The organism is Herminiimonas fonticola (assembly GCF_003293745.1).
Classification (GTDB): Bacteria; Pseudomonadota; Gammaproteobacteria; order Burkholderiales; family Burkholderiaceae_D; genus Oxalicibacterium; species Oxalicibacterium fonticola.
Map to the genome: position 1 here is coordinate 229,607 of NZ_PTLZ01000004.1, position 49,862 is coordinate 279,468.

Consider the following 49,862-nt stretch of genomic DNA (forward strand, 5'->3'; position numbering starts at 1 on the left):
GGCATCACGCAGATTGATCAGAGCTTCGAGGCCACTGTCGCAAGTGGCCACCTGCTGATATCCCATGTTGGTGAGCATCGTAGCGTGGAGATTGAGCGTGAATGCGTCATCGTCCAGCACAAGAATTTTGGTGCTGATCCTGTTCATTGGTGTTGCCTCTCAAAGGGTTGAATACGAGCATGGCTAAACGTGTCCTTCCAGTCTTGATGCCAACTTGGGCCGCATGGCTCTGACGGCGTTGGTAAGGCTTTGTGCAGGTGGTATTTATCATGTGGGAGTCCTCAGTTAGCCTGCGTGCCAAGCGCTTTCGCTTCTAATCCAATGGACAGGCGCGAAACCTTGGAATTGAGCTTGTCGCGGTCAATCGGCTTGACGGCAAAGTCAGCCGCACCGGACTTGAGGCACTCCATAACCAATGCCCGCTCACTCTTGGCCGAAATCATCATGACAGGCACTCTGGCGAGCTGTGGCATGAGGCGAATGCGCTTCAAAGTCTCCAGGCCATCCATATCCGGCAGCATCACGTCCATGAGGATGAGATCAGGCCGTTCCTTGCGCACACTGCTCAAAGCTTCAGCCCCGCTGGTGGCAAAAACCAGCCTGTAGCTTTGATTGCCCAAGATAGTGGCGATGATCTTGTGCTGGAAGTCATCGTCATCAACGACCAGCACAACAGGCTTGACCTTTTCCGCCATAGACGAGAGTGAGCGCACCGATTCCAGTGGCGCTGCGCATTGACTGGTAAGGCTTTTTGCCCATTGGCCAATAGGCCGCACAGAGTCACGCACGCTGTTGAAGCGCGCGGCGATTTCCTCCACCTTGAATCGCGCCAGTTCCCGCTCCATGGTTTCCGCCGTATCGACGGATACTGCATGCGTATTTGCCGCCCGACTGAGTTGCCTGGACCAGCGATCCACCACGGCATTGATCTCACGCTCTGCGTGCTCGACCGCCTGCTGAGTGACGTTGACTTGCTTTGAGCCGGTCTCCATGTATTGCTCAAGCAGACCTTCAAGCTCACCCAGGCGACGCGCCTGGCCAGCAAATTCTGCGAGGGAGGGACCCTCGTCCTTAAACTTGCTCAGCTCGCGATACGCGAGGTGAATAGCCATGCCCAATCGCGGCGCATCGTAGTTCATAGGCCAGAACAGCACGTAATCATCAAAATGCTGCTGCAGGCACAGCTTTGAGACTCGATGAACATTGTCCTTGTCGCACAGGATGATTGTGCGGTGAGGTTGCGCGCTTACTCTTGCACAGTGGCGGTAAAGGCCCAAGTAAAAACGCTCAGCCAGTCCCAGCGACTTGAAGGCCAACACCAAGATATCCGGCAGGTGCTCCTCGAAGTCAGTGGCGGCCTTTTCCGCAACCGTGGAAGTGCTGATCCGGCTGAAGTCCTTCGCAAGCAGCCGCTTCACCAGATTGGCATCGGATGAGTTGTCGGATGCAACCAGAATGCTAGGATTGATGATGTGCATGGTTTTGAATGACATCAGGCTTGTTGTTCGTCGCTAGCCGCAAAAATACCGGCCAGATAGGCGTCCACCAGCTCCATTTCGGACTGGAAACAGCCCCATGCCTTGGCTAAATCCTCCGCAGCACTGACAGCGCCTGCCTGTTCAATGTCCTCGCAATGCTCGGCAAGCTTGAGAGCGCCAACACTGCGCGCCGACGCCTTCAGGTTGTGGGCGCCGATGGCGGCTTTGCGGAAGTCGCCATCGGCGCGGGCATCCCCAATCTCGCTTGTAATTTTTGCCGCACTGGCACGGAACTGGCGAAGGAAGCTAATGACAACCTTGGCGTCATTCCCCACCAATTTGCGCAACACGTTAATATCGACCGGAACGGTAATATCTTGTCGCGTGTCGAAGTTTGTCTGGGCCTGCTCGCCGGCCATAAGGTCGGCTTGGACAGCCTTTTGATTCGACACTTTGGGCAGCCAGCTCTCCAGCATGGCTTGCAATTCGGCAAGGGGTGTAGGCCTGCACATGAAATCATCCATGCCGGCGGCCCTGCAGCGCTCGCTCTCGCCTTTCAGTGCGTTAGCCGTTAGTGCGATGATGGGGATATGCCGCTCTGGGGATTCTGCGGCACGTATGGCGGCTGTAAGTTGGTAGCCGTCCATCACGGGCATGTGCAGATCGGTGAGCAGTAACGCGTAGTCACCGCTTTGCCAGCGGGCCAACGCTTCTTCCCCGTTTACTGTCAAGTCGGCAGCATAGCCCAGCAGGGTGATTTGCTGTTCGATCACCTTCTGGTTGATGTCGTTGTCCTCGGCTACCAGAATCAACCGGCCCTCGCGGCGCGCCTGTTCGCGTGAAGGTGCCTTGCGTGGTTCTGGCATTGGCACAAGGAGCGCAAAGCCGCTATCTTCTTTTTCGGCACGTTCCGCCGCACTATATTTCTCGAGGTTCGGGTCCAGCACGAATGGCAAGCGCAAGGAAAAGGTGGAGCCCTTACCCGGCCCGCTTTGGACCGCGATACTGCCACCCATCAACTCCACCAGGTTGTGGGTGATGGCCAAGCCCAGTCCAGTACCTCCAAAGCGCCGGGTCGTAGAAACATCGGCCTGGGCAAAGGGTGCGAACAGGCGGGAAATAGTTTCCTGCGTCATGCCAATGCCATTGTCCACCACCTGGAACTCGGCGTTCACCCACCCGGACTCGCGCGCGATCAGCATGGCCCGTACAGCCACATGGCCCGCCTTGCCAGTGCTGGCGGAAAATTTGATGGCGTTGTTGATAAGGTTGATCAGCACTTGTCTAAGGCGCAGCTCGTCGCCCAGCAACTTGCGGGGAATAGCCGGATCGATAAAAAACGTCAACTCCACCCGCTGCTTTTCCGCCAGACGGCTGAGCATGGTACAGACTTTTTCCACCACGTCAGCCACGACGATGGGCTCGTTCTCGATTTCCACGCGCCCTGCTTCGATCTTGGAGAAATCGAGGATGTCGTCGATGATGCCCAGTAGCGAGAACGCCGACTCGCGTATTAGATCCACCATGGCCAATTGGTGCGCCTTGAGTCTGGAGCGCGCCAGCACATCGATCATGCCGATCACGCCATTCATCGGGGTGCGGATTTCATGGCTCATGGCGGCCAAAAAATCCGATTTAGCCTGGGCAGTGCGGCGCTCACGCAGATCGTCCAGGCAGACATAGGCGAAAGTCTCGCCGTCACTTGTTACCAAGCTGACGGAGACATCGACCGGAATCTCATGACCATCGTTGTGGCGAACGCTACTCTCGAGCCGCAGCGAACCGCTCTCGCACAACTGGTGCCAGCGCTGAGGCCAATGCTTCTCGTCGATTTGGGTGTCAATGTCGGTCACGCGCATCCGCAGGACCTGCCCGCGATCCAAGCCCAGCAGCCGACAGGCCGCGGCGTTGGCATCTTGAAAGGCGCCGTCGGGACCGACCAGGAATAGTGCGTCGTTAGCCTGTTCGACAGCATGGCGGGTGAGCAGCAGTTGGCGCTGCGCTTGCTCTCTCTCACTCACGTCGCACGCAGACGGGATCAGCCACATCACGCGTCCATCTGGACCATACAGGGGCAGCAGCGAGAAATCCATAGCGATTGTGTGGCCGCCGCTTGTGGCGATGCGAACGTCGAAGCGCAAGGCCTCCCCGCGCGAGGCACTTGCAAGTGCTTCTTGCAGTTTCCGCCTTGACGACTCACAGCCTTGCCACCAGGGAGTAGTGTCAAAGCGTTTGCCGAGTACCTGCTCCAGAGTGCTGCCGATGCTTTGCAGCGCCGCATTGTTGGCATAGCGCAGAACGCCGTCGGCGTCGAGCAGACCGGCGAAGACCGATGGCCCCAGTCGATCAAGCACGTCGTGCAGCGAGCGTTCGGCGTCAGGTGACATGCTGCTAGCCGCGAGCAGGGGTACCGAGGCATCGCCGCAAGGAATTTTATGATCTGGGGCTAGTTCGTCCATGCCGACAGTTTGCCCGGAAAACTGCGCTGTCTGTGTGAGCAGTTGCGGGCTTGGATGACCGGATCAGATCGATGGGGGCACGCCGGAATTGGCGTGCATTGAGTCGCTGACCAGCCTTGCTAATGTGCGCGTCGCGCGTTCGAGTACCGCGTCCCAGCGCTGACCACAGGTCAGCCGGATGTGGTGCTGGAACTCGGCGCGTGCGGAAAACATGGGGCCTGGGGCGATGCTGATACCTTGCGCCAGCGCGGCTCGATACAAGGCCATCGCGTCGACGCCGATGGGCAATTCGAGCCACATGAAATATCCACCAGCCGGGCGCACAACCAGCGTCCCATCAGGAAAGTTCCTGGTAACAGCGTCGAACAGGCTTGCGCGTTGGGCCTGCAACGACAGGCGCAGACCTCGCAGGTGGTGGTCGTAGCCGCCTGCCTGCAGATACTCGGCCAACGCAGCCTGAGCCGGGATAGACCCAGAAAGGCTCGTCATGACCTTTAGCCTCTGGACGTCTCGCACCCATCGGCCGGGCGCGGCCCAGCCGACTCGATAGCCTGGGGCCAGGCACTTCGAGAACGACGAGCAGTGCAGCACCAGACCACGATGGTCGAAAGCCTTGGCGGGCAGCGGCGCCACCTTGCCTTCATAGAGCTCGGAATAGACGTCGTCTTCGATCAGCGGTATGTCGTGGCGCGCGAGCAATTCGACAAGATCGCGCTTCTTTGTATCGGGCATCAGGCTGCCGAGCGGATTCTGGAAGGTGGTCATCAGCCAACACGCCTTTGGGTGATAAAGTTCGATTACTTGTGCCAGGCGACCGAGATCGATGCCCTCGCGAACGTGGGTCGGCACCTCGATGGCGTGCAAGCCCAAATGCTGGAGGGCCTGCAACGCAATATAGAAGGTCGGGGACTCGACCACCACCGCATCACCCGGCCGCGCCACCGCGCCCAGGCACAAGTTCAACGCCTCCATCGCACCGTTGGTTAGCACGATCTCGTCGGGGTCCACGGCCATACCCTGCCGCAGATAGCGCTTGGCAATCTCGCGCCTCAGTCGCAGGTTACCTGGCGGCAGGTCGTCGACCATATTCCAAGGTTTAAGTCGTCGCGTGCTCGATACCAGCGCGCGACGCAGTCGGTCGAGAGGGAAAAGGGCCGGGTTCAGGAAAGCAGAACCGAGGGGCACAATGTCGCGCGCTAGCGCAGAGCCGAGGATCGTGCAGATCAAGTCGTTGACCTCGACGGCTTGGCTTCCCGGCTGTGGGTCGGAGGTTCGTGGTTCCGCGAGCAGCACGCCGCCAGCGCGCGCGGCGACAAAGTAACCTGACCGCGGTACTGCATGAATCAGACCGCGGGACTCCAGCAGGTAGTAAGCCTGGAACACCGTGCTTGGGCTCAGGTGCCGAGTGGCACAGATCTGGCGAACGGAGGGCAAGCGGTCCCCGGGTCGGAGCACACCGGCAGCGATCTGCTGCTGGAGCTGTTGAGCTAGCGCTTCGAATTTCGAAGGGGCTATGGATTGATGTTTAGGCATGGTGTCGGAACCGCGCCTCAGTCGAGCACCGGCTGGATAGGGGGGCAGTGCTTCAGTCTACGCCCTTAATGTCGAAATGTAACCTAGCTTAGCTGTGAACTAAGACCGTATAGGCTCATAATTCGTTGGTGCCGTGTTCGACGGAGGCCCACCATAAAAACAAGGGGTTACGTTCATTCGTAACCCCTTTTTTGCGTCTGAATGTTTATTCAGGGCATCTTCAGAATGAATCGGGTTAATATAATTCACGCGATATAAGTATCGCTCATGGAAAAAGTACATCATCAATAATTAATAAGATATTCACTGGATGGGCCAGGCAACACTAACGCGAGCGCGCATATGCTGAAACAAATCAATGTGGAACAGCTCCGTGTCGGAATGTTTGTTCAGAAGTTTTGCAGCACCTGGGACGAGTCACCATTTTGGCGGACCTCGCTCTTGCTCGACAATCTCAAGGATTTGCAAAAGATTCAAGTTAGTGACGTTGCGGCAGTGTGGATAGATACTTCCAAAGGTTTGGATGTTGAGAAACCTGTAGCTGAAAAAAATGAAGCTGAACTAACAACACAAAAAATTGCTCCCTCGCCTATAGTCGTACCGCGTCGCGCATCATTCGACGACGAGATGGCACGTGCCAAAAAAATATGCGCAGATGGCAAGACGGCTGTCACCACCATGTTCCAGGAAGCGAGAATGGGCAATGCGCTGAATACGGCGCACGCGCATTCACTGGTAGAAGAAATTTCCTCGTCCGTCATGCGCAATCCAGACGCGCTCATCAGTCTTGCCCGCTTGAAAAACAAGGATGATTACACCTACATGCATTCGATCGCGGTATGCGCGCTGATGATTGCCCTCGCCAAAAAACTGAAACTGGATGACAAGCAGACCAGGGATGCGGGTCTGGCGGGACTATTGCACGATGTAGGAAAAATGATGGTGTCGCAGTCGATACTGGACAAACCAGGCAAGCTGACTGATGACGAATTCGTCGCGGTCAAAGAGCATCCGGTTGAGGGCCATAAGATATTGTTGGAGTCGCCAGATGTCACCGAGGCGGCTCTCGATGTGTGTTTGCATCATCACGAACGATTCGATGGAACTGGTTATCCGCACAGACTGGAAGGCGAAAATATCAGTCTGTTTGCACGCATGGGAGCTGTCTGTGATGTGTATGATGCCATCACATCGAACCGTGTTTATAAAGCAGGTTGGGAGCCGTCAGAATCCTTGCGCCGCATGGCCGAATGGAAAGGGCATTTTGATCCGGCAGTGTTCCAGGCATTTGTAAAATGCATAGGCATTTATCCGACAGGTGCATTGGTCAAATTAAAAACCGGACGTATAGGTGTCGTCGTTGAGCAGTCAGAAAATTCGTTGTTGACGCCAAAAGTAAAAGTTTTCTTTTCGGTCAAATCAAATGCCTACATCACACCTGAAGTCGTCGATCTGGCGAGGCTGGAAGGATACGACAAAATCATGGGTCTGGAAGATGCAGAAAAACTCGGACTTAAAAATGTGCATGGCATATGGGCTGGCGTCGCGTAGGAGAAAAATTCCTCGGGGCCTGGCGATGTCGGTATATCTTCTGAGCTCATGAGTTCATCTTTCATAGTCGCGAAACTTCCTTCCTGAGATTCCCCTGCGTTGGGAACGCACGAATTGGCCGTCCTGGTCTGATTCCACCAAAAATTCCACGATTTTGCAAAGCACTGGCACGTCAATTGCAAACACTTGAGCAATCAATCATTGCAAAGTGATCATCAAGTGAGCGCAAGAATATGAAGACCAGATTGCCGGCTGAGGCCGAGCGCGCTTTATGGCGTGACAAGTTGATGTTGCTGATGGAATCGACCAGCGATGGCGTCTACGGCATCGATCTGGCGGGGCTGTGTACTTTCATCAATCCTGCTGGTGCAGCGATGCTGGGTTATTCGGTGGATCAGATGCTGGGCCAGAATATGCATTGCTTGATGCATCATTCGCACGAACATGGTCACGCGTATCCGGAAGAAGATTGCCCTATCTACCGCGCGTTTCGTGCTGGGCGTACCTGCAAGATAGACAAGGAAGTTTTCTGGCGTGCGGATGGTTCGTCTTTCGCGGTTGAGTATTCATCACACCAGATAGTCGAGCAGGGAAAAATCTGTGGCGCAGTTGTTCTATTCAGCGACATTTCTGAGCGCCGCCAGGCGGAGCGTCAATTACATAGAACTAATCGCGAACTGGAGTTGCGTGTCATAGAACGCACTGCCGAATTGTCCGGTGCGCTGGCGCAAATGCGTGAATTGTCTGCTTATGCCGACTCTGCGCTTGAGGAAGAGCGTCGCCGCATCGCGCGCGAAATTCACGATGAGTTGGGCAGCTTGCTGGTAGCGCTCAAGCTGGATGTGAGCTGGATGGAAAAGCGCGTCGTCGATAGAGCGGAAGTGGCTGGCAAGTGCCGGGCTATGAATCGTTTGATTGAATCAGCGGTAGAAAACGTAGGCCGCATGATCACCGATCTGCGCCCCAGCATTCTCGATCATCAGGGTTTGATCGCCGCATTGGAATGGCAATTGCAGGAATTCATAGAAACTACCGAGATGGAGTGTGACTCCAGCATTGAAGTCGCAGATGATATCCACGCACCTGACGGTAATCTGGCAACCGCGATATTCCGCATTTTTCAGGAAATGCTGAGCAACGTAGCGCGTCATGCGCAGGCTAGTGCCATTCAAATTCGCATTCAACTCAACGAAAATTCCTTGGTGATGGCAGTGCACGACAACGGCATAGGTGCGCAGCCCTTCGATCTTGATAGCAGTCGCTCATACGGTGTGATGGGTATGCGCGAACGCGCGATGCATTTTGGTGGCAGCCTGGAAATTATCAGTGCGCCAGGCAAAGGCACGCTGGCGCGCTTGTTCATTCCACTCGCACCGCAGAAGTGCGAAATTGTGGGTTCCACAAAAAATCCGCACGGAGTCAGTGCATGATCAATCTGCTTTTATGTGATGACCACCGCATGGTGCGCGAAGGACTGAAGCAAATTCTGGCCGATGCCGGTGATATCGATGTCATCGGTGAATGTGCCGATGGCGCGGAAGTATTGCGCCAGGCGCGTGTGCTGCCGATAGATGTGGTTTTGCTGGATATTGCGATCCCGGTGCACGACGGTCTGGAGGTGCTGCAGCGATTAAAGAAGGAAATGCCGCGCCTGCCAGTCTTGATACTTTCCACCTATCCAGAAAAGCAATATGCTGCGCGCTGCTATCGTTTGGGCGCTTCTGGCTATCTGAATAAAAGTGTCGATAGTGATCAGCTTATCATCGCGATACGCAAGGCGGCCGAAGGCGGTATGTACGTTAGTGCCAGCATGGCAGAGGCACTTGCCACTAGTCTAGGTCAGCATGCGACGAGGCTGCCGCACGAGACTTTATCGCAGCGCGAATATCAAGTTTTCAAGGCGCTTGCCAGCGGTACTTGCGTCAAGGATATTGCTGACCAGCTTGGACTCAGTCCGAACACGGTGAGTACCTATCGCAGTCGCATACTGGAAAAAACCGGCGCCAGCAACGACGTTGGCATTGCCATGTATGCAGTCAAACACCAACTGATTACTCCCTGAGAAATCGGCGCTTGCTGTACTGCTGAAGTAACAGGCAACAGCAATGCGCGTTAATCATTTCCATTTTCCCTCGCTTGCCAAAAAATAATTTGTAGTGCTGGCACTACAAGCCATCGCTGGCTTACGACAAAAATTCCTGCTTGGCTCGCCGTTTGCAACATGTTCGGTGTAAGCAACTTCAGGGATCTACGCATGCCCATTTCCAAATGCTTAGCCCTGATCGTTCTTTGAATAATTGTTGGTAAGTCTGTGCACGCAAACACGCACGAAATATTTATCTTTAACTCTTGAAGGAAGCAATATGGACCGCAATACTGTTACCCAAAAAATCGTCAACACCAAAGTCGCTCAAGGCATGAAGTGGACTGACATCGCCAGCAATTTTGAAGAAAGCAAGGAGTGGGTCACTGCGGCTTGTCTCGGTCAAATGACTTTCACCAAGGCACAAGCAGCGATTGCGCAAAAATTGTTCGCGCTCACCGATGAAGAATGCGCATGGCTGCAAATCGTGCCGTACAAAGGCTCACTGGAATGCAGTGCGCCTAGCGATCCCTTGATCTATCGCTGGTACGAAATCGTCAATGTGTTCGGGCCGACCATCAAGGAATTGATCAGCGAAGAATTCGGCGACGGCATCATGAGCGCGATTGATTTTTCCATGGACATTCAACGCCAGGCCGATCCAAAAGGCGATCGCGTGAACGTGATGTTGTCGGGTAAGTTCCTGCCGTATAAAACCTGGTAATTGCACATCGAGTTGCAAAATCAACAGAGTCATTTGGACATACAGGCGCTATTGATTTTGCAACTTTTTTCTCGCGGATAGATGAACTTAAATCAGTTCACGGTGATACCCATTAGGTACGCCATCTTTGGATAGTAGCCATTGCCACAACTGGATATCGCGCGCACGGAATGCGCCTGCGCATGAGAGCAGGTAATAACGCCACATACGGTAAAAGCGTTCGCCCAATTCATCTGCAAAGAGCGGCCATGCGGCGTCGAAGTTGCGGAACCATGCCATCAGTGTCTTGTCGTAATCGGCACCAAAATTATGCAAGTCTTCAACCACGAATAGATTGTCGACAGCATCACCAATCTGGCCTACCGAAGGCAGATCGCCATTCGGGAAAATATATTTATCTATCCACGGATCTGGCGCTGATTTGCGCAGGTTTTTGCCTATCGTATGCAAGAGGAACAAGCCATTTTTCGGCAGACATTGATGCGCAACCTGCATATAGGCGCGGTAATTTTTACGGCCTACATGTTCAAACATGCCTATGCTGGCAATCGCATCGAAAGGTTCGTTCAGCTCGCGATAATCCTGCAGGCGGAATTCCAGCGGCAAATGCGCATAGCGTTGCTGCGCCCACGCAACCTGTTCTTTTGAAATGCTCACGCCTACGCATTCGACGCCATAATTCTCAGCGGCATATGCCATGAAGCTGCCCCAGCCGCAGCCTATATCGAGTACGCGCATGCCGGGTTTGAGTTGCAGTTTGCGGCACACCATATCGAGCTTCGCGACCTGCGCCTGTTCCAGAGTAGTCGCGCTTTCCCAATAACCGCAGGTGTATGTCATGCGGGAATCCAGCATTGCCGCATAAAAATCATTGCCCAAGTCGTAATGCACTTCGCCTACCTGTTTGGCACGCTTGATGTCTTGCCGATTCAATAGTTTTGCAGACAAGGCATGGCCCAGCAGACGCAGCGGTTGTATTTGATCAGTCAGTCTGGTGCTTAACAGGCGGGCAAAAAATTCATCCAGTTCTTCCGCGTCCCACGCGCCATCCATATACGCCTCGCCCAAGCCCAGATTACCTTGCGAGAATGCACGTTCGGGCACTCCGGCAGATTTCAACTGCATGTCCCATGGACTTGCTCCATTGATTTGAATCTCGGCTTTGCCAAGCAGCTCGACTGTTGCACGATGCAGACGGGAATTTTTTGGGGTAAATGGCGCAGGAGTAGGCGCAAAGAATTGTGAAGACATTCAGAAGTTTCCTTTCATGAAATGGTCAAAATCTTGTTTTCGTTTTTGATGCGTACGGAAAAAATGAACGACAACGAAGCTACATTGCAAACGCAATGACACGGCGCGACAATCAAACAAAAACCGGAGAGCACTCAGGCATTCACTAAAAGACATTTCCCATCAAGAAATGTCTTGGCGCTAAAATATGCGTAAATTATGCATATTTATCAAAAACAGTAAAAATGAAATTTACTGCGATTTATTATCAGTAATGTTGCATTGAAGGCGGCCATGGATATTGAACTCGCACGCACCTTTCTTTATATCGTTCGTTCCGGCAGTTTTATCGCTGCTGCAACGCGTCTTCATGTGACGCAGACGACCGTAACGGCAAGGGTCCAAAATCTCGAATCGCAATTAGGCTGCAGCCTGTTTGTGCGCAATCGCTCCGGCGCGCGGCTTACTGATGACGGCGAACGCTTTGTCGGTTATGCCACGCAATTGATACAGACGTGGGATGCGGCGCGGCGCGATTTGCCTTTGCCGGATGGCTATGGCGATTCGCTTTCGCTGGGGAGTGAAGTGAGCTTGTGCAATCCCTTGATGCTGCAATGGGCGATGCATTTGCGGCGGGAATTACCTTCGCACGCTATTCGCGTAGAGGTGGGCGATGGCGAAGCTTTGCAATCCAAACTGGAGCGCGGCTTGCTCGATGCAGCGCTGGTTTACAGGCCCGAATACTGGACCGGCATGCAGGTGGAACAGATACTGGAAGAAAAACTGGTGCAAGTCGCATCCGTCAAAAATCCTGATCCTTATATCTATGTGGATTGGGGGCCAAACTTCAGGGAAGAACATGATTCGGCGTTGCCGGACAAGGCTAGAAATGTCTTGTCTTTCAACCTGGGGCCGCTCGCCTTGCAATACATCCTGCAATGCGGCGGCACTGGATATTTCCGCACACGTGTCGTGCGTCGTGCACTGGAGATGAATCTTTTGCAAAAAGTGAAAAGTGCGCCTGAATTTTCATACCCGGTTTTTCTCGTCTACTCACGGGAGAAGGAATCAGAGGTAATGCAAAAGGCTTTCGAGTTGTTGCGTTCTGTCGTCAAAGAAGAGGCGGATTGGTCTGAACACTGGAGTTTTACGCCGTAATCACCGCTATGCACGTGCGTAAGTGCGCTCGCCGCCGTAGTTATCTACAGAAAATTTGATCTAGCGCAAAACACGAGTTTCCACGTGGAAATATAGTGGCAGTAACCTTCGCGCGCGCGAAGGTTCGCTCCTTAAACTCCACGCTGGAAGTCTCACATGCGCACCAATTTACCCGTATCAAATACTGAATTCTTGTTGAAGGATGGGATGTCGCTGGTATCGAAGACCGATACCAAGGGGCGCATTACTTATGTGAACCCCGCCTTCATCGAAGCCAGCGGCTTTACCGAAGAGGAATTGCTAGGCAAGCCGCATAATCTGATTCGCCATCCCGACATGCCTGAGCAGGCATTCGGCGATATGTGGCAGACGCTGAAAATGGGTTTGCCGTGGACCGGGTTGGTGAAGAATCGCCGCAAGAATGGCGAGTTTTATTGGGTCAACGCGAACGTCACGCCGGTACGTGATAACAATCAAATCGTCGCCTACATGTCGGTGCGCAGCAAGCCGAATCGTGCGCAAGTAGATGGTGCGGCCCGGATTTATGCGCGTTTCAAGGCTGGGCAGGCAAAAGGTCTGGCAGTCAGACGCGGGGCTGTGGTCACTACCGGTTTGGTCGGCAAGTTGGTGTCACTCAAAAATATCGGTTTGAACGCACGCATAGGTATGAGCATGGGTGCAATCATCGCGGTCATTCTGGGTTTGGGCTTTGCTGCTACAAGCGCCGCAGAAAATATCACCATGTCTTACTGGTATGGCGGCGCCACGCTGATTGGTGCTGGTATCGCGGCTTTGGCCTGGCTGGGTTTATACCTCTCTATCGTGCGACCCTTGAACAATTTGATAGACAAGACGCGCATCATCGCCGGCGGCGATTTTACAGCCGACTTCAAAGTCGATAGACATGACGATATGGGTCAGTTGCAGCAAGCCCTGCAACAGATGAATGTGAACCTGCGTTCGGTCATGGGCGACATACGCAGCAACGTCGATTCGATTTCGATTGCTACGCACGAAATCGCTGCCGGCAATATGGATTTGTCGCGCCGCACTGAAGCGCAAGCCGCCAGCCTGGAAGAAACCGCATCCAGCATGCAACAGTTCGCATTGACCGTGAAGCAAAATTCAGATAACGCGCTTCAGGCAAACAAGCTGGTGCAATCCGCATCCGAGATTGCCGGCAAAGGTGGCGCAGTTGTCGAGAAAGTTGGCAGCACGATGGATGAGATCAGTACTTCGGCCAAACGGATAGTCGACATCATCAGCCTGATTGACGGCATTGCATTTCAAACCAACATTCTTGCGTTGAATGCGGCAGTGGAAGCAGCACGTGCAGGCGAACAGGGCAAAGGATTCGCGGTAGTAGCAGCAGAAGTGCGCAGCCTCGCGCAACGCTCGGCGAGCGCAGCAAAAGAAATCAAAACCCTGATCGACGATTCAGTGGATAAAGTCGACAGTGGCAACCGTCTGGTCAGTGACGCCATGGCAACCATGAACGGCATTGTCGATTCAGTGAAAAGTGTGACCGACATCATGAACGAAATTTCAATCGCCAGCCGTGAGCAAAGTGAGGGTATCGAACAAGTCAATCTGGCGATCACGCATATGGATGCAGTGACACAACAAAATGCCACATTGGTGGAAGAGGCTGCGATGGCTGCTGCAAGTCTGGAAGAGCAGACCATGCATTTGACGCAATCGATCGCAGTGTTCAAGACGAGACGTCATGATGCAGGGAATGGCACTCCAACATCGGATGCAACTGTAGCACTGCATGTAACGATGCCTGCACGCAAGCCAATGCTGATTTCTAATTCGACATTGAAAATATCTGCAGCCGCATGAGGAGCGAGCGGCCGTGATGGATGCTCTATACGGCCACTACCTCTTCTTTGTTCGGTACCTTGACCCAAATCGTCATGCGCACGCCCCAGGCACTTTCAAACGAAATGATCTTGTTGATGAGTCGTTCATCGAGAACATGATCGGTGGACAGCAACAAGAAATTATCCTGACCGATCAAATCGCGTGCGATGACCATGCCGGGTTTGAGTTGGGAAGTGAATAGTTCTACATGCGCTTCTGCCGTTGGGCTGATGACGCCTGTGATGACTGCCTGAAACGCGAGTACGACGGCAGGATCGTAACGCTTGCCTTCGCCACGCAGCACCATGTTGAAGGCTTGATCGTCGCGCAAGTGACGTTGCAATAGAGTGCCGTTTTGCAGATTTTCGTAATCGCTGGCGATAGCAAGGATGCGGGCACCTATAGGTATATTTTCCCCGGCTAAACGATCCGGATAACCAGCACCATCGAAGCGTTCCTGTTGCCAGCGAATGATGTGCGCAATGGTTGCCATATCCTGCAAAGGCATCAGCAATTGTTCGCCACGTACTGTAAATCTTTGATATACGCCGAGTGTGTCGCCATTCATTTGATTGAGCGAGGTCGCCAGCAATTCATCCGAAAAACCGATTTTTCCAATGTTGTGTAATAAGCCGGCGACAAAAATTTCTTGCGTAGTATGGAAATCGACATCCATGCGCACTGCAATACGTCGCGCAAGTTCAGCGACGCGCCTTGAGTGGCCAGCCATATGACCTGCACGCATTTCGATCAGGTTCGAGAAAATCTTGATCGTGGTTAGAAAGCTGGTATTCAGTTTTCTATTGACGTCCTTGAGACTGTCATTGGTTTTATTCAATTCTGTCGTGCGTTCTTCTACTTGCTGCTCAAGATCGTCATGCGCTGCCTGCAGCGCTATCTCTGCAGATTTTTGTTGCGTGATATCTTGCAGAACCTCAATCGCTCCGACAGTCTGGCCTTCCGAATTGCGCAGTGCCGACGCAGAAAATGAAAGCCAGCGTCCAGCTTCACCCAAGCGCGGGAAGAAATCCTCAATCTGATAAGTGCCTTTGATTAGGTCCGAGCGTCGCGGCTTATTGGCGTAGAGCACATTGACGCTTTGTTCTATCGTGCCGGCCACGATCAGGTCAACCAGCAAAGGCCTTTCATGCGTATACAAAAAACGCCAATGGTTGCGTGTGCCTACCATTTCGGCCGCGGTTAATCCGCTGATCAATTCGCAGGCGCGGTTCCAGTGTGTGATGACATGGTCATTATCAATAGCAAATGTAGGAACCGGGCTACCTTCGAAGAACTCGGAGACGTCAGCTGTCATCAGGCTCTGTGCTGAAGAGGAGATCAAATGTGATTGCTTGCCAAGAGGCATTTTCAACTTTGTGTTATTTGTTAATTTTGTTTATATCACTTTTTCACACTATTTCGGTAGCCGGCATGAGGGGCGATAGCGCTGCAATGGCTTAGCTTATATTTTTGACAGGAAGTATCGATGCGGTAGCGAACGGTTGATGGTGCTGTGACTTGATATCCGTAGTAACGATGAAATTGATTATATGAAACGCTGATCTATAGCTTCAAATCCCGAGCAAGTTGTTCCATGAATTTTTCATAAGCGACTTGCTGCGCCATGTCATTGCATTCCTTCGTGAATTGATGTTCCCACGAGTTTTCCCAAATCTTTGAATAATGCACACGCCGGTCGCCGACTTGCGTCGATATCTCGCTGCGTATTTTTGCATCCAGCCCTGGGCCACCAAAGGGCTTGAAGGCTTCGATCATGAAGCGGTGGTAAGTGTTGAACAATTCTTGCGAGAAGAAGGGTTTGTAGGTGTACATCGCTTTATCCACGGCGGGTTTTTTTGCCACGACTTCGGCGGGGCTGAATTCTTTCCAGCAGCCGACAAAGGACAGGTAACAATAAATGTCGTTCAGCTCGCCGCCTATGGTTTTATAAATTTCGCTGCGCAGACCGGCTGCGCGTTCGGCGTTCTTGACGGACTTGTTAATGATGATGCCGAGTATCAGGACGAAAACCGGCGTCAGAATGGAGACGATCAATTTCGCTACGTCGAGCGAATTCCATGTTGAAATTTCCACTAGCACTCTCCCTCTTTTTACTAAAGTCGCTTTTGTAATTTTTAACTGATGGCAACTTGATAAGTTTAGCTTGGCAGGATGCGCTAGAGATTCGTAAATTTAGCGGATGAATGCCGCAGCGCAGCAGTGCGGATCGGCAGCAGCCCTCTATTTCCCTGCATTTGGCAGCCAACTCATTGATAAATCACGACAATTCATCATCCGGCGTATAATGCAGCCTGTCACTGTCGAGGTGGCAATGGCGGTCGAGATGGTCACGATTTTCAATAGCGTCCTGCGTCTGTGCATGCTCCTCGTTTCATCACCAAATAAAACATTCAAATTTATCGAAAGAGCCAGGTCTTTTTCGGATCAGTTGAGCGCTACGTTCTCACCATCGCCAGCTATCATGTCGCCTCCGCTTGAGGCAAGGCCTGCTACAAATCATGTCCGATATTCAGTCAGATAATCAATCCGATATTCAGCCGCCAGTCCATGTGACGGTTGCATCCGATGCGCCGCCAGCCATCCGTTTTGCAGACTTGGGTCTTGCCCCGGAAATTTTGCGCGCTCTGAACGATCAGGGTTATGTGCATCCGACGCCTATCCAGGCTGAAGCAATTCCTATCGTGCTCAAGGGCATAGACTTGATGGGCGCGGCACAAACCGGTACCGGTAAAACCGCAGGCTTCTCGCTGCCTATCATTCAGTTATTGCTGGCGCACGCCAGCACCAGCGCATCGCCTGCGCGTCATCCTGTGCGCGCATTGATCCTGACGCCGACACGCGAACTGGCCGATCAGGTTGCCGCCAACGTCAAAGCTTATTGCCGTCACACCCCATTGCGTTCGCTGGTTGTATTTGGCGGCATGGACATGGCACCGCAAACCGCAGCCTTGCGTAATGGTGTGGAAATCGTCATCGCCACGCCGGGTCGTTTGCTCGATCACGTACAGCAAAAAACCATCAACCTGTCGCAGACGCAAATTCTGGTGATGGATGAAGCCGATCGTATGCTGGACATGGGCTTTTTGCCCGACCTGCAACGCATCATCAACCTGTTGCCTAAGAAGCGTCAGAACCTGATGTTTTCCGCGACCTTCTCGACAGAGATCAAGAAGCTGGCTGCGACCTTCCTGAAAGATCCGGTCACGATCGAAGTCGCGCGCAGCAATGCGACGGCCGAGAATGTGACGCAAATTGTTTACAAGGTCGAAGAAGAAGCGAAGCGCGATGCGGTGTCTTACATCATCCGTCAGCGCGGCTTGAAGCAGGTCATCGTTTTCTCGAATACCAAAATCGGCGCATCACGTCTGGCGCGCCAACTGGAAAACGAAGGCGTCAAAGCTTCAGCTATCCACGGCGACAAAACCCAATCGGAGCGTATGCAAGCGCTGGAAGCATTCAAGAACGGTTCGATAGAAGTGCTGGTCGCAACTGACGTTGCAGCGCGCGGCCTGGACATCGCCGAGCTGCCTTGCGTGATCAACTTCGACTTGCCGTACAACGCAGAAGATTATGTGCATCGTATCGGTCGTACCGGTCGTGCAGGTGCATCGGGCGATGCGATTTCCTTGTTCTCGGACAAGGATGCGCGTCTGCTGGTCGATATCGAAAAGATGATCAAGCATACGTTTATACCGGCGGAACTGGTTGGCTTTACTCCGTCATCTGCGCGCAGTAATGAGCGTGGTGGCGAACGTAACAACGATCGTAATGACCGCAGCAGCGATCGTCGGCCGCAAGAGCGCAGCCCGCGTCGTGAAGAATCTTTCGCTCGCCCGCCACGTGAACCACGTGAAGTAGAGCGCAGCGGCGGCGCAGCATCAAATGGTAGTCGCAGTGCTTATGCAGCTTCACCGCGTAAAGAAAAGATTGATCCTTTTTTCACCAAACCTTACGAGCCTTCAGTGTCGTCGGTACGTGAAAGCAAGCCAGCAGAGCAAGCTGCAGCCAAGCCGCAGAAGCACAAGATGGCAGCGTTGTTGGGCGGCATGCCTAAGCGTTAAATCGTCGCTGTTGGGCCAATAAAAAAGGACGCTTAGGCGTCCTTTTTTATTGGCAATTTTAATCGCCGAACCTTCTTTTCCAATCAGCGATGGCCTTTTGCCAGAACTCTGCAATCGAATCTGCGTGATCGATCTGTAATTGCATGAAGCGCGCTGCGCGCAATAACTCGCTCAAAGGATTGTTCAGATCGAGCGCTTGCGCTCCGGTTTGCTTTGATAATTTTTCCCCGACTTCATTCAACACAACCGGCACATGCATGTAATGCGGTGTTGGCAAATCTAGCAGGCGTTGCAGATAGATTTGCCGCCCTGTGGATTCGAGTAAATCTGTGCCGCGCACAACATGCGTCACGCCTTGGGCGGCGTCGTCCACCACGACTGCCAGTTGATACGCCCAGTATCCGTCTGCACGCTTTAAAACAAAATCGCCGACTTCAGTTGCCAAATGCTGGGTCAATGGGCCTAGCCATCTATCGTTGAAGGTAATCGTTTCATTATTCTCGTTTGATGCAGGAACGCGTACGCGCAAGGTGCGTGCAATCCTGCCCACACTCACTCCGTTGCGACATGTTCCTGGATAAATCGCAGCGCCATCGGCGGCAATGCCGAGACGCGAATCGGCAATTTCCTTGCGCGTGCAAGCGCATGCATAGGTATGCCCTGCCAGCTTGTCGAAGGCGGCTTGATACAGCGGCTTGCGCTGGCTTTGAATGACAAGTTCACCATCATGTTGCATACCGAAGATGGCGAGTGCTTGCATGATGCTTTCTGTTGCGCCGGGCACGGTGCGCATCTCGTCGATGTCTTCTATGCGCACCAGCCATAGGCCTTGATGCGCCTTGGCGTCGAGATAACTAGCCATCGCTGCGACTAGTGAGCCTGCGTGCAAAGGTCCGCTGGGGGAGGGGGCGAAACGGCCTATGTATTGGTTTAATGGGTTAGCCATTACTTACTCCGCCAGTAATTTTCGTTGGACGTCTGGATCGGCCAGCTTTGCTAAAAACCATTTCAGGCATTTGCCACGTGAGTCTGTGCGCCATGCGTATTGCAACGCGCCGTCGGGTTTGGTTTCATTGGTTTGCTTCTCTATCAGTGCGCCGGTATCGAAATACGGTTGTGCCCATTTCCGCGGTAAATGGCCGCAACCCAGGCCGGCAACTTGCGCCGCCAGTTTGTCGCGCACGGTTGGTACTGTCAGCGTTGATTGTCCTGTCAGCAAGCCAGATGTAATACGCGGTAGCATGCGGCCGCTGTCGCCGACCGAGATCGCACGGTGTTGTTGCACGACGCTCGCTGATAGTGGCTCATCCAGTTTTGCCAGCGGATGGGTAGGCGCGACGGCGAATACCCAATCGACTTCGCCCATAGGCTTGGCGCGAAAGCCGCCTGAGCCGCGCACCAGATCCGGGCCGTCATACGAAATACCGATGGCGAGATCGGCTTCACCATTGATCAGTTTTTCCCAAGTGCCGGACAGTACTTCGGTGGAGAAGCGCAACTGCGTGCCTGAACTTTGCAGGTCGCATTCATTAATTAATGGAATCATTTTTTCATAAGGAATCAAGGCATCGAGCACGATGCGTAACTCGACTTCCCAACCGCTGGCGGTGCGCTTGACGCGCTGCTCAAGTTCGTCGGCGGCGCGCAACAGATGGCGGCCTTCGGTCAGTAATTCCTGTCCGGCTGCAGTCAGCTTTGCTCTATGGCCGCGCCTGTCGAACAACAGCACGTCCAGATCTTCTTCCAGTTTGCGCACGCTATAGGTCAGCGCAGACGGTACGCGATCAAGCGCTACCGCTGCCGCACCGAAGCTGCCTTTACGGTCTATGGTGTCGAGGATGCGTATCGCTTCCAGCGTCAAATTCATGGTGAAATCCAATATTCAAATTATTTGAATGACTTGTACGCAATTATGCCCTTATTCGATGAGTTTTGATCATCTATAGTTACATCCATAGGTTGAAGCCTAAGTCATACAATAAAACTCACCGAAAGGAACATATCATGTTTGAAATTCGTAAAAGTACAGATCGCGGCCACGCTAATCACGGTTGGCTCGACTCGTATCACAGCTTCTCGTTCGGTGAATATTACGACGAACAACACATGGGTTTTGGCCCGCTGCGCGTGATCAATGAAGATCGCGTCAATGCTGGTGGCGGCTTCGGCACCCATGGTCATCGCGATATGGAAATCATCAGCTATGTGCTGGATGGCGAACTGGCGCACAAAGACAGTATGGGTACTGGCAGCGTGATTCGTCCTGGTGATGTGCAAAGAATGAGTGCTGGTAGCGGCGTACGCCATTCGGAATTCAATCACGCAAAAGATCAGACCACGCATTTTCTGCAAATCTGGATCCAGCCTAATGTGAAGGGTATTCCACCTAGCTATGAAGAGAAAAATTTCTCGGCGGAAGAAAAACGCGGTCGCCTGCGTTTGATTGCCAGCTCGGATGGTGAAGACGGTTCCGTGCTGATTCATCAGGATGCAAAGCTGTATGCAGGTTTGTTCGATGGTGCTGAAACGGCATCGCTGACTATCGCCGCCGGACGTCTTGCGTATATTCACGTCGCACGTGGTGCAGTGACCGTGAATGGCGTTGAGCTGAAAACGGGTGATGCAGTGAAATTGTCGGATGTCGCGACTGTCGATATCAGTAATGGTCAGCAGGCAGAAGTGTTGGTGTTTGATCTGGTGCGATAAGCTCGCATCAGTGATATAAAAAAGCGCGGCATCCAAAAGATGCCGCGCTTTTTATTTGACTCAAATCAATTAGAAATTAAGCTTCAATATCCAATGGTGCAAATGATTTCACCAAATCATCCAGCTGCTTCAACTGTGTCAAAAACGGCTCCAGCTTATCCAGCGGCAAAGCACTAGGCCCATCGCATTTTGCATTCTTGGGATCAGGATGCGCTTCCAAAAATAATCCCGCCAGGCCAACACCCATACCAGCACGTGCCAGATCCAGTACTTGTTCACGACGCCCGCCCGATGCGGCACCACCCGGATCGCGTTGCTGCAGCGCGTGGGTAACATCGAAGATGATCGGCAAATTATTACAGGTCTTTTTCATCACGCCGAAGCCGAGCATGTCGACTACTAGATTGTCGTAACCGAAATTGCTGCCGCGCTCGCACAGGATCAATTGTTCGTTGCCGGCTTCGCGGAATTTTTCGACGATGTTAGCCATTTGCGACGGGCTGAGAAATTGCGGTTTTTTGATATTGATGACGCGATTGGTTTTGGCCAGCGCGACTACCAAATCAGTTTGACGTGCGAGGAAGGCGGGCAATTGCAATACGTCCACAACTTCAGCCACTGGTGCTGCCTGATGCGGTTCGTGCACATCGGTGATGAGCGGTACGCCGAAAGTTTTCTTCACGTCCTCAAAAATGCGCAGACCTTCTTCGAGGCCAGGGCCGCGATAGGAATGAATAGATGAGCGATTGGCTTTGTCGAACGATGCCTTGAAGACGTAGGAAATGCCAAGCTTGCTGGTCACGCGCACATATTCTTCGCATGAGCGCATGGCGAGGTCGCGTGATTCGAGCACGTTGATGCCGCCGAACAGGACAAAGGGTGCTGCGTTGTCGACCTTGATTGTGCCGTTGATAGTGATCATGTTGGCTTCTTTAAATTAAAGAGAGTTGAGTGCGGCTGTTGCTTGCGAATTTTCGCTTGAAGCTTGCTCACTTACTGATGCGCAGTGCGGGCAGGATTTGCCCGCACTGAATAATGGCGACAATTGTTCGCGCGGTGACACAGTCGCGTCGCAATGCGCGCACTGTACCGGCAAGCTCGGTTCCAGTCGTGGATTGAGTGCGGTGCGATGATCGAATACGAAGCAGTCGCCAGTGTAATGATCGCCGCCGACTTCTTCAAAATATTTCAGGATGCCGCCATCGAGTTGATAGACGCTGTTGTAGCCGACATCTTTCATATAGATCGCAGCTTTTTCACAGCGTATGCCGCCTGTGCAGAACGTAACAACAGTCTTGTCGTTCAAGGCATCTTTATTTTTAGCGACAATCTCGGGGAATTCGCTGAATTTATCTATACGATAATCGATGGTGTTGTCGAAGGTGCCGACATCAACTTCAAATGCATTGCGCGTATCCATCATGATGACCGGTTTGCCGTCGTCGTCATGACCTTGATCCAGCCAGCGCTTCAGTGTGGTCGCGGCTACGGACGGCGCGCGGCCTTCTTCCGGTTTGATTAGTGGATGCTTCATCGTAATGATTTCGCGCTTCAGCTTGACCAGCATGTATTTGAAGGGCTGGTCTTCGGAATAGCTTTCTTTCACTTCCAGATCGGCAAAGCGCGCATCGGCCCGTACCCATGCAAGAAAACTGTCTATGTCCGAGCGTGTTCCAGCCAGAAAAAGATTAATGCCTTCCGGGCTGAGCAGAACGGTGCCTTTTAGCGACAATTGATTGCACTTGGCGATAAATTCCGGGCGCTTGTCTGCCGTATCGTCAAAGCTGATGAATTTATAGGCGGCGATATTAACGAAAGATGTGGATTGCATGCTTGCTTCTTGAGGTGATTGCTCTTGTAAAGAGGACAATGTTCTACTGCTCATGGCCGGCTTTTTTGCGCTTGGTCCCGACGATAAATTGAACAAAAACGGCCGGGAACGGGATGCAGCAAGGCATGAACAAGTCGACATTATAAACTTCGCATTCAGGAATGCTGAAATGTCTGTTGAAAGGAGTGGTCGCGGTAGAATACGGCCATGATTTCTCCGCAATTTACTCACCTCCGCCTGCATTCCGAATATTCCATCGTCGACGGTCTGGTCCGCATCGATGACGTGATCGCCGCCGCCGCTGCCGATGCGCAGCCTTCGCTCGCGATTACCGATCTGGCCAACCTGTTTGGCATGGTCAAATTCTATAAAGAAGCGCGTTCCAAAGGCATCAAGCCCATCGTCGGTTGCGACGTCTGGATCAGCAACGATAACGATAAGGACAAGCCATCGCGCTTGTTGTTATTGGTCAAGAACAAGACCGGTTATTTGCAACTCTGCGAATTATTGTCCAAAGCATGGCTGACCAATCTGCATCGCGGTCGTGCCGAAATTCGTCCCGAGTGGCTGGAACAACTTGCCGCAGAAGGTGGGCCGAATGGTTTGATTGTTTTATCCGGCGCGCATTTTGGCGATGTCGGTATGGCGATCGATAACGGCAATCTGGCCGGCGCCGAGCGTAACGCCAAGCGTTGGGCAGAAATTTTCCCCGGTCATTTCTATATTGAAGTCCAGCGCGCCGATCAGCCGAATATGGATGCGCATGTGCGCCAGGCATCGGTGCTTGCGGCCAAACTGAATCTGCCTTTGGTAGCGACGCATCCTGTGCAATTTCTGGATCAGGCTGAATTCACCGCGCATGAAGCACGCACCTGTATTTCTGAAGGCGAAATTCTTGCAAATCCGCGCCGCATCAAGCGCTTCAATGAGCGGCAGCGCTTTACCACGCAAGCGGAAATGGTCGAGCTGTTTGCCGATATGCCAAATGCATTACAGAACTCGGTAGAAATCGCCAAGCGCTGCAATCTGGTGCTGGAACTGGGCAAGCCGAAGTTGCCTAATTTCCCAACACCTGACGGTTCTTCAATTGATGAATTCCTGGTCAAGGAAGCGCAACGTGGTCTGGACGGACGCCTGGAACATTTGTATCCAGATCCTGAACTGCGCGAAAAAAATCGCGAGCGTTATCAGGCGCGCTTGAAGTTCGAGACAGATACCATCATCCACATGGGCTTCCCCGGCTACTTCCTGATCGTGGCCGACTTTATCAAGTGGGCAAAAAACAATGGCGTACCGGTCGGGCCTGGCCGCGGTTCGGGGGCTGGCTCGCTGGTGGCGTATTCGCTATTGATTACGGATCTGGATCCGCTGCAATACAACCTGCTGTTCGAGCGTTTTCTGAATCCTGAGCGGGTTTCCATGCCCGATTTCGATATCGATTTTTGCCAGGAAGGGCGCGATCGCGTCATTCAATATGTGAAGGATCAATACGGCAAGGATGCGGTGTCGCAGATTGCCACCTTCGGTACGATGGCGGCCAAAGGTGCGGTGCGTGACGTTGGTCGCGTGCTGGATTTCGGCTACAACTTCTGCGATGGCATTTCCAAGCTGATTCCATTCAAGCCGGGCAAGCTGGTCACGATAGCTGATGCGATCAAGGAAGAGCCGTTGCTGGCGGAACGTCTGGAAAATGAAGAAGAAGTAAAACAGTTGCTGGAGCTGGCGCAACAAGTTGAAGGCATCGCCCGCAACATCGGTATGCATGCCGGTGGTGTGTTGATCGCGCCGGGCAAGCTGACTGACTTCTGTCCTTTGTACACGCAGGGCGGCGACGCCGGCGTGGTGTCGCAATACGATAAAGACGACGTTGAAGCCGTCGGTCTGGTGAAGTTCGACTTTTTGGGTTTGACCACGCTGACGATTCTGGATCGCGCAGTGCGTTACATCAAGGATCTTGATCCGGCAATGGCGGACTTTGCGCTGGAAAAATTACCGCTGAACGATAGACCGTCATACGAGCTGCTAACCAAGGCGAAAACCGTCGCCGTCTTCCAGCTGGAAAGCCGTGGCATGCAAGGCATGCTGAAAGATGCGCGCCCCGATCGCTTCGAAGACATTATCGCGCTGGTCGCTTTATACCGTCCGGGTCCTATGGATCTGATTCCTGATTTCTGCCGACGCAAACACGGTGAACGTTTTGAATATCCGGATCCGCGTACCGAAGCCATCTTGTCCGAAACCTACGGCATCATGGTGTATCAGGAACAGGTGATGCAGATGGCGCAGGTCATCGGCGGTTACTCGCTGGGTGGCGCAGATCTGTTGCGTCGCGCGATGGGTAAGAAAAAAGCCGAAGAAATGGCGCAGCATCGCGAGCTGTTCCGTGCCGGCGCGGCGAAGAATGATCTGTCTGCTGAAAAAGCCGACGAGATTTTCGATTTGATGGAAAAGTTTGCCGGCTACGGTTTTAATAAATCGCATGCCGCTGCTTACGCTTTGCTGTCGTATCACACAGCCTATTTAAAAGCGCATCATCCAGCCGCGTTCATGGCAGCCAACTTGTCGCTGGCGATGGACGACACCGACAAGATCAAGATTCTGGTTGAAGATGCGCTCGATATTTGCGGTTTGACTTTGTTGCCGCCAGACATCAATCAATCCGATTATCGTTTTACGCCTGTCGGTGTGCCAGGCAAAAAAGCCATGCAGATACGCTATGGTCTTGGCGCGGTCAAAGGCTCAGGAAAAGGCGCGATTGATGCGATCGTCAATGCGCGCCAGGACAAGCCATTTACCGATTTGTTCGACTTCTGCAAACGCGTAGATAAACGCCAGATCAATCGCCGCACCATTGATTCGTTGATACGCGCGGGTGCTTTCGATTGCTTCAACGTCGATCGCGCGATTCTATTGGCATCTGTCGGTTTTGCGATGGAATGCGCGGAACAGGCTGAAGCGGCAGCAAATCAGGTTAGTTTGTTTGGTGGTGACGATAGCGATCTGGAAACGCCGCCGGAATACGTCAAGGTATCGCCGTGGAGCGACAAGCAAAAACTGACCGAAGAAAAAGCCGCGTTGGGTTTTTATCTATCCGGCCATTTGTTCAATGCATATGCGGAAGAAGCGCGTCGTTTTGCACGTACCAGTTTGAGCAAACTGGAACCATCGCGCGAACCACGCACGATAGCCGGTGTGATTTCCGGCGTACGTACACAGATGACGCAACGTGGTCGCATGATCATCGTGACGCTGGACGATGGCAGCGCGACAGTCGATGTGACCGTGTACAACGAAGTGTTCGATGCGAATCGCAATCTGTTCAAGGAAGATGAGTTCCTCGCAGTTTCAGGCAAAATTTCGGAAGATCGCTTTTCAGGTGGCTTGCGCATCACTGCCGAGAAAGTGATGGATATCGCAGCGGTGCGTATTCAGTACGCCAAGTGCATCTATTTATCGCTGCAGGCATCGGCAGACGTCAATGCTTTGATGGCGACCTTGCAAGCGTCAGCGCGCGCAGACGGTAGTCCGGTTGTGATTCAATACCAGAATCCGAAGGGCGTATCGGAATTGCGCTTCGCGGAGCAATGGCGCATCAATCCGGATGACAACACCAAACAAAAACTGATCGATTTATATTCGGAAAAAAATGTACAGATCGCTTACGACTGATCGCTTGCATCATTTATGCAAACGCAGTCGCAATGGGTTTCTGTAGCTGTTTACAACATGGAAATATAGATAGATGAAATTCCCTGCACATTTGAGTCGCCTGTTCGGCATGCTCGGCCCATACAAGAAGCGGCTGATCATTGCCTTTTGCGGCATGATCATGACGGCATTGACGGAGCCTATGTTCCCGGCCGTGATGCGCTTGCTGCTTGATCATGGTTTTGGCGGAAAACCGACGTTCTCGCTTTGGTTGGTGCCGTTGGCAATCATTGGTATTTTTGTATTGCGTGGCATTTCGACTTATACGACGACATACATGATGACCTGGGTGTCGTCGCGCTTGTTGAATGTCCTGCGGCAGAAAATGTTTACACGCATTCTCGATGTTCCTTTGGGTTTTTACAGCACGCATTCAGTAGGGCGCGTGATCAATTCGATGATGTTTGAAGTGCAGCAGATCGTCGATATGGTCACTCGAGTATATACATCGTTAATTCGCGACTCGTTGACTGTAATTGTTCTGTTGAGCTTTTTGTTATGGCTGAATTGGCGCTTGACTCTGGTTGCTCTGGTATTGCTGCCATTGATTGCAATCGTTGTACGTATGACTGGCAAGCGTGTGCGCAGATTGACGCGTGAGTATCAGTCAGTCAATGCCGAGCTGACACAAGTGCTGGAAGAAACCACGCGCGCCAGTCAGGTAATCAAGATTTTCGGTGGGCATCAATACGAGCGGGATCGCTTCGAAGCGCGTGCCGACAAGTTGCGCAGTTATACGATGCGCATGGCAAGTACGCTGGCAGCGACGACCCCAGTGACGCAAATCATGGCGGCTTGTGCGGTGGCGATCGTGATCGTGATTGCATTGATTCAATCGGGACAAAATCAAACCACAGTCGGCGGTTTTGTCTCTTTCATTACCGCGATGTTGATGTTGTTGGCACCTTTGAAAAGCATTGCTGAAGTGAACGGTCCTTTGCAGCGTGGTTTGACGGCAGCGGAAGCGGTGTTTGGATTGATCGATGCAAATCCGGAACGTACAACAGGCAAGACCCTGCCGGGACGTGCGGCAGGGCGTCTGGATTTCATCAATCTTGGCTTCTCATATCCTGGCCACCAGGCAATGGCGCTGCAGGATATCAATCTGGTCGTTATGCCGGGCGAGACCGTCGCATTCGTTGGCATGTCAGGTGGTGGCAAATCCACGCTGGTTAATCTGGTTCCTGGTTTTTATCCCGCGACGACCGGTGAGATTCGCATTGATGGAGATGCGATTGAAGACGTCTCGTTAACGAGCTTGCGCAAACAAATTGCGATGGTGAGCCAGCATGTTGTTCTATTCGACGATACGATTTCTGCCAATATTGCCTATGGCGATGCAGAACCTGATCGCAATCGTGTGCTCGCCGCTGCCAAGGCAGCGCATCTGGATGACGTGATTGCCGGTTTGCCGCAAGGGCTGGAAACGATGATAGGCGATAACGGTTCGCGCTTGTCGGGTGGGCAACGCCAGCGCATGGCCATTGCACGCGCGATCTACAAAGATGCACCTATTTTGATTCTGGATGAAGCAACGTCGGCGCTGGATTCGGAATCCGAACGTGCCGTACAGGCGGCGCTGGATGAATTGATGAAAGGGCGTACGACCTTGGTGATCGCTCATCGTCTGTCGACGATTGAACGTGCCGATCGGATAGCTGTCTTGGCCGAAGGACAACTCGTCGAATTGGGTTCGCATCAGGAGCTGCTGGAGAAAAATGGCGTGTATGCAAATCTGTATCACTTGCAGTTTGCAAAAGAAGTGAATTAAGTTTGTGAAGTTGGCGTGCTGTTTAGTTTGAATGCGATGGACCTGGAATATTGATGAATGCATCCGTGATTATGACGACCTACAACGCCATTGAATGGCTTGAAAAGGTGCTGTGGGGTTTTAGTGTTCAGACGGTGACTGATTTTGAAATCATCATTGCCGATGATGGGTCGACTGCAGAAACCAAGGCGCGCATTGATGCGCTTCGTAATTTGATATCCATTCCAATTATTCACGTTTGGCAAGAAGACCATGGATTTCAAAAAACAAAAATTCTGAACAAGGCTATTCTTGCTGCCAATTCAGACTATCTAATTTTTACAGATGGCGATTGCATTCCAAGAAAAGATTTTGTGGAAACGCATTTGAAGTATCGCGAGAAGGGTTACTTCCTTTCTGGTGGGTACTTCAAGTTGCCTATGCATATTTCGAATGCGATTAGCAAAGATGACATCTTTAAGCAACGTTGTTTTAATGCAGACTGGTTAAAAGCGAATGGCTTGAAGAGCAGCATCAAAATTCTCAAATTGACTGCATCAGGTTTTTTTGCAAAAGCATTGAATGCGCTGACGCCTACCAAGCCAACCTGGAATGGTCATAATGCTTCTGGCTGGAAGGCTGATCTGCTTGCAAGTAACGGCTTCAATGAAGAGATGCAATATGGTGGGGAAGATAGGGAGTTGGGCGAACGTTTGGTGAATATGGGTTTGTCGTCCAAGCAGATAAGGTATAGCGCGATCTGCGTGCACCTTGATCATGCAAGAAGTTATGTTTCTGAAGAGACCTGGAAGAAAAATCGCGAGATCAGGGCGTTTACAAAAGTGAATAAAGTAACCAGAACATCGAATGGAATCAGTCGGGATTAGTTTCCGTTTTGAAGCGATGGTAGTGTCGGTTGAATTCGTTGAATAGGTATGACGCACTTAGTGCGGGAGGAAATAAATGTCAGAGAACGTTCAGGTAGTAAGCGAAGCGGCGAATGAAGACCGCGTCATCATTTGCATGAAATGGGGTACCAAGTACGGTCCAGAATATGTGAATCGCCTGTACGCTATGGTGCGCCGTAATTTGAAAGGCGATTTTCGCTTTGTCTGTCTGACGGATGACGGTAGCGGGATTCGTTCCGAAGTAGAGTGCTTTCCGATTCCTGATTTGAAATTGCCGGACGGCTTACCTGAGCGTGGCTGGAAAAAACTGACCACCTTTGAAGCTGACCTGCATGGGTTAAAAGGTACGGCCTTGTTTCTAGATGTCGATGTCGTGATCACCGACAGCATCGATGCCTTTTTCGAATATCCCGGCGAGTTTTTGATTATCCACGACTGGAAACGGCCTTGGCGTGTGACCGGCAATTCATCTGTGTATCGCTTCAAGCTTGGTGCGCATGCTGACGTGTTGCAGCAATTCCGTACTACGGGTGCCGAGGCGCGCAATGCATTCCGCAACGAGCAGGCATTTTTATCGGACGTGCTGCACAAACAGGGCAAGCTCAGTTACTGGCCTGCATCGTGGTGCTGCAGCTATAAATACCACTGCATTCCAACCTGGCCGACCAATTATTGGCGTGAGCCGTTTGTGCCGGATGGAACGAAGATCGTGATTTTTCATGGTGAAGTCAATCCGCCGGATGCGCTGGAAGGTCGTCGCAATCGTGCTTTGCGTTTTGTACGCAAGGCACCGTGGATTAACCATTACTGGAAAGAATAAAGCGTAAAAACAAGGACCTGATACAGGTCCTTGTTCATTTCACTTTAATGAATAAAAAACGGCATCATGTGCAAACACATGATGCCGTTTTTCGTTGAGGAACGAAAATGCGGTTTTACATCAGGATGACGTCGTATTGTTCCTGGTGATACACAGTTTCCACCTGCAGCGAAATTGGTTTGCCAAGGAAGTCACCCAGCATCGCCAAATGTTGCGATTCTTCTTCCAGAAACATGTCGATCACAACTTGCGATGCAAGAATGCGGAATTCGCGCGGATTGAATTGCTTCGCTTCGCGCGTCAGTTCACGCAGGATCTCGTAGCAAATCGTACGTGCGGTTTTGACCTGGCCTTTGCCGCTACAGGCAGGGCAGGGTTCGCACAGTATGTGTGCCAGAGATTCGCGCGTGCGTTTGCGTGTCATCTCGACTAGGCCCAGCGCAGAGAAGCCGGAAACCGATACTTTGGTTCTGTCGCGTGCCAAGGCACGATTCAATTCGTTCAATACGGCGGTTTTATGATCGGCATTTTCCATGTCGATAAAATCGAGAATCACGATGCCGCCCAGATTACGCAAGCGCAGTTGACGGGCGATGGCGTGCGAGGCTTCCAGATTTGTTTTGAAAATTGTGTCGTCAAAATTACGACCGTTGACGAAGCTGCCGGTGTTGACGTCTATGGTCGTCATTGCCTCGGTCTGATCGACAATCAGATAGCCGCCGGATTTCAAATCGACGCGACGACCCAGTGCGCGCTGGATTTCTTCTTCCACACCATACAGATCGAACAGCGGGCGTTCGCCGGGGTAGTGCGCAAGCTTGGTCAATACAGATGGCGTGTACAGTTCGCCAAACTGCTGCAGCTTTTGATAATTTTCGCGCGAGTCAACCTGGATGCTGGCGGTTTCGTCATTGACGAAATCGCGCATTACACGTTGCGCCAGGTCGAGATCCTGATAAAGCAAGGATGGCGCCGGTTTGGTTTTCGCCAATTGCGTAATGTTGTTCCAGGTCTTGCGCAGATAATCGACGTCTGCCTGCAAATCCGCATCCGATGCATCTTCGGCCATCGTACGAATGATGAAGCCACCTTTTTCGCCTTCCAGCATCAGCTTCTGAACTTTGCCGCGCAGCAGTTCGCGTTCGGCTTCGTTTTCAATCCGTTGCGAAATGCCGATGTGCGATTCTTGCGGCAGATACACCAGCATGCGACCGGCGATGGAAATCTGAGTCGACAGTCGCGCGCCTTTGGTCCCGATTGGATCCTTGATGACTTGCACGGTAATCGACTGCCCATCGAACAGCATACGTTCGATAGGAATCGGCGTGGTCGGCGGACCTTCATGTGAGCGGGCATCCCAGATATCTGCGACGTGCAGAAATGCAGCACGTTCCAGCCCGATATCGATGAACGCCGATTGCATGCCTGGCAACACGCGTACGACTTTGCCGAGATAGATGTTGCCGGCCATGCCGCGCGATAGCGTACGTTCGACGTGTAGTTCTTGTACTGCGCCTTGCAATACAAGCGCGACACGGGTTTCCTGCGGTGTGACGTTGACGAGAATATCTTCGCTCATAGAATGCGCAAGCCTGCCTGTTCCAGTAATTTTCCGGTTTCGTATAAGGGCAGGCCCATGATGCCTGAATAGCTGCCCGCAATGTCTTGAATGAATAGCGCGGCCTGGCCTTGAATACCGTAGCCGCCAGCCTTGTCGTAAGGTTCTGCCGTCGCGCAATAGGCGCGTATTACTTCATCGGACAATTTGGTAAATGCGACGTCTGAGCGTTGCGTGATTTGCAGCGTTTGTTCATTGTGCAGGATTGCAACGTGAGTCAGAACTTGATGCGTGCGGCCCGACAATGCGCGCATCATCTCTATCGCTTCTGCCTCATTGGCTGGTTTGCCGAGGATGTGGCCATCGAGCACGACGCTGGTGTCGGCGGCGAGTATCGGGCGTTGCGGCAATTTTCGCCACCACATGGTCTTTTGCGCGAAGGCTGCTTTTTCGAGCGTGATGCGCGCGACGTAATCTTCTGCGCGCTCGTTGGGTAATACGATTTCGCTGACTTCCGGGCCGCGTGGCGTGTGATCGCGCAATAGCAGCAATTCAAATTCGACGCCGATTTGCCGCAACAATTCACGACGGCGCGGACTTTTGGATGCGAGATAGATTTTCTGCGGAAGCGGCTTCATCAGATTTACACGCGATGATAAGGATGGTTTTGCGTGATAGACCAGGCGCGATATAACTGTTCCGCCAGCATCACACGTACCATGCCATGCGGTAGCGTCAGGCTGGAAATGCGGATCAGCATGTCTGCATTCTTCTTGAAGTCGGCATCCAGCCCATCTGCACCACCAATGACAAAGGTGACGTCGCCACCTTCCTGCTGCCATTGTTTGAGTAATTGCGAAAGTTGCACCGAAGTCAGATCCTTGCCGTGTTCATCGAGCGCGATGATGCGTGCACTTTTCGGAACAGCGGCTTCGATCTTGCTACGTTCCAGCGCCATCGCGGTCTCTGCGGTTTTGCTGCCTGAGCGTTCGACCGGTTTGATTTCTTTCAGGACGATACGGCAATCGGGCGGCATGCGCTTGGCATATTCGCTGAACCCGCTTTCTATCCACGCGGGCATTTTGTGACCGACGGCCGCAATAACGAGCTGCATGACAACGTTCTTGTATCAGCTGATCCGCTTATTCGGCGGATTTTGGTTTTGCCGGTGCGCGAGTTTTGGCAGCTGCTTTGCTCACTACTTTCTTGGCTGGTGCTTTTTTAGCTGGAGCCTTTTCTTTTTTGTAGGCGGCAGCTGTCTTGGTCGTGGCAACTTTGATGGTTTTGCCTACGGCCTTTTTGGCAGTTGTTTTCTTCGCCGGTGCTTTAGCTGCAGTCGATCTTGTGACGGCTGTTTTGCGCGCAGGTTTTTTTGGCTCGTCATCAAGCGTAGTCTGGCTGGCGCTTAAATGGCGACCGACAGCTTTTTTCGGTGCTTCTTCATCGTCGGCCGATTTTTTGGACGTGCGTTTGGCCGCGCCGAATTTGACTTCTTTTTCGCCCCAGATTTCTTCCAGGCGATAGTAGGCACGGATCGCAGGTTGCATGATGTGGACGATCATGTCGCCCAGATCGACCAGTACCCATTCGCCGGTATCTTCACCTTCGACGCTGAGGACATGACCGCCGTTTTCTTTGACCTTCTCGCGCACGGATGCGGCGAGCGCCTTGGTTTGGCGATTGGATGTGCCGGATGCAACCGCGATGCGGTCAAACAGGCTGGTAAGGTGGACGGTATCGAATACCTTGATGTCTTGCGCTTTGACGTCTTCCAGCGCGTCGATGACCAGGGCTTGCAGTTTTTTGATGTCCATTAGCTTTTATATAGGTGATGTTGTTCAATATAGTCTAGCACCCCGGAAGGCACCAGCGAAATCGGTTGTTCTCCGCGCTGCAAGGCGGCGCGAATTTCGGTAGCGGAAATATCCACCGCCAAATTGGGTGCAAGGTAGGCCAAACCTTGCGTTGCGTTGCGTATCTGTGCGGGTGTGCCTTTTCGCTGTGCAAATTCCTGCGCCACATCGTCTGGGATGTGTGCCGCATCCATCGCAAAACCGGGGCGCGACGCTGCGCATACGTGCGCATAGTCAAACAGTTGTTGCCATTCCTGCCAGGTATTCAAATGCTGCAGCTGGTCGGCACCCATCAAAAAAACAATGGATACATCAGGTCCCAGCTCTTTTCGCACCGCGCGTAGTGTGTCGATTGTATACGTTGCGCTGGCTCGCAGGATTTCTTGCTGATCGATGGTAATGGGCACTTGTTGCTTGGTGAGCGCGGTACCAAAGGCCTTGCGCACCATTGCAACTCTATCTTTGCCTGATGCCTGCAAACCGTCTTTTTGCCATGGATTGCCGGCCGGGATCACGCGCAATTCATCCGGTTTTATCAGGTCGACGAAATAATTTGCCAGCGCGAGATGACCGTTATGAATCGGGTCAAAGCTGCCGCCTAACAGTGCGACACAAGGTTTGCTGCCATTGCTTGCCGCTGTCACTTCAAATCCAGTCGCGATGAACGAGGAAGTCGGTAGCCAATTTCGCTTCCGGGCTGCCTGCTTCCGGCTGCCAGTTATAGCGCCATGTTACCACTGGTGGCATCGACATCAGAATTGATTCGGTCCGGCCGCCTGATTGCAGGCCAAACAGCGTGCCGCGATCGAACACCAGGTTGAACTCGACATAACGTCCGCGTCTATAGGTTTGGAAGTCGCGTTCACGCTCGCCATAGGGCGTATCTTTGCGTTTTTTCAGTATTGGCACATAGGATGCTATGAAATGGTCACCTACGCTTTGCTGCAATGCGAAGCACTTTTCGAAGCCCAGTTCATTCAAGTCATCGAAAAAGATGCCGCCTACGCCGCGCGCTTCCTGTCTGTGCTTCAGATAAAAATATTCATCGCACCATTTCTTATACTTGGCATGCAGATCGTCGCCGAACGGTTGCAAGGAATCGCGACAGACTTGATGGAAGTGTCGTGCGTCTTCTTCAAAGCCGTAATAAGGCGTCAAATCCATGCCGCCGCCGAACCACCAGATCGGTTCATGGCCTTCAGCCGTCGCGATAAAGAAGCGCACATTCATATGCACGGTTGGTGCGTACGGATTGCGTGGGTGCAGTACCAGTGACACCCCCATTGCTTCCCAGTTGCGACCTGCAAGTTCAGGGCGATTTGCTGCGGCTGAAGGCGGCAGGTTTTTTCCTGTCACATGCGAAAACCCAACGCCGCCGCGTTCGAAGACATTGCCGTTTTCAATGATGCGCGAAATACCGCCGCCACCTTCTGCGCGCTGCCAGCTATCCGTGCCGAAGGCCTGGCCGTCGACTTCTTCCAGCGCCGAGACGATGCGCTGCTGCAGATCAAGTAAATAAGCTTTGACGGAAGACGACTGAGTGGAGGTCATACTCGATACTAAAAAGGTTGAGTGCGGATTGTACTCTGCGTGTCATGACGAGTTGATGCGGCCAGCTCGTCCGAATACATACAAATGAAGAAATGCCGGTTGCAATCAACAGGCATTTCTTTTAATGATAGGCCTAGCTTCAGCGCACAGCTTTGATATGAATCAAGGACGTTTCAATGCGCGCCAGCCAATATCACCACGGAATTGCGCGCCGTCGAAATGGATGTGCTCGATCGTATCGTAGGCTTTCTTTTGTGCGACTTTGACGCTATCGCCCAGGCCGACTACGCACAAGACGCGACCGCCGTTTGTTATCAATTGCTTGCCGTTCAAGCTTGTACCAGCGTGGAAGGTCACACTGTCGTCGGTTTCTGCGGGAATGCCGGTAATGATGTCGCCTTTGCGTGGCGCGTCAGGGTAACCAGCCGCTGCCAGTACGACGCCTAATGCAGTGCGTCTGTCCCATTCCAGTTCGATGTTATCCAGAGTGCCATTGACGGCATGTTCCATTACGCCGACCAGATCGGTTTTCAGGCGCGCCATGATAGGTTGGGTTTCCGGATCGCCCATGCGGCAATTGAATTCCAGCGTTTTTGGATTGCCTTGATCATCAATCATCAAGCCAGCATAGAGGAAGCCGGTAAATGTGATGCCGTCCTTGGCCATGCCTTGCACAGTCGGTTGAATGATTTCGCGCATGACGCGCGCATGCAATGCTGGCGTGACGATAGGTGCCGGTGAATACGCGCCCATGCCGCCGGTGTTCGGACCTTCGTCGTTGTCGAGCAGACGTTTGTGATCCTGGCTGGTAGCCAGCGGCAAGATGTTCTTGCCATCGACCATGACGATGAAGCTGGCTTCTTCGCCTGCGAGGAATTCTTCGATGACGACGCGTGCACCTGCATCGCCGAGCTTGTTATCTGACAGCATCATGTCGACGGCTTGATGTGCTTCTTCCAGCGTCAACGCAACCACTACACCTTTGCCGGCAGCCAGGCCGTCGGCCTTGATCACGATAGGTGCACCTTTGCGATCTATATATTCGTGCGCGCCTTTTACTTCTGAAAACGTTTGGTATTCAGCAGTCGGAATCGCATGACGCTGCATGAACGATTTGGCGAAATCTTTCGAGCTTTCCAGTTGAGCAGCTTCTTTGGTCGGGCCGAAAATTTTCAAGCCCAGATCGCGGAAGATGTTGACGATGCCGGCGGCCAGCGGCGTTTCCGGGCCGACCACGGTCAGCGCGATATGTTCTTGCTGTGCGAATTCTGCCAGTGCATGCGGATCGGTGATCGCGATGTTTTTCAAACGCTCGTCGAGTGCCGTACCGCCGTTACCCGGGGCGACATAGACCATTTGTATCCGTTCGGATTGTGCCAGTTTCCAAGCCAGGGCATGTTCGCGGCCGCCTGAGCCGACTACCAGAATTTTCATGAGATGGTCCGTTGCTTTTACTAAAATCGTGGCATCAAAAAGAGTTATGCCACTGGTTGTATGAGGTGATTTATTCGCATTGCATTAAAAAAGCGGACTTTGTCCGCTCCTTTGATGTTTACGCGTTTTTTATTCGTTAATTATCGCGTTGGTATAAATCTCTTGTACGTCGTCGAGATTTTCCAATGCATCCAGCAGTTTTTGCATCTTGATGGCGTCGTCGCCTTCAAATACGGTTTCGGTCGCAGGTTTCATCACGACTTCTGCCAGCTCCGCCTTGAAGCCGGCTGCTGCCAGTGCGTCCTTGACCGCAGAAAAATCATGCGGCGGGCAAATCACTTCAATCCCGCCTTCATCATCGGTCGTCACGTCTTCGGCACCGGCTTCCAGCGCGGCTTCCATCAACTTGTCTTCGTCTGTACCTGGTGCAAAGAAAAATTGCCCGCAATGCTTGAACATGAAGGCAACCGAACCTTCGGCACCCATATTGCCGCCGAACTTGGAAAATGCATGGCGAACTTCTGCCACGGTACGCACGCGATTGTCGGTCATGCAATCGACCAGAATGGCCGCACCGTTGATGCCATAGCCTTCGTAGCGGATTTCTTCATAGTTGACGCCTTCCAGTCCGCCGCTGCCGCGCTGCACCGCACGCGTGACATTGTCCTTGGGCATATTCGCGTCGGCTGCCTTGTCGACTGCCAGGCGCAAGCGTGGATTGGATGCGATGTCGCCGCCACCCATGCGTGCGGCAACCGTGATTTCCTTGATCAGACGGGTCCAGACTTTGCCGCGCCTTTCGTCTTGACGGCCTTTACGATGCTGAATATTGGCCCATTTGCTGTGTCCTGCCATGACGAATCTTTCCCGATCAGTTAGCTATAATGAAGCGCGGATTTTACCATACCGCCCGCACGCTAAACCTCACCCTTTGTGGACAAAAAACATGCCAAATCCCTTGCTGATTGCAAAAAACAAAGAACACGAACTGAGCTTGCTCCCTGAGCTTGCCAATCGACATGGCTGCATTACCGGTGCGACCGGCACAGGTAAAACCGTTACCTTGCAAACATTTGCGCAAGCCTTGTCCAATATCGGGGTGCCGGTTTTTATGGCTGACGTCAAAGGTGATCTGTCCGGGATTGCCAAGGCGGGGTCGTTCAGTGGCAAGGTCAAGGAACGGTACACGATGCTGGAGGTGCCGGAACCGGCTTGGGCTGGCGCGCCGGTGACATTCTGGGATGTGTTTGGCGAAAAAGGCCATCCGGTGCGTGCGACGATTTCCGATCTCGGTCCGCTGTTGCTGGCGCGCATGCTGAATCTGAACGATACCCAGCAAGGTGTGCTGCAACTGGTATTCAAGATCGCTGACGATAACGGTTTGTTATTGCTGGACATTAAAGACTTGCGTGCGATGCTGCAGCATGTCGGCGATAACGCGGCAACCTTCCAGACCGAATACGGCAATATTTCATCGGCCAGCATAGGCGCGATTCAGCGCGGCCTGATCGGTATCGAAGAGCAGGGCGGCGACAAGTTCTTTGGCGAACCTATGCTGAATATCGAGGATTTGATGCAGACCGATGCCAAAGGCAAAGGCGTGATCAACATTCTTGCTGCCGACAAGTTGATGAATGCGCCACGTTTGTATTCGACTTTTTTGCTATGGATGCTGTCTGAATTGTTCGAGCAGTTACCGGAAGTCGGCGATCTGGATAAACCAAAACTCGCCTTCTTTTTCGATGAAGCACATTTGCTGTTCGCGGAAGCGCCCAAGCCGCTACTGCAAAAAATCGAACAAGTGGTACGTCTGATACGTTCGAAAGGCGTAGGCGTGTATTTTGTTACGCAAAATCCTCTGGATATTCCCGATACCGTTCTCGGTCAGCTTGGCAATCGGGTGCAGCATGCCTTGCGCGCTTATACGCCGCGCGATCAAAAAGCGGTGCAAGCTGCGGCAGAAACCTTCCGCCCCAATCCTGCGCTGGATATCGTGCAAGTCATTACCGAGCTGGGCGTGGGCGAAGCGCTGGTTTCATTCCTTGATGAAAAAGGCCGTCCAACCATCGTTGAGCGCGGATTTGTCTTGCCGCCTGCATCACAGATAGGCCCGATTACGGATGGGGAACGATCGGCTTTGATTGCTAGTTCTGTCGTTGCCGGCATTTATGAAAAAGCAGTCGACCGTGAATCTGCATACGAAAAAATCAAAGGCCGCGTGACGGAAAAAGTACAGACGCGGGAAGTGCCAGCGACCAATCCGGCAGAAGCCGAAAGTGAAGGAGGTGGTTTCTCCGATGTATTAGGAGGCTTGTTTGGCGGCGGCAAGAAAACCAGCGGCCGACGTAGCGACACCGTTGTGGAGGCGATGATGAAATCGGCAGTGCGTACCATGGGTTCCACGGTCGGTCGTGAAATCATACGTGGAGTGCTGGGTTCGATAATGAAGCGCTGATGGTTTTCGTATCAATAAAAAAGGCGCCGATCGGCGCCTTTTTTATTTGTACATTGCTTGAGTTTGCTCAGTTTGCCACATGATAGCGTACCGCTGGTTTCACTGCTGACAAGCCGCCGCGCATGGCGTCACGCGCCGTTTCAAATGCATTCCAGTTTTCCAGTGTCGGCAGCGAAGGGATGGTAATCAATTCCTTCTGATCGAGGCCGGCGAGCGCCGCGTCTACCATGTCTTCCGCGGTCATTACCCATTCCTGCGGCAGGTGCTCCACTGCCAAACCGGCACGATTCCAGAACTGGGTGCGCGTTGCACCCGGTAACACGGCTTGTACCTGCACGCCTTTGCTGCCGAGTTCGTGATGCAACGATTGCGTGAATGCCATCACGTAGGCTTTGGTGCCGCCATACGTGCCGTTCAGCAGCTCAGGTGCAATAGCGACGATCGATGAAATATTGATGATCGTGCCTTTGCCGCGTGCGACAAACGCCGGTGCGATGGAGCGTGTCAGACGCGTCAGTGCTGTGACGTTGATTGCGATTAAATTATCCAGATCTTCCGGTGTTGAATCGATCAAGCCCTTGGTTGCGCCCAGACCGGCGTTGTTGACCAGCAGTGTGATCGCGCTATCGGCGGCCAGTGTTTGTTCAATCTTGTGCAGATCGGTGCTTACAGTCAGATCGGCCTTGATGGTTTCAACCTTGCGACCGGTTGCGGCGTTGATAGCGCTGGCAACCTCTTTCAATTTTGCTTCGTCGCGGGCGACCAGCACCAGATCGTAAAAGCAGGTTTGCTCGATGGTCGCCGCGCCACTACACATTGGTTCGGCGCGCTTGAATTGAAGCGCAGGTATCCAAAGATTCGCGTCGACGAGGATCGCATTTTCATCAATGACGATAATCGCTGGACGTCGGCCGGCATGACTGCATGCATCGATTTGTGTCTGGCGATGGTAGAAGAAGATCTAGGCGTGGATGCTGCGCGCATGATCGCCAAGAAGATGGTTGTCTATCACCGCCGTAGCGGCGGGCAGTCGCAGTTTTCCGCTTTGCTGGAATTGGAACCGAAGACCGATCGCATCCAGAAAGCGCTCAGTTACGCCAAGCAGAATTTAAAAAAAGAACTGTCCGTCGATGATCTGGCCGATGCAGCCAATCTGAGTCGCCGCCAATTTACGCGCGCATTCAAAACTGAAACCGGCCAGTCGCCAGCCAAGGCAGTCGAAACTTTGCGTGTGGAAGCGGCGCGCTCGATGATAGAAGAAGGCAATCATTCGCTGGATGTGGTCGCGCGCGAAAACGGTTTCTCCGATCCGGAACGGATGCGACGCGCCTTCATCCGCGCATTCGGTCAGCCGCCGCAGGCGATCAAGCGCGCGGCAAAACTGGATGCTGCTGCCTGAAGCATCTCTTCATTCTGCGTTTGCCGAAATTCCGGCAGACGCGTGCATCAGGGTGTGGCAGTTTGTTCTGCGAACTGCGTATCTTCCGGCAGTCCTGGCGGCGGGTTCTCGGGCATTTTCGACGGCGTTGCCAGTTCGGCGGCGTGTTCCAGAAAGTAGTGCATCAGCCAGCGACCGGCCGGTCCGGGGGCGTCGTCGATACGGTTGATCATGTGCAGCGAATATTGACCGGCTGTCAGATGCTCCAGTTGCAGATGCATGAGTCGTCCTTCGCGTACGTCCGCGCGCACCATTTCTTCCGGCATCGACCCCCATCCCAAACCGTTCAGCAGCAGCATATGCTTGGCGCCGAGGTCGCCGAGCCGCCAGTCGCGCAATGCGACCACGCCGAAATTCTGCCCCGCCGTCAGTTGGCTGCGATCCGTCAGCACCAGTTGCGTGTAATCGCGCGCCACTTCAGTCGGAATCGTTCCCTGCATCTGGCCCAGCGGATGCGAAGGCGCAGCGACCGGAATCATGGTGATGTAGCCCAATTGCTGAGCCTGAAAAATATCAGGGAAGTCGAGCATCGGCCCGGCAATGCCGATCTGACATACGCGCTCGGCGACCAGATGTTTGACGGCACCCAGTGCCTCGATACGCAGGCGCAAGCTGACTGTCGGAAATTGCTGCTGGAACGCTTGCAGCGCGAGAACCAGTTGGCAGTTCGGGAACATCACGTCGACGACAATCGATACTTCGGCTTCCAGTCCCAGCGACAGTGTCTTTGCTCGAGCCCGCATCGCATCAACCTTCATACCGACAGTACGTGCATCTGCCAGCAGTGCCTTGCCGGCTTCGGTCAGCGTCGGCTTGCGCTTGCTGCGGTCGAACAGCGGCACGTTCAATTGCGCTTCCAGATTGGCGATCGTATAACTGACGACGGACTGCGTGCGGTGCAATTCCGCAGCGGCGCGCGAGAAGCTGCCGCAGTCGATGACGGCGACAAAAACCCGTAATTGGTCGAGGGTGGGGAGGCCGGGATCTCTCATATCTATAAAATCGATGCTAATTAACTAAACAATGTGGGTTTTCTAGATATTAAACCTGTCTTACGATGGTTGCAACAACACGACAACGTGTTTTTGAATATCAACCCCGACAGGAGTAATTAATCATGAGCAAGATTCTTCACATCAACAGTAGCGTTCGTAATACCGATTCGATCTCGCGCAAAGTCACCGCTGAGTTTCTGAGTAAATGGAAAGCCAAAGAACCAAACACCGTGATCGTCGATCGCGACCTTGCGGCGAATCCATTGCCACATTTGACCGAGCAAACGCTGGGCGCATTCTTTACGCCTGCAGAGCAACGCACGCCAGAACAAGTCGAGATCGCCAAGTTGTCGGAATCGTTGGTGCAGGAATTGTTCGACGCGGACGTCATTGTGATCGGTGCACCTATGTACAATTTCTCGATCACCTCGGGTTTGAAAGCGTGGATCGATCACGTGGCGCGTGCCGGCGTGACGTTTAAATACACGGACAAAGGCCCAGTTGGGCAATTGACCGGTAAAAAAGTCTATGTTTTCACGTCGCGCGGTGGTGTGTATAGCGAAGGTCCTTACGCAGCAATGGACTTCCACGGTACTTATTTGCGTGCGGTATTGGGCTTCATCGGCCTGACCGATGTGACCTTTATTCATAGCGAAGGACTGGCAATGGGCGATGCCGGCGTCGATAAAGCTTTGGCGCAAACGAGCAACACAATAAACGAATTGCTCCCAGCCTGATATCCTTCGTCTTCTGATAAAAAACGCAGCACATGTCAAAAAGGCATGCGCTGCGTTTGATGATTGATCGATTGACGCTGAAACCATGAAACCAAGTCTTGCCTCCGCCACTGCTATCAGTGCGCTTGTTCCAACTGAATCTGAACTCGATTACGCAACGTCGTGCGAGCTACCTATGCCGTGGGCGACTTTCCGCCTGCACGCTTTTGTCGAGCCGGCTACCGGCAAGGAGCATGTCGCTATCACCTTGGGCGATGTGGCTAATGGCGAACCGGTGTTGGCGCGTATTCATTCCGAATGTTTGACCGGCGATGCCTTGTTCAGCTTGCGTTGCGATTGTGGTCCGCAACTGGAAGCAGCGTTGAAGAAAATCGCCGAAGAAGGTCGTGGCGCGCTGTTTTATTTGCGGCAGGAAGGTCGCGGCATCGGTCTCGTCAATAAAATCCGTGCCTATCAATTGCAGGATGCTGGTGCCGATACGGTCGAAGCCAACGAAGCACTCGGCTTTAAACCGGATCAACGCAATTACAAATTATGCAAACCTATGTTGCAGCATTTGCAGATTTCGAGCTTGCGCTTGATGACCAATAATCCACGCAAAATCACGGCGATGGAACAACTGGGTTTGAAAGTAGTGGAGCGCGTACCGCTGGTGATTACACGCAATCCATTCAACGAACGTTATCTGACGACCAAGGCAGCCAAGCTTGGACATTTGTTTTAAATTCGGTCATTTATCTTCAAACTAAGATTCACACCCATACGTCGACCATGCCATGCCGCATGGTCGTTTTAGTTATGCGGCATGTCGTTTTCTGGCATCGGAAAACTTGAAATCCGCTTAGCCTTTACAATCACGGCATGACTGCTTCAACCTCACCTTCGTCCGCGCGCAAGCTGTTTCTCATCGGTCTGCTGATCGCCATCGTCGGCGCGGTTCTGTTCTCCACCAAAGCCATTGTTGCCAAACTGATTTATCGCTATGACGTGGATGCGGTGACGCTGATCGCTTTTCGCATGATATTTTCGCTGCCGTTTTTTATCGTGATTGCGGTGTGGAAGGCGCGCACGGCCCAGCCTTTGAACAATACGGAAAAAGGGCAGATCGTGATTCTCGGTTTGCTTGGTTACTACCTGTCCAGTTTTCTCGATTTCCTTGGCCTGCAATATATTTCCGCTGGTCTTGAGCGCCTGATTCTGTTTTTGACGCCTTCATTCGTGCTGCTGCTTTCGGTCTTCCTGATGAAGAAGAAAATCACTGCGATCGAATGGGCCGCGCTCGGCACGTCTTACCTGGGAACGGTGCTGGTGTTTGTGCACGACGTCAGAATTGGCGGCTCGAATGTCACGATAGGAGGCATGTTCGTATTGGGTAGTGCGATTTCGTACGCGATCTATCTGCTGGCATCTGGCGAATTGGTCAGGCGGGTAGGTGCTTTGCGCCTGGTGGCATATGCGATGTGCGTATCCAGTGTTGCGTGCATTGCTCAGTTTTTTATATTGCGTCCCGTGTCCATGCTGATACAGCCGATGGATGTGTATAGCTTGTCGATGATCAACGCGTTCTTCTGTACTGTATTACCGGTGTTCTTGACAATGATTGCAGTGGATCGCATAGGAGCAGCCACGGCATCGCAAGCGGGTATGATCGGTCCGGTATCCACACTTTTTCTTGCAGCATGGATACTGGGTGAACCTATCACCGGAATTCAGTTGGCTGGAACAGCTTTGGTGTTGTGCGGAATTTATCTGTTATCCAAAAAGAAAGCGTAAGAATAGGTAGTGAGAATCAAGGCCAGCTTTTGGAGTTGTAGTAAAGATTGCGCTGAAATAAGGCGTCCAAGCTTTGCTGCATGTGTTGAACCGATATGAATAAGTGAGTGTACCCATGACAAAAGTAATCAGAATTCAGGAAACAGGTGCTCCAGATGTAATGGAATACGTTGATGTCGACTTGCCAGCGCCAGGTTCTGGTGAAGTGCTGGTACGCCAAATGGCTTGCGGTTTGAATTTCATCGATGTTTATTTCCGTACCGGTCTGTATCCGCAATCCTTGCCCGGCAGTTTGGGCATGGAAGGTGCGGGCGTGATCGAAGCAGTTGGTGCAAATGTTTCGCACGTCAAAGTCGGTGATCGCGTTGCATATGCTGGACGCCCACTCGGTGCTTACGCAGAAGCGCGCGTGATGCCAGCCGACGTTCTGGTCAAATTGCCGGATTCGATCAGTTTTGAGACTGCGGCTGCGATGATGCTGCAAGGCTTGACGGTGCAATATCTGTTTCGTCGCACATTTCGCTTGCAGGGTGGTGAAACCATCCTGTTTCACGCAGCTGCCGGTGGCGTTGGTTTGATCGCCTGCCAATGGGCACGTGCTTTGGGCGTGACGATGATAGGCACGGTAGGCTCGGATGAAAAGGCAGCGCTGGCAAAAGCAAATGGCTGCATACACACTATCAACTACAACAAGGAAAATTTTGTTGAGCGCGTGAAAGAAATTACTGGCGGCAAAGGCGTGCCTGTCGTGTATGACTCGATCGGCAAAGATACCTTCATCGGTTCGCTGGATTGTCTTGCGCCGCTTGGCATGATGGTCAGTTTCGGTAGTGCATCTGGTCCTGTACCTCCTTTCGGTTTGAATGAATTGGCGACACGCGGATCGCTGTTTGTGACGCGGCCATCACTCTTCAATTACACCGCAAAGCGCGATGATCTGGAAATCATGGCGGCAGAATTATTCGGTATGGTCGAAAGCGGAAAGATAAAGATCGATATCAATCAACGTTATGCCTTGAAAGATGTGGCGCAGGCACATCGCGATCTTGAGTCGCGCAAAACTACCGGCTCATCGATTTTGATTCCCTAAGGATTTTTGATGCAAGAATTGGATACTGATGGCGTCAAGTTAGACGAGTCGCAGCTGGAAGAGGCATCTTCTGATTCCGATGGCAGGCCTAAATTCGGGCGTTTGCTTGTGCTGCTCGCGTTTGCCGTGGCGATAGTGGCGGCACTGACATTCGGTTCGCAAGCGTATTACACACCTTGAGAATTGATTGATAGTAACCAGCGTTGAATAAAAAATGGCGACCTACGGGGTCGCCATTTTTTATCTTGTATTCTTGCTCAACCATGAAGTCAGGCGTGACATGAATGGGGATTAGTCTTTTATTTCCAGCTTCAAGCGACGCGGCACACCGTTAGGCCCAGGGAAATCCGCAAATGCGCTGCGTACCATATAAGGCATGGCAAACGCCAGCGAACCATTGGCTCCCTCGCTATTCACCGTAACGTCATACAGTTTTTTGCCATCCTTGCTGCGCGTAATCAGGACGTTGAGTTGACGCTGAAATAACTGGTAATGCACTTCCTGATATTGCGTCACCGGTCCCGGATACCAGAATGGATCGTAATAAGGGCCGTAATAACCGCGCCATCTAGGACCGTAATACGGGTAAGAAGGCCAATACGGATCGACGATAACCGGCTGGACTGTTTGCACATCGCGCACATCAATTCGATAGTTAACAACTACCTTCAGATTGGCACCGCGCGGATCTTGCGCTTCAGCAAAGCCGAGTCGGCCCAATTCATTGCGCACAAGATTTTCATAACTACGATATTCAAGATCGTTTTCCTTCTCGCCCTTACGATCGAAAATATAGGTTTTATTCTGTAAATCAGCCGGCCATTCGTGAAATGCGACCACATCATTTCGAATAAACGAAGCGCAGCCGCTTAACAACAGGCTGGACAAGGCAAGTAATAACAATAAACCGCGACGCAATTTGATTCTCCTTAAACCGGTATACACGGCATCACGACAGGATAACGGCAATCTGCAAAAGAGCAGTTACATTTTGTAAGCTGCCAGCCTCGCTTGCCATGTTGTCGGTATGATCACACATGCAAAGTTGAGCGGACTTTTTGCGGCTTATTAACTCAGACAAGCAGATTCCATTTTCATTCCCATGATTGGTAAAATGGCCCTTTGCTTCACTCCCACCGAATCCTATTCCTATGCGCACCGACACTTCCCCTGCGATTTATCGTAAAGACTACACACCACCAAGTTATTGGGTACGCACTGTTCATATGGGTTTCGACCTCGATCCGTCGGCGACCCGTGTAGCGACACGCATTACCCTTGAGCGCAATTTCGACAGTACTGAAAAAGCGGTGGTTTTGTACGGCGATGAAGTGGAACTGGTGCAAATCCATTTAAACGGCAAAGCCCTGTCCAAGCGCGATTACGCGCTGAAAGATGGAGTATTGCGGATTCCGGTTGCTGTGAACGAAATCACGCTGGACATTGAAACCTTGATTCGGCCGGACAAAAATACTTCCTTGATGGGTTTGTATGTATCAAGCGGAAATTTTTTCACGCAATGCGAAGCCGAAGGTTTCCGCAAAATTACCTACTTCCCGGATAGGCCGGATGTGATGGCGCAATATACCGTCATGCTGCGCGCGGACAAGACAAAATATCCTGTGTTGCTGTCGAACGGCAATTTGATAGAAGAAGGCGATCTGGGCGATGGTCGTCATTACGCCTTGTGGGAAGACCCGTTCAAGAAGCCCTCCTATCTGTTTGCACTGGTCGCCGGTCAACTGGTTTGTCAGGAAGAAACGATCAAACTCAAGTCCGGCCGCGATGCCTTGCTGCAGGTTTGGGTCGAGGATGGCAATCTCGACAAGACGCAGCACGCGATGGATTCGCTGATCAATAGCATACGCTGGGATGAAGAGCGCTTTGGTCTGGAACTGGATCTCGATCGCTTCATGATCGTCGCCGTTGGCGACTTCAATATGGGCGCGATGGAAAACAAGGGCTTGAACATTTTCAACACCAAGTACGTGCTGGCCAATCCTCGTATCGCAACCGATGTCGATTACGCGAATATCGAAGCGGTGGTCGGTCATGAATACTTCCATAACTGGACCGGCAATCGCGTGACCTGCCGCGACTGGTTTCAGTTATCGTTGAAAGAAGGATTGACCGTTTTCCGCGATCAAGAGTTCTCGGCTGATATGGTTGGTACCGATAGCGGTCGCGCAGTCAAACGTATTGATGATGTGCGCGTGCTGCGTCAGGCGCAGTTTCCGGAAGATGCGGGTCCGATGGCGCATCCGGTGCGTCCCGACTCGTTTGTCGAAATCAGCAACTTCTATACCGTCACAATTTATGAAAAAGGCGCAGAAGTTGTGCGCATGTACCAAACCTTGCTGGGGCGCGATGGTTTCCGCAAGGGCATGGACCTCTACTTCAAGCGCCATGATGGTCAAGCCGTTGAATGCGATGATTTCCGTGCGGCGATGTCGGCCGCGAATGGCCGTGATCTGACGCAGTTCGAGCGCTGGTACAGTCAGGCGGGTACGCCGCGTGTAACGGCGAAGACATCCTACGATGCGGCCAGCAAGACCTATGACATCACGCTGTCTCAATCTTGCCCGGCAACGCCGGGACAGGCAAAGAAGCTTTCTTTCCATATTCCGGTTGCCGTGGGTTTGCTCGATAGCAGCGGTAAAGACATGACATTGAAGCTGGACGGCGAAGTCGCCACGATAGGCACAGTCGTGCTGGAATTAACCTCGGCGCAGCAAACTTTCCGCTTTACCGATGTGAATGAGCAGCCAGTGCCGTCTATGCTGCGTAATTTTTCTGCGCCCATCGTGCTGGAATACGATTACAGCGAAGAAGAGCTGGCTTTCCTGATGGCGCACGATAGCGATGCATTCAATCGGTGGGAAGCTGGCCAACGCCTGGCGACACGCCGTTTGCTGGCATTGACTTCGTCAGCGCAAAAATCGGACGCTTTGAGCATCGATCAAGCATTGAGCGACAGTTTGCGCGCGACCTTGAACGACACGCAGCTCGATCCAGCTTTCCGCGAAACCGTACTGACCTTGCCGGCAGAAACGGTGATTGCCGAACAAATGGATGTGATTGATCCGCAAGCAATCCATACCGCGCGCCGTTTTTTGCGTCATTCATTGGCGCAAGCTTTGCGTGCGGATTTCGTCGCTGCATATAAAGCGAATCAAACCAGGGGCAACTACAGCCCGGATGCAACATCGTCCGGCAAACGCGCGTTGAAGAATTTGGCGCTCTCTTATATAGCGGAGCTGGATGACGCTGATGCGCACGCATTGGCGCAGGCGCAATATGACGTCGCGAATAATATGACTGATCGTATGGCATCCTTGTCGGCCTTGGCTAATAGTCAGGCGCCTGGCAAGGCGGCTGCGCTGGCACAGTTTTATAGCGATTTCGAGCAAGAACCCTTGGTGATCGATAAATGGTTCAGCTTGCAAGCGACGGCGCGCACCACTGATGTGGCTGCGGTGCGCAAGCTGATGTTGCACCCGGCGTTCTCCATCAAGAATCCGAATCGTGCACGCAGCCTGATATTCAGTTTCTGCAATGGCAATCCATCGCGTTTCCATGCGGCTGATGGTAGCGGTTATGTCTTTTGGGCTGAGCAAGTGATCGCGCTGGATGCAATCAATCCACAAGTTGGTGCTCGCTTGGCGCGTAGTCTGGATCGGTGGCGTAAATACGCGCCGGAACTGCAGGAAAAAATGCACGCTGCCTTGAAACGGGTCGCGGCGGCCAAGCTTTCTAAAGATACGAAAGAAGTCGTGACGAAGTCGCTTGCAGCGACGTGATTGATGGAAAAGTAATAGAGCAGCATACAATTGCCGGTCGAAACGACCGAGTTTGAGCTAGCAGTTTGATTAAAGCGCATTTGATTCAGCGCATTCGATAGAGATTAAGGACCACATGAAACGCATCAGCCTCACGCAATACCTGATTGAAGAGCAAAGACTGCACAACACCATCCCTGCAGAGTTGCGCTTGTTGATCGAAGTTGTCGCTCGCGCATGTAAAACCATCAGCCACGCAGTGGGCAAGGGTGAACTCGGTGAAGTGATGGGGTCGGCAGAAAGCGAAAACGTACAAGGCGAAGTACAAAAAAAGCTCGACATCATTTCCAACGACATTTTGCTGGAAGCTAATGAATGGGGCGGCCATTTGGCTGCAATGGCGTCGGAAGAGATGGAAACCATCCATCCGATTCCAAATCGCTACCCTATGGGCGAATACTTGTTGTTGTTCGATCCACTGGACGGTTCCAGCAATATCGATGTGAATGTTTCGATCGGCACGATCTTCTCGGTATTGAAAGCAGCCGACGGCATGCAAGCGCCGACCGAAGCTGATTTTCTGCAGCCGGGCAGCAAGCAAGTTGTCGCTGGTTACGCTGTTTATGGCCCGCAAACTGTATTGGTGCTGACTACTGGCAATGGCGTGCAGTGCTTTACGCTGGATCGTGAGATGGGTTCGTGGGTGATGACGCAAAAGAATATGCAGATTCCGGCGGATACCAAGGAATTTGCCATTAATGCATCGAATGCACGTCACTGGCATGCGCCGGTCAAACGTTATGTCGATGAAATGCTGGCTGGCACCACTGGTCCGCGCGGCAAGGATTTCAATATGCGCTGGATCGCCTCGATGGTGGCTGATGTACATCGCATCCTTAATCGTGGCGGTGTCTTCATGTATCCAGCCGATGCACGTGAACCGGACAAGCCAGGCAAGCTGCGCCTTATGTATGAAGCGAACCCGATGGCATTCCTGGTGGAGCAAGCGGGTGGGGCAGCAACTGATGGTCAGCAACGTATATTAGATATCCAGCCAGAAAAGCTGCATCAGCGTGTGCCAGTGTTCCTTGGATCTAAAAATGAAGTTGAGTTGGTAACCAGTTATCACAAGACAAAGTAGCGCCTCTATATAGAGGGAAATCCTTTTGCTAAAAGCCTTTGATAAAAAGAATTAAAGTATTTTCTCAAAAGGGGTTGCCAAGGCATTGGGTGCTTGCTATAGTTCGGCTCCCGTCGCAGAACAAGCAGCGAAACGCAGAGTGTAGCGAGCTGAATTGGGTGTGATGGGGGT

Annotated in this window: 42 protein-coding genes and 1 pseudogene (1 of these 43 cut by a window edge); 21 read left to right on the top strand and 22 right to left on the bottom strand. The window is 52.4% G+C overall.

Features of this window, described 5'->3' with window-relative positions; all coding sequences use genetic code 11:
• The 4 genes from Hfont_RS13460 to Hfont_RS13475 all read right to left on the bottom strand — a co-directional run.
• Positions 1-147, bottom strand: the beginning of a protein-coding gene (locus Hfont_RS13460) for an EAL domain-containing response regulator (protein ID WP_112992923.1). The gene continues 1,038 nt to the left of window position 1, outside the view; the window shows 147 of its 1,185 coding nt (coding positions 1-147); it begins with the start codon at positions 145-147; its stop codon lies off the left edge, out of view.
• 134 nt (positions 148-281) lie between these two features.
• Positions 282-1,493, bottom strand: a complete 1,212-nt coding sequence (locus Hfont_RS13465; protein WP_112992924.1) for a response regulator — start codon at positions 1,491-1,493, stop codon at positions 282-284.
• On the bottom strand, positions 1,493-3,865 hold the full coding sequence (locus tag Hfont_RS13470; RefSeq protein WP_162845914.1) for a hybrid sensor histidine kinase/response regulator: 2,373 nt from the start codon (positions 3,863-3,865) through the stop codon (positions 1,493-1,495). Before Hfont_RS13470 ends, Hfont_RS13465 begins: the two co-directional genes overlap by 1 nt.
• Positions 3,866-4,000: 135 nt before the next feature.
• Entirely contained in the window at positions 4,001-5,470 is a 1,470-nt protein-coding gene (locus Hfont_RS13475; protein WP_112992926.1) for an aminotransferase-like domain-containing protein, read from the bottom strand.
• A 342-nt stretch (positions 5,471-5,812) separates the two neighbouring features.
• Between Hfont_RS13475 and Hfont_RS13480 the strand changes: the two genes are divergently transcribed.
• The 4 genes from Hfont_RS13480 (at position 5,813) to cynS (ending at position 9,828) form a co-directional block, all read left to right on the top strand.
• Positions 5,813-7,021: a cyclic di-GMP phosphodiesterase gene (locus Hfont_RS13480; RefSeq protein WP_112992927.1), complete on the top strand. Its 1,209-nt coding sequence runs from the start codon at positions 5,813-5,815 to the stop codon at positions 7,019-7,021.
• Between the two features lie 233 nt (positions 7,022-7,254).
• Entirely contained in the window at positions 7,255-8,451 is a 1,197-nt protein-coding gene (locus Hfont_RS13485; protein ID WP_112992928.1) for a PAS domain-containing sensor histidine kinase, read from the top strand.
• Entirely contained in the window at positions 8,448-9,083 is a 636-nt protein-coding gene (locus Hfont_RS13490; protein ID WP_112992929.1) for a response regulator, read from the top strand. The genes Hfont_RS13485 and Hfont_RS13490 overlap by 4 nt, the downstream gene beginning before the upstream one ends.
• Positions 9,084-9,384: 301 nt before the next feature.
• Entirely contained in the window at positions 9,385-9,828 is a 444-nt protein-coding gene (gene cynS / locus Hfont_RS13495) for a cyanase (protein ID WP_112992930.1), read from the top strand.
• Between the two features lie 87 nt (positions 9,829-9,915).
• Here the strand turns inward: cynS and cfa are convergent, their stop codons facing one another.
• A complete protein-coding gene (cfa, locus tag Hfont_RS13500; RefSeq protein ID WP_112992931.1) occupies positions 9,916-11,079 on the bottom strand; it encodes a cyclopropane fatty acyl phospholipid synthase in 1,164 nt (387 codons plus the stop codon).
• A gap of 273 nt (positions 11,080-11,352) precedes the next feature.
• Here cfa and Hfont_RS13505 point away from each other — a divergent pair, with 273 nt between their 5' ends.
• Together Hfont_RS13505 and Hfont_RS13510 are read left to right on the top strand one after the other, a co-directional pair.
• Complete coding sequence (locus Hfont_RS13505) at positions 11,353-12,216, top strand: LysR family transcriptional regulator (protein ID WP_112992932.1); 864 nt, start codon at positions 11,353-11,355, stop codon at positions 12,214-12,216.
• 156 nt (positions 12,217-12,372) lie between these two features.
• A complete protein-coding gene (locus Hfont_RS13510; protein ID WP_112992933.1) occupies positions 12,373-14,061 on the top strand; it encodes a methyl-accepting chemotaxis protein in 1,689 nt (562 codons plus the stop codon).
• 25 nt (positions 14,062-14,086) lie between these two features.
• Here Hfont_RS13510 and Hfont_RS13515 read toward each other — a convergent pair whose 3' ends face one another.
• The gene (locus Hfont_RS13515) at positions 14,087-15,397 is read right to left on the bottom strand and encodes an HD domain-containing phosphohydrolase (RefSeq protein ID WP_162845915.1); all 1,311 of its coding nucleotides are present in this window, start codon (positions 15,395-15,397) and stop codon (positions 14,087-14,089) included.
• A 248-nt stretch (positions 15,398-15,645) separates the two neighbouring features.
• Entirely contained in the window at positions 15,646-16,176 is a 531-nt protein-coding gene (locus Hfont_RS13520) for a hypothetical protein (RefSeq protein WP_112992935.1), read from the bottom strand.
• A gap of 425 nt (positions 16,177-16,601) precedes the next feature.
• Between Hfont_RS13520 and Hfont_RS13525 the strand changes: the two genes are divergently transcribed.
• The gene (locus tag Hfont_RS13525; RefSeq protein ID WP_112992936.1) at positions 16,602-18,164 is read left to right on the top strand and encodes a DEAD/DEAH box helicase; all 1,563 of its coding nucleotides are present in this window, start codon (positions 16,602-16,604) and stop codon (positions 18,162-18,164) included.
• Between the two features lie 58 nt (positions 18,165-18,222).
• Here Hfont_RS13525 and gluQRS read toward each other — a convergent pair whose 3' ends face one another.
• Together gluQRS and Hfont_RS13535 are read right to left on the bottom strand one after the other, a co-directional pair.
• On the bottom strand, positions 18,223-19,110 hold the full coding sequence (gluQRS, locus tag Hfont_RS13530) for a tRNA glutamyl-Q(34) synthetase GluQRS (RefSeq protein ID WP_112992937.1): 888 nt from the start codon (positions 19,108-19,110) through the stop codon (positions 18,223-18,225).
• Between the two features lie 3 nt (positions 19,111-19,113).
• On the bottom strand, positions 19,114-20,031 hold the full coding sequence (locus Hfont_RS13535) for a LysR family transcriptional regulator (RefSeq protein ID WP_112992938.1): 918 nt from the start codon (positions 20,029-20,031) through the stop codon (positions 19,114-19,116).
• Between the two features lie 137 nt (positions 20,032-20,168).
• On the opposite strand from Hfont_RS13535, the gene Hfont_RS13540 reads away from it, so the two are divergent.
• Positions 20,169-20,870 carry a pirin family protein gene (locus Hfont_RS13540; protein ID WP_112992939.1) on the top strand — a complete coding sequence of 234 codons (702 nt, stop codon included), beginning with the start codon at positions 20,169-20,171 and terminating at the stop codon, positions 20,868-20,870.
• Positions 20,871-20,946: 76 nt separating this feature from the next.
• On the opposite strand, the gene kdsA is transcribed toward Hfont_RS13540, so the two are convergent.
• Together kdsA and Hfont_RS13550 are read right to left on the bottom strand one after the other, a co-directional pair.
• On the bottom strand, positions 20,947-21,792 hold the full coding sequence (gene kdsA, locus Hfont_RS13545; protein WP_112992940.1) for a 3-deoxy-8-phosphooctulonate synthase: 846 nt from the start codon (positions 21,790-21,792) through the stop codon (positions 20,947-20,949).
• Between the two features lie 15 nt (positions 21,793-21,807).
• Positions 21,808-22,701 (bottom strand): sulfurtransferase, encoded by an 894-nt coding sequence (locus Hfont_RS13550; RefSeq protein ID WP_112992941.1) that lies wholly within the window; start codon positions 22,699-22,701, stop codon positions 21,808-21,810.
• Between the two features lie 207 nt (positions 22,702-22,908).
• On the opposite strand from Hfont_RS13550, the gene dnaE reads away from it, so the two are divergent.
• The 4 genes from dnaE (at position 22,909) to Hfont_RS13570 (ending at position 29,887) form a co-directional block, all read left to right on the top strand.
• Complete coding sequence (gene dnaE, locus Hfont_RS13555; RefSeq protein WP_112992942.1) at positions 22,909-26,370, top strand: DNA polymerase III subunit alpha; 3,462 nt, start codon at positions 22,909-22,911, stop codon at positions 26,368-26,370.
• A gap of 73 nt (positions 26,371-26,443) precedes the next feature.
• Positions 26,444-28,180 (top strand): lipid A export permease/ATP-binding protein MsbA, encoded by a 1,737-nt coding sequence (msbA, locus tag Hfont_RS13560; RefSeq protein ID WP_112992943.1) that lies wholly within the window; start codon positions 26,444-26,446, stop codon positions 28,178-28,180.
• A gap of 53 nt (positions 28,181-28,233) precedes the next feature.
• On the top strand, positions 28,234-29,046 hold the full coding sequence (locus tag Hfont_RS13565) for a glycosyltransferase family 2 protein (RefSeq protein WP_112992944.1): 813 nt from the start codon (positions 28,234-28,236) through the stop codon (positions 29,044-29,046).
• Positions 29,047-29,122: 76 nt separating this feature from the next.
• Complete coding sequence (locus Hfont_RS13570) at positions 29,123-29,887, top strand: glycosyltransferase (RefSeq protein ID WP_112992945.1); 765 nt, start codon at positions 29,123-29,125, stop codon at positions 29,885-29,887.
• A 115-nt stretch (positions 29,888-30,002) separates the two neighbouring features.
• Here the strand turns inward: Hfont_RS13570 and rng are convergent, their stop codons facing one another.
• The 8 genes from rng to Hfont_RS13610 form a co-directional block, all read right to left on the bottom strand.
• On the bottom strand, positions 30,003-31,466 hold the full coding sequence (rng, locus tag Hfont_RS13575; RefSeq protein WP_112992946.1) for a ribonuclease G: 1,464 nt from the start codon (positions 31,464-31,466) through the stop codon (positions 30,003-30,005).
• The gene (locus Hfont_RS13580; protein ID WP_112992947.1) at positions 31,463-32,083 is read right to left on the bottom strand and encodes a Maf family protein; all 621 of its coding nucleotides are present in this window, start codon (positions 32,081-32,083) and stop codon (positions 31,463-31,465) included. The genes rng and Hfont_RS13580 overlap by 4 nt, the downstream gene beginning before the upstream one ends.
• Before the next feature lie 5 nt (positions 32,084-32,088).
• Positions 32,089-32,559: a 23S rRNA (pseudouridine(1915)-N(3))-methyltransferase RlmH gene (rlmH, locus tag Hfont_RS13585; RefSeq protein WP_112992948.1), complete on the bottom strand. Its 471-nt coding sequence runs from the start codon at positions 32,557-32,559 to the stop codon at positions 32,089-32,091.
• A 28-nt stretch (positions 32,560-32,587) separates the two neighbouring features.
• The gene (gene rsfS, locus Hfont_RS13590) at positions 32,588-33,259 is read right to left on the bottom strand and encodes a ribosome silencing factor (protein WP_112992949.1); all 672 of its coding nucleotides are present in this window, start codon (positions 33,257-33,259) and stop codon (positions 32,588-32,590) included.
• Positions 33,259-33,942 carry a nicotinate-nucleotide adenylyltransferase gene (locus tag Hfont_RS13595; RefSeq protein ID WP_112992950.1) on the bottom strand — a complete coding sequence of 228 codons (684 nt, stop codon included), beginning with the start codon at positions 33,940-33,942 and terminating at the stop codon, positions 33,259-33,261. The genes rsfS and Hfont_RS13595 overlap by 1 nt, the downstream gene beginning before the upstream one ends.
• Before the next feature lies 1 nt (position 33,943).
• On the bottom strand, positions 33,944-34,849 hold the full coding sequence (hemF, locus tag Hfont_RS13600) for an oxygen-dependent coproporphyrinogen oxidase (RefSeq protein WP_112992951.1): 906 nt from the start codon (positions 34,847-34,849) through the stop codon (positions 33,944-33,946).
• 162 nt (positions 34,850-35,011) lie between these two features.
• The gene (gene purD, locus Hfont_RS13605) at positions 35,012-36,283 is read right to left on the bottom strand and encodes a phosphoribosylamine--glycine ligase (RefSeq protein WP_112992952.1); all 1,272 of its coding nucleotides are present in this window, start codon (positions 36,281-36,283) and stop codon (positions 35,012-35,014) included.
• Between the two features lie 129 nt (positions 36,284-36,412).
• A complete protein-coding gene (locus Hfont_RS13610) occupies positions 36,413-37,138 on the bottom strand; it encodes a YebC/PmpR family DNA-binding transcriptional regulator (RefSeq protein ID WP_112992953.1) in 726 nt (241 codons plus the stop codon).
• 91 nt (positions 37,139-37,229) lie between these two features.
• Here Hfont_RS13610 and Hfont_RS13615 point away from each other — a divergent pair, with 91 nt between their 5' ends.
• Positions 37,230-38,738 carry a helicase HerA-like C-terminal domain-containing protein gene (locus Hfont_RS13615; RefSeq protein WP_112992954.1) on the top strand — a complete coding sequence of 503 codons (1,509 nt, stop codon included), beginning with the start codon at positions 37,230-37,232 and terminating at the stop codon, positions 38,736-38,738.
• A gap of 67 nt (positions 38,739-38,805) precedes the next feature.
• On the opposite strand, the gene Hfont_RS13620 is transcribed toward Hfont_RS13615, so the two are convergent.
• Positions 38,806-39,555 carry an SDR family NAD(P)-dependent oxidoreductase gene (locus Hfont_RS13620; RefSeq protein ID WP_112992955.1) on the bottom strand — a complete coding sequence of 250 codons (750 nt, stop codon included), beginning with the start codon at positions 39,553-39,555 and terminating at the stop codon, positions 38,806-38,808.
• Here Hfont_RS13620 and Hfont_RS13625 point away from each other — a divergent pair.
• A pseudogene (locus Hfont_RS13625) lies at positions 39,511-40,137 on the top strand (GlxA family transcriptional regulator); the annotation flags it as partial. The gene Hfont_RS13620 and the pseudogene Hfont_RS13625 overlap by 45 nt on opposite strands.
• 47 nt (positions 40,138-40,184) lie before the next feature.
• Here Hfont_RS13625 and Hfont_RS13630 read toward each other — a convergent pair.
• Positions 40,185-41,168, bottom strand: coding sequence for a LysR family transcriptional regulator (locus Hfont_RS13630; protein ID WP_112992956.1), 984 nt, complete (start codon positions 41,166-41,168; stop codon positions 40,185-40,187).
• A 125-nt stretch (positions 41,169-41,293) separates the two neighbouring features.
• Here Hfont_RS13630 and Hfont_RS13635 point away from each other — a divergent pair, with 125 nt between their 5' ends.
• The 5 genes from Hfont_RS13635 to Hfont_RS15110 all read left to right on the top strand — a co-directional run bounded on the left by Hfont_RS13635 (position 41,294) and on the right by Hfont_RS15110 (position 44,951).
• Entirely contained in the window at positions 41,294-41,908 is a 615-nt protein-coding gene (locus Hfont_RS13635) for an FMN-dependent NADH-azoreductase (protein ID WP_112992957.1), read from the top strand.
• Positions 41,909-41,993: 85 nt separating this feature from the next.
• Positions 41,994-42,632 carry a GTP cyclohydrolase II gene (ribA, locus tag Hfont_RS13640; protein ID WP_112992958.1) on the top strand — a complete coding sequence of 213 codons (639 nt, stop codon included), beginning with the start codon at positions 41,994-41,996 and terminating at the stop codon, positions 42,630-42,632.
• Positions 42,633-42,769: 137 nt separating this feature from the next.
• The gene (locus Hfont_RS13645; protein ID WP_112992959.1) at positions 42,770-43,681 is read left to right on the top strand and encodes a DMT family transporter; all 912 of its coding nucleotides are present in this window, start codon (positions 42,770-42,772) and stop codon (positions 43,679-43,681) included.
• Positions 43,682-43,796: 115 nt separating this feature from the next.
• Positions 43,797-44,771, top strand: a complete 975-nt coding sequence (locus Hfont_RS13650; RefSeq protein WP_112992960.1) for a quinone oxidoreductase family protein — start codon at positions 43,797-43,799, stop codon at positions 44,769-44,771.
• A gap of 9 nt (positions 44,772-44,780) precedes the next feature.
• Positions 44,781-44,951, top strand: coding sequence for a hypothetical protein (locus Hfont_RS15110; protein WP_162845916.1), 171 nt, complete (start codon positions 44,781-44,783; stop codon positions 44,949-44,951).
• A 111-nt stretch (positions 44,952-45,062) separates the two neighbouring features.
• Here the strand turns inward: Hfont_RS15110 and Hfont_RS13655 are convergent, their stop codons facing one another.
• Complete coding sequence (locus Hfont_RS13655; RefSeq protein ID WP_112992961.1) at positions 45,063-45,689, bottom strand: DUF4136 domain-containing protein; 627 nt, start codon at positions 45,687-45,689, stop codon at positions 45,063-45,065.
• A 233-nt stretch (positions 45,690-45,922) separates the two neighbouring features.
• Between Hfont_RS13655 and pepN the strand changes: the two genes are divergently transcribed.
• The gene (gene pepN, locus Hfont_RS13660) at positions 45,923-48,571 is read left to right on the top strand and encodes an aminopeptidase N (protein WP_112992962.1); all 2,649 of its coding nucleotides are present in this window, start codon (positions 45,923-45,925) and stop codon (positions 48,569-48,571) included.
• Between the two features lie 115 nt (positions 48,572-48,686).
• Positions 48,687-49,691, top strand: a complete 1,005-nt coding sequence (locus tag Hfont_RS13665) for a class 1 fructose-bisphosphatase (RefSeq protein WP_112992963.1) — start codon at positions 48,687-48,689, stop codon at positions 49,689-49,691.
• The last annotated feature ends 171 nt before the right edge of the window (positions 49,692-49,862 follow it).

What these genes read in the sequence shown, in the direction of transcription:
- Hfont_RS13465 (WP_112992924.1), bottom strand. Translation starts at nt 1,493, where the DNA reads ATGTCATTCAAAACCATGCACATCATCAATCCTAGCATTCTGGTTGCA.
- Hfont_RS13470 (WP_162845914.1), bottom strand. Translation starts at nt 3,865, where the DNA reads ATGTCACCTGACGCCGAACGCTCGCTGCACGACGTGCTTGATCGACTG.
- Hfont_RS13475 (WP_112992926.1), bottom strand. Translation starts at nt 5,470, where the DNA reads ATGCCTAAACATCAATCCATAGCCCCTTCGAAATTCGAAGCGCTAGCT.
- Hfont_RS13480 (WP_112992927.1), top strand. Translation starts at nt 5,813, where the DNA reads ATGCTGAAACAAATCAATGTGGAACAGCTCCGTGTCGGAATGTTTGTT.
- Hfont_RS13485 (WP_112992928.1), top strand. Translation starts at nt 7,255, where the DNA reads ATGAAGACCAGATTGCCGGCTGAGGCCGAGCGCGCTTTATGGCGTGAC.
- Hfont_RS13490 (WP_112992929.1), top strand. Translation starts at nt 8,448, where the DNA reads ATGATCAATCTGCTTTTATGTGATGACCACCGCATGGTGCGCGAAGGA.
- cynS (WP_112992930.1), top strand. Translation starts at nt 9,385, where the DNA reads ATGGACCGCAATACTGTTACCCAAAAAATCGTCAACACCAAAGTCGCT.
- cfa (WP_112992931.1), bottom strand. Translation starts at nt 11,079, where the DNA reads ATGTCTTCACAATTCTTTGCGCCTACTCCTGCGCCATTTACCCCAAAA.
- Hfont_RS13505 (WP_112992932.1), top strand. Translation starts at nt 11,353, where the DNA reads ATGGATATTGAACTCGCACGCACCTTTCTTTATATCGTTCGTTCCGGC.
- Hfont_RS13510 (WP_112992933.1), top strand. Translation starts at nt 12,373, where the DNA reads ATGCGCACCAATTTACCCGTATCAAATACTGAATTCTTGTTGAAGGAT.
- Hfont_RS13515 (WP_162845915.1), bottom strand. Translation starts at nt 15,397, where the DNA reads ATGACAGCTGACGTCTCCGAGTTCTTCGAAGGTAGCCCGGTTCCTACA.
- Hfont_RS13525 (WP_112992936.1), top strand. Translation starts at nt 16,602, where the DNA reads ATGTCCGATATTCAGTCAGATAATCAATCCGATATTCAGCCGCCAGTC.
- gluQRS (WP_112992937.1), bottom strand. Translation starts at nt 19,110, where the DNA reads ATGGCTAACCCATTAAACCAATACATAGGCCGTTTCGCCCCCTCCCCC.
- Hfont_RS13535 (WP_112992938.1), bottom strand. Translation starts at nt 20,031, where the DNA reads ATGAATTTGACGCTGGAAGCGATACGCATCCTCGACACCATAGACCGT.
- Hfont_RS13540 (WP_112992939.1), top strand. Translation starts at nt 20,169, where the DNA reads ATGTTTGAAATTCGTAAAAGTACAGATCGCGGCCACGCTAATCACGGT.
- kdsA (WP_112992940.1), bottom strand. Translation starts at nt 21,792, where the DNA reads ATGATCACTATCAACGGCACAATCAAGGTCGACAACGCAGCACCCTTT.
- Hfont_RS13550 (WP_112992941.1), bottom strand. Translation starts at nt 22,701, where the DNA reads ATGCAATCCACATCTTTCGTTAATATCGCCGCCTATAAATTCATCAGC.
- dnaE (WP_112992942.1), top strand. Translation starts at nt 22,909, where the DNA reads ATGATTTCTCCGCAATTTACTCACCTCCGCCTGCATTCCGAATATTCC.
- msbA (WP_112992943.1), top strand. Translation starts at nt 26,444, where the DNA reads ATGAAATTCCCTGCACATTTGAGTCGCCTGTTCGGCATGCTCGGCCCA.
- Hfont_RS13565 (WP_112992944.1), top strand. Translation starts at nt 28,234, where the DNA reads ATGAATGCATCCGTGATTATGACGACCTACAACGCCATTGAATGGCTT.
- Hfont_RS13570 (WP_112992945.1), top strand. Translation starts at nt 29,123, where the DNA reads ATGTCAGAGAACGTTCAGGTAGTAAGCGAAGCGGCGAATGAAGACCGC.
- rng (WP_112992946.1), bottom strand. Translation starts at nt 31,466, where the DNA reads ATGAGCGAAGATATTCTCGTCAACGTCACACCGCAGGAAACCCGTGTC.
- Hfont_RS13580 (WP_112992947.1), bottom strand. Translation starts at nt 32,083, where the DNA reads ATGAAGCCGCTTCCGCAGAAAATCTATCTCGCATCCAAAAGTCCGCGC.
- rlmH (WP_112992948.1), bottom strand. Translation starts at nt 32,559, where the DNA reads ATGCAGCTCGTTATTGCGGCCGTCGGTCACAAAATGCCCGCGTGGATA.
- rsfS (WP_112992949.1), bottom strand. Translation starts at nt 33,259, where the DNA reads ATGGACATCAAAAAACTGCAAGCCCTGGTCATCGACGCGCTGGAAGAC.
- hemF (WP_112992951.1), bottom strand. Translation starts at nt 34,849, where the DNA reads ATGACCTCCACTCAGTCGTCTTCCGTCAAAGCTTATTTACTTGATCTG.
- purD (WP_112992952.1), bottom strand. Translation starts at nt 36,283, where the DNA reads ATGAAAATTCTGGTAGTCGGCTCAGGCGGCCGCGAACATGCCCTGGCT.
- Hfont_RS13610 (WP_112992953.1), bottom strand. Translation starts at nt 37,138, where the DNA reads ATGGCAGGACACAGCAAATGGGCCAATATTCAGCATCGTAAAGGCCGT.
- Hfont_RS13615 (WP_112992954.1), top strand. Translation starts at nt 37,230, where the DNA reads ATGCCAAATCCCTTGCTGATTGCAAAAAACAAAGAACACGAACTGAGC.
- Hfont_RS13620 (WP_112992955.1), bottom strand. Translation starts at nt 39,555, where the DNA reads ATGTGTAGTGGCGCGGCGACCATCGAGCAAACCTGCTTTTACGATCTG.
- Hfont_RS13630 (WP_112992956.1), bottom strand. Translation starts at nt 41,168, where the DNA reads ATGAGAGATCCCGGCCTCCCCACCCTCGACCAATTACGGGTTTTTGTC.
- Hfont_RS13635 (WP_112992957.1), top strand. Translation starts at nt 41,294, where the DNA reads ATGAGCAAGATTCTTCACATCAACAGTAGCGTTCGTAATACCGATTCG.
- ribA (WP_112992958.1), top strand. Translation starts at nt 41,994, where the DNA reads ATGAAACCAAGTCTTGCCTCCGCCACTGCTATCAGTGCGCTTGTTCCA.
- Hfont_RS13645 (WP_112992959.1), top strand. Translation starts at nt 42,770, where the DNA reads ATGACTGCTTCAACCTCACCTTCGTCCGCGCGCAAGCTGTTTCTCATC.
- Hfont_RS13650 (WP_112992960.1), top strand. Translation starts at nt 43,797, where the DNA reads ATGACAAAAGTAATCAGAATTCAGGAAACAGGTGCTCCAGATGTAATG.
- Hfont_RS15110 (WP_162845916.1), top strand. Translation starts at nt 44,781, where the DNA reads ATGCAAGAATTGGATACTGATGGCGTCAAGTTAGACGAGTCGCAGCTG.
- pepN (WP_112992962.1), top strand. Translation starts at nt 45,923, where the DNA reads ATGCGCACCGACACTTCCCCTGCGATTTATCGTAAAGACTACACACCA.
- Hfont_RS13665 (WP_112992963.1), top strand. Translation starts at nt 48,687, where the DNA reads ATGAAACGCATCAGCCTCACGCAATACCTGATTGAAGAGCAAAGACTG.